This is a genomic window from Flavobacterium sp. T50_26, from assembly GCF_057652995.1.
In genome coordinates this window covers 172,283-229,953 of record NZ_JBYFCC010000002.1, presented here as the reverse complement: position 1 = coordinate 229,953, position 57,671 = coordinate 172,283, and the positions used below count along the sequence as shown (strand labels likewise).

At 33.0% G+C, this 57,671-nt stretch carries 44 protein-coding genes (2 of these 44 running past the window's edge); 13 read left to right on the top strand and 31 right to left on the bottom strand.

Translation table 11 applies throughout. From position 1 onward, the window contains the following. The 5 genes from AC23MC_RS02195 to AC23MC_RS02175 form a co-directional block, all read left to right on the top strand. Positions 1 to 727, top strand: the 3' portion of a protein-coding gene (locus tag AC23MC_RS02195) for a tetratricopeptide repeat protein (protein WP_487566793.1). 314 nt of this gene lie to the left of the window's left edge; 727 of the gene's 1,041 nt are visible here — the last part of the coding sequence; its start codon lies off the left edge, out of view; the stop codon is at positions 725 to 727. Positions 728 to 895: 168 nt separating this feature from the next. After that, a complete protein-coding gene (locus AC23MC_RS02190) occupies positions 896 to 8,005 on the top strand; it encodes a choice-of-anchor J domain-containing protein (RefSeq protein WP_487566792.1) in 7,110 nt (2,369 codons plus the stop codon). A 68-nt stretch (positions 8,006 to 8,073) separates the two neighbouring features. Further along, positions 8,074 to 9,009, top strand: coding sequence for a PorP/SprF family type IX secretion system membrane protein (locus tag AC23MC_RS02185; protein WP_487566791.1), 936 nt, complete (start codon positions 8,074 to 8,076; stop codon positions 9,007 to 9,009). Positions 9,010 to 9,027: 18 nt separating this feature from the next. Next, positions 9,028 to 10,899, top strand: a complete 1,872-nt coding sequence (locus tag AC23MC_RS02180; RefSeq protein WP_487566790.1) for an OmpA family protein — start codon at positions 9,028 to 9,030, stop codon at positions 10,897 to 10,899. 137 nt (positions 10,900 to 11,036) lie between these two features. Next, positions 11,037 to 15,242 (top strand): T9SS type B sorting domain-containing protein, encoded by a 4,206-nt coding sequence (locus tag AC23MC_RS02175; RefSeq protein ID WP_487566789.1) that lies wholly within the window; start codon positions 11,037 to 11,039, stop codon positions 15,240 to 15,242. A gap of 247 nt (positions 15,243 to 15,489) precedes the next feature. Here the strand turns inward: AC23MC_RS02175 and AC23MC_RS02170 are convergent, their stop codons facing one another. The 7 genes from AC23MC_RS02170 to AC23MC_RS02140 form a co-directional block, all read right to left on the bottom strand. Beyond that, entirely contained in the window at positions 15,490 to 16,455 is a 966-nt protein-coding gene (locus AC23MC_RS02170; protein ID WP_487566788.1) for a transporter, read from the bottom strand. Positions 16,456 to 16,476: 21 nt separating this feature from the next. Then, on the bottom strand, positions 16,477 to 17,535 hold the full coding sequence (locus AC23MC_RS02165) for a cytochrome-c peroxidase (RefSeq protein ID WP_487566787.1): 1,059 nt from the start codon (positions 17,533 to 17,535) through the stop codon (positions 16,477 to 16,479). Positions 17,536 to 17,538: 3 nt separating this feature from the next. Next, positions 17,539 to 18,324: an MbnP family protein gene (locus tag AC23MC_RS02160; protein WP_487566786.1), complete on the bottom strand. Its 786-nt coding sequence runs from the start codon at positions 18,322 to 18,324 to the stop codon at positions 17,539 to 17,541. A gap of 30 nt (positions 18,325 to 18,354) precedes the next feature. Further along, the gene (locus tag AC23MC_RS02155) at positions 18,355 to 19,395 is read right to left on the bottom strand and encodes a cytochrome-c peroxidase (RefSeq protein ID WP_487566785.1); all 1,041 of its coding nucleotides are present in this window, start codon (positions 19,393 to 19,395) and stop codon (positions 18,355 to 18,357) included. 26 nt (positions 19,396 to 19,421) lie between these two features. Further along, positions 19,422 to 20,210 (bottom strand): MbnP family protein, encoded by a 789-nt coding sequence (locus AC23MC_RS02150; RefSeq protein ID WP_487566784.1) that lies wholly within the window; start codon positions 20,208 to 20,210, stop codon positions 19,422 to 19,424. Positions 20,211 to 20,305: 95 nt separating this feature from the next. Then, positions 20,306 to 20,671: a hypothetical protein gene (locus AC23MC_RS02145; RefSeq protein ID WP_487566783.1), complete on the bottom strand. Its 366-nt coding sequence runs from the start codon at positions 20,669 to 20,671 to the stop codon at positions 20,306 to 20,308. Between the two features lie 326 nt (positions 20,672 to 20,997). Further along, positions 20,998 to 21,579 (bottom strand): MiaE family protein, encoded by a 582-nt coding sequence (locus AC23MC_RS02140; protein ID WP_487566798.1) that lies wholly within the window; start codon positions 21,577 to 21,579, stop codon positions 20,998 to 21,000. A 75-nt stretch (positions 21,580 to 21,654) separates the two neighbouring features. On the opposite strand from AC23MC_RS02140, the gene AC23MC_RS02135 reads away from it, so the two are divergent. After that, positions 21,655 to 22,875, top strand: coding sequence for a glycosyltransferase family 4 protein (locus tag AC23MC_RS02135; RefSeq protein WP_487566782.1), 1,221 nt, complete (start codon positions 21,655 to 21,657; stop codon positions 22,873 to 22,875). 52 nt (positions 22,876 to 22,927) lie between these two features. Here AC23MC_RS02135 and AC23MC_RS02130 read toward each other — a convergent pair whose 3' ends face one another. From AC23MC_RS02130 to porU, 7 genes are all read right to left on the bottom strand, one after another. After that, on the bottom strand, positions 22,928 to 23,851 hold the full coding sequence (locus AC23MC_RS02130; RefSeq protein ID WP_487566781.1) for a fibronectin type III domain-containing protein: 924 nt from the start codon (positions 23,849 to 23,851) through the stop codon (positions 22,928 to 22,930). 189 nt (positions 23,852 to 24,040) lie between these two features. Beyond that, entirely contained in the window at positions 24,041 to 25,558 is a 1,518-nt protein-coding gene (locus AC23MC_RS02125) for a glycosyltransferase family 2 protein (RefSeq protein WP_487566780.1), read from the bottom strand. 277 nt (positions 25,559 to 25,835) lie between these two features. Then, positions 25,836 to 27,494: a pyruvate dehydrogenase complex dihydrolipoamide acetyltransferase gene (locus AC23MC_RS02120; RefSeq protein ID WP_487566779.1), complete on the bottom strand. Its 1,659-nt coding sequence runs from the start codon at positions 27,492 to 27,494 to the stop codon at positions 25,836 to 25,838. A 5-nt stretch (positions 27,495 to 27,499) separates the two neighbouring features. Beyond that, on the bottom strand, positions 27,500 to 28,498 hold the full coding sequence (gene pdhA / locus AC23MC_RS02115) for a pyruvate dehydrogenase (acetyl-transferring) E1 component subunit alpha (RefSeq protein WP_487566778.1): 999 nt from the start codon (positions 28,496 to 28,498) through the stop codon (positions 27,500 to 27,502). 175 nt (positions 28,499 to 28,673) lie between these two features. Further along, a complete protein-coding gene (gene cdd, locus AC23MC_RS02110; protein WP_487566777.1) occupies positions 28,674 to 29,156 on the bottom strand; it encodes a cytidine deaminase in 483 nt (160 codons plus the stop codon). Positions 29,157 to 29,224: 68 nt separating this feature from the next. Next, on the bottom strand, positions 29,225 to 30,400 hold the full coding sequence (gene porV, locus AC23MC_RS02105; protein WP_487566776.1) for a type IX secretion system outer membrane channel protein PorV: 1,176 nt from the start codon (positions 30,398 to 30,400) through the stop codon (positions 29,225 to 29,227). A 39-nt stretch (positions 30,401 to 30,439) separates the two neighbouring features. Then, on the bottom strand, positions 30,440 to 34,303 hold the full coding sequence (gene porU / locus AC23MC_RS02100) for a type IX secretion system sortase PorU (RefSeq protein ID WP_487566775.1): 3,864 nt from the start codon (positions 34,301 to 34,303) through the stop codon (positions 30,440 to 30,442). 207 nt (positions 34,304 to 34,510) lie between these two features. On the opposite strand from porU, the gene gldJ reads away from it, so the two are divergent. Continuing rightward, positions 34,511 to 36,226: a gliding motility lipoprotein GldJ gene (gene gldJ / locus AC23MC_RS02095; protein WP_487566774.1), complete on the top strand. Its 1,716-nt coding sequence runs from the start codon at positions 34,511 to 34,513 to the stop codon at positions 36,224 to 36,226. A gap of 68 nt (positions 36,227 to 36,294) precedes the next feature. Next, entirely contained in the window at positions 36,295 to 37,578 is a 1,284-nt protein-coding gene (locus tag AC23MC_RS02090; RefSeq protein WP_487566773.1) for a UDP-N-acetylmuramoyl-tripeptide--D-alanyl-D-alanine ligase, read from the top strand. Between the two features lie 246 nt (positions 37,579 to 37,824). Here the strand turns inward: AC23MC_RS02090 and AC23MC_RS02085 are convergent, their stop codons facing one another. Together AC23MC_RS02085 and AC23MC_RS02080 are read right to left on the bottom strand one after the other, a co-directional pair. Continuing rightward, the gene (locus AC23MC_RS02085; RefSeq protein WP_487566772.1) at positions 37,825 to 38,412 is read right to left on the bottom strand and encodes an LURP-one-related family protein; all 588 of its coding nucleotides are present in this window, start codon (positions 38,410 to 38,412) and stop codon (positions 37,825 to 37,827) included. Between the two features lie 363 nt (positions 38,413 to 38,775). Further along, positions 38,776 to 38,979: a hypothetical protein gene (locus AC23MC_RS02080; RefSeq protein WP_288112393.1), complete on the bottom strand. Its 204-nt coding sequence runs from the start codon at positions 38,977 to 38,979 to the stop codon at positions 38,776 to 38,778. 280 nt (positions 38,980 to 39,259) lie between these two features. Between AC23MC_RS02080 and AC23MC_RS02075 the strand changes: the two genes are divergently transcribed. From AC23MC_RS02075 to AC23MC_RS02060, 4 genes are all read left to right on the top strand, one after another. Next, entirely contained in the window at positions 39,260 to 40,015 is a 756-nt protein-coding gene (locus AC23MC_RS02075) for a hypothetical protein (protein WP_487566771.1), read from the top strand. A gap of 3 nt (positions 40,016 to 40,018) precedes the next feature. Continuing rightward, the gene (locus AC23MC_RS02070) at positions 40,019 to 40,414 is read left to right on the top strand and encodes a DUF5675 family protein (RefSeq protein WP_487566770.1); all 396 of its coding nucleotides are present in this window, start codon (positions 40,019 to 40,021) and stop codon (positions 40,412 to 40,414) included. 62 nt (positions 40,415 to 40,476) lie between these two features. Next, a complete protein-coding gene (locus AC23MC_RS02065; protein WP_487570622.1) occupies positions 40,477 to 40,647 on the top strand; it encodes a hypothetical protein in 171 nt (56 codons plus the stop codon). Next, positions 40,631 to 40,810, top strand: a complete 180-nt coding sequence (locus tag AC23MC_RS02060; RefSeq protein ID WP_487566768.1) for a hypothetical protein — start codon at positions 40,631 to 40,633, stop codon at positions 40,808 to 40,810. Before AC23MC_RS02065 ends, AC23MC_RS02060 begins: the two co-directional genes overlap by 17 nt. A gap of 69 nt (positions 40,811 to 40,879) precedes the next feature. Here AC23MC_RS02060 and AC23MC_RS02055 read toward each other — a convergent pair whose 3' ends face one another. From AC23MC_RS02055 to AC23MC_RS01995, 13 genes are all read right to left on the bottom strand, one after another. Beyond that, positions 40,880 to 42,013: a hypothetical protein gene (locus tag AC23MC_RS02055; RefSeq protein WP_487566767.1), complete on the bottom strand. Its 1,134-nt coding sequence runs from the start codon at positions 42,011 to 42,013 to the stop codon at positions 40,880 to 40,882. Between the two features lie 111 nt (positions 42,014 to 42,124). Further along, the gene (locus AC23MC_RS02050; RefSeq protein ID WP_333695996.1) at positions 42,125 to 42,304 is read right to left on the bottom strand and encodes a hypothetical protein; all 180 of its coding nucleotides are present in this window, start codon (positions 42,302 to 42,304) and stop codon (positions 42,125 to 42,127) included. 27 nt (positions 42,305 to 42,331) lie between these two features. Then, on the bottom strand, positions 42,332 to 42,754 hold the full coding sequence (locus AC23MC_RS02045; protein WP_487566766.1) for a DUF6943 family protein: 423 nt from the start codon (positions 42,752 to 42,754) through the stop codon (positions 42,332 to 42,334). A 1,411-nt stretch (positions 42,755 to 44,165) separates the two neighbouring features. After that, positions 44,166 to 45,959 carry a UvrD-helicase domain-containing protein gene (locus AC23MC_RS02040; RefSeq protein ID WP_487566765.1) on the bottom strand — a complete coding sequence of 598 codons (1,794 nt, stop codon included), beginning with the start codon at positions 45,957 to 45,959 and terminating at the stop codon, positions 44,166 to 44,168. Between the two features lie 2 nt (positions 45,960 to 45,961). Next, positions 45,962 to 48,106 (bottom strand): ATP-dependent nuclease, encoded by a 2,145-nt coding sequence (locus AC23MC_RS02035; protein WP_487566764.1) that lies wholly within the window; start codon positions 48,104 to 48,106, stop codon positions 45,962 to 45,964. After that, entirely contained in the window at positions 48,106 to 48,882 is a 777-nt protein-coding gene (locus AC23MC_RS02030; RefSeq protein ID WP_487566763.1) for a nucleotidyl transferase AbiEii/AbiGii toxin family protein, read from the bottom strand. The genes AC23MC_RS02035 and AC23MC_RS02030 overlap by 1 nt, the downstream gene beginning before the upstream one ends. Further along, entirely contained in the window at positions 48,876 to 49,868 is a 993-nt protein-coding gene (locus AC23MC_RS02025) for a MarR family transcriptional regulator (RefSeq protein ID WP_487566762.1), read from the bottom strand. Before AC23MC_RS02025 ends, AC23MC_RS02030 begins: the two co-directional genes overlap by 7 nt. A gap of 122 nt (positions 49,869 to 49,990) precedes the next feature. Further along, on the bottom strand, positions 49,991 to 50,746 hold the full coding sequence (locus tag AC23MC_RS02020; RefSeq protein WP_487566761.1) for a metallophosphoesterase: 756 nt from the start codon (positions 50,744 to 50,746) through the stop codon (positions 49,991 to 49,993). 39 nt (positions 50,747 to 50,785) lie between these two features. Beyond that, the gene (locus AC23MC_RS02015; protein ID WP_487566760.1) at positions 50,786 to 51,745 is read right to left on the bottom strand and encodes a hypothetical protein; all 960 of its coding nucleotides are present in this window, start codon (positions 51,743 to 51,745) and stop codon (positions 50,786 to 50,788) included. A 1-nt stretch (position 51,746) separates the two neighbouring features. After that, positions 51,747 to 52,937 carry a toll/interleukin-1 receptor domain-containing protein gene (locus tag AC23MC_RS02010; RefSeq protein WP_487566759.1) on the bottom strand — a complete coding sequence of 397 codons (1,191 nt, stop codon included), beginning with the start codon at positions 52,935 to 52,937 and terminating at the stop codon, positions 51,747 to 51,749. Then, entirely contained in the window at positions 52,928 to 53,704 is a 777-nt protein-coding gene (locus tag AC23MC_RS02005) for a TIR domain-containing protein (protein WP_487566758.1), read from the bottom strand. Before AC23MC_RS02005 ends, AC23MC_RS02010 begins: the two co-directional genes overlap by 10 nt. Before the next feature lie 2 nt (positions 53,705 to 53,706). Beyond that, positions 53,707 to 54,255: a toll/interleukin-1 receptor domain-containing protein gene (locus tag AC23MC_RS02000; protein WP_487566757.1), complete on the bottom strand. Its 549-nt coding sequence runs from the start codon at positions 54,253 to 54,255 to the stop codon at positions 53,707 to 53,709. Between the two features lie 3 nt (positions 54,256 to 54,258). Beyond that, entirely contained in the window at positions 54,259 to 54,780 is a 522-nt protein-coding gene (locus AC23MC_RS01995) for a TIR domain-containing protein (RefSeq protein ID WP_487566756.1), read from the bottom strand. A 157-nt stretch (positions 54,781 to 54,937) separates the two neighbouring features. On the opposite strand from AC23MC_RS01995, the gene AC23MC_RS01990 reads away from it, so the two are divergent. Beyond that, entirely contained in the window at positions 54,938 to 56,632 is a 1,695-nt protein-coding gene (locus AC23MC_RS01990) for an NERD domain-containing protein (RefSeq protein WP_487566755.1), read from the top strand. Positions 56,633 to 56,855: 223 nt separating this feature from the next. Here the strand turns inward: AC23MC_RS01990 and AC23MC_RS01985 are convergent, their stop codons facing one another. Beyond that, entirely contained in the window at positions 56,856 to 57,485 is a 630-nt protein-coding gene (locus AC23MC_RS01985; RefSeq protein WP_487566754.1) for a hypothetical protein, read from the bottom strand. Between the two features lie 59 nt (positions 57,486 to 57,544). Continuing rightward, positions 57,545 to 57,671, bottom strand: partial view of a P-loop NTPase family protein gene (locus AC23MC_RS01980; protein ID WP_487566753.1) — the final stretch only. It continues 497 nt past the right edge of the window; 127 of the gene's 624 nt are visible here — the last part of the coding sequence; its start codon lies off the right edge, out of view — the gene reads right to left on this strand; its stop codon occupies positions 57,545 to 57,547.

Sequence of the window (57,671 nt, the reverse complement as noted above, 5' to 3'; positions counted from 1 at the left end):
GGTTAGAGATTCTGTTACTTTTTATTTGGCAAACAATTATATAGTTCGCGGTTTGGTTTATAAAGAACGATTAAACTGCGAAATCGGAATTACTTTTTTGGATAAAGGAATTAAAGAATATGCGAAAGTGAATAATTCCAATAGTATTGCCAACTCAAGTATTGCTTACTATAATAAAGGAAATTGTTATGTTTTATTAAAAAACAATGAAGCAGCTAAATTGAGTTTTGAGGAATCAATTAGTTTAGCAAAAAAAATAAGTGCCAATAGTTTGCTAGCATTTGCTCAAAAAGGCTTGGCAGAAGTTTATACTATTGAAGGACGATATCAAGATGCCATTGCTATATTGAATGAAGCTTTTGTAACTTCTAAAAGTGTGGGTGATTTAATTTTAAATCAAGGAATTTATAAAGGTTTATCCGAAAATTATCTTGCTCTCAATAACTGGGAAAATTATCAAAATTACAATCTTTTATATCTTCAGAATAGAATTAAGATTAAAGAATCTGAACGAAAATCTATTAGTAATTCTTTAGAAGAAATTAAAAAAGAACAAAAAAGTAAATTAGACCAACTACTTCCTTCGTATCAATACGGAATTTATATTCTCATATTTTTAAGTTTATTGATTATTATTTTATCAATTTTAAGTAACTTAAAAATTAAGAATGAGAACCTACAACTTCAAAATGTAATAGATAGATTACAAAAAACTAAAAGCGAATAAATCAATTCGATTCAATCAAAATTTTAGATTAAAATAATGTAAATCAGATATTTACATATTTATTTTGTCTTTCAAATTTCGGTAATTTACAAAGTAATGATATAATAATGTATAGTATTAATATATATTTTTATCCAAACACTAACTAAACCGTTAAATGTAATGAGAATGCGAAAAAAATTACACCTATTCAGCTCAGTAAAAAAGTTTTTACTGTTATTAAATTTCAGAGAGTACGAAAATGATGCTCAATTTTTGTTGATACGAAAAAGTATCCAAAAGAAAATAATTTTACCTTTTCTGTTATTGTTTTTTTCAATAGCAAGTTACGGACAACTTGCAACCGAATCTTTTGAAAGTGGAATTCCTGCAACATGGACACTTTTTGGAAATGGAGTTGGCTCTTCAACTTGGGGGATTTCTCCGGATGGATATTTAGGAAGCGATGCTGCTTTTGTAAATCCTAGTTCTGAAAACATCGGACAAGGAAACACGGCTCAATATTTTTTGGTAACACCAACAGTTTCGGTTCCTGCTAATGGAGAAATTCGGTTTTATACAAAAAGAGCAACAGCAAATACAAACGATAATATTAGTTATCAAATCAGACTTTCTAGTGCCAGTCAACCAGACATCAACGGTTTTACGGTTGTTTTGCAATCTTGGGATGGAAATGATTTGAATGTTGGTTCGGAAACAGAATATGAAGAAAAAATTATTGCAATTCCTTCGTCTATACCAGCAGGTTTAGATATTTACATTGCTTTTGTGGCAGTGAATACTCAAACAGGTGCCGTTGTGTCCGGTGATGCTTGGTATGTAGATAATATTCGTGTTATCGAAGGTTGTTTGCAAGTTGTTGCAGAAGATATCACTTTTTCTCAAATAAGTCCGGTTTCGGCTACAGTAACTTGGACACATCCAAACGAAACAAATTTTGAAATTCAATATGTTGAAGAAGGTGAAAGTCCCTCAACTACTTGGAATACAATCAATGGAAACACTTTTACATTTGATGATTTAACCGGAGAAACAACTTATGATATCTATATCAGAACAATTTGTGATTCGGAAACTTCAAGTGAATGGGCTGGCCCTTTTAGCGTTACTACTGCAGTTTACGGATTGTCGTGTGAACATCCGATCATAGTAAATGCTTCAGCAGGTAATCCTTATTCGTTTGATAGCAATTTAATGTATTTTCCAAATGCAGATACAATTACTTACACAAATCACGGAAGTAACTGTTTACCAGCTGCCATTACTGAAAACTATTTAGAAGGAAATAAAATTTTCCTTTCCTATACTGCAGATCAAGACGGATTGATAAACATTAGTCAAATGACACTTCCATGGGCATCCGGAACAGAATGTTGGGGAAATGCAATTACAGGTGTTTTTATTTATGAAAATTGCGGAACTATTGGTGTAGAATGTTTAGCTGGATTAAATACTTCAAATACAAGTCAGCCCGAAAATATAGCCAATTTTCCGGTGACAGCCGGAACGGAATACGTTATTGTTATTTCAACTTCTTTTGCGGGAACAACAACAAGTGTTTGTTTTGAGTTTGATTTATCATTTACAACTTGTCCTTCTCCTTCTACTTATACGTATGAAAATTTATTACAAGAAAGTGTTTCATTTTCTTGGGATGATCCTGTAAGTATTGCGGACTCTTGGGAATATGATGTTTTACCAGTTGCCGACCCTGCCCCAACAGGTTCAGGAACTCCAACAGCAACTAATCAAAATATTTTAATGAATGGTCTAACGGCTAACACATCTTATAACTTGTATGTAAGACCAGTTTGTGATGGAACTCCTGGAGAATGGGGAGCACCGATTACATTTACAACACAATGTAGTGTTTTTGATACACCTTATACTACAGGTTTTATTGGTGCTTCGGCCTCAAATCCTGAGCCGTGTTGGACATCTTTAGATGTAAATAATGATGGCGTAAAATGGTCATATCAAGGAGGTTGGGAAGAAGGTTATTTAGGTTATGCTACTTTGCAGACAAGTACAAACCAAAATTTCAATCATGATTATCTTGTTTCTCCGCAAATCAATTTTGATGGAGTTCAAAAACGTTTACGATTTTCTCATCAATTAGGTTGGGGCGGAAGTTCAAGTTATAGCATAAGAATATCTACTTCAGGTATAGGTGTAGATAACTTTACGTATGTATTATTACCTGAAACAGTAATTTCTAACGAATCTTGGCAGGAAGTAATTTACAATATTCCGGTTGAAGTTACGGGATTAGTCAATATTGCTTGGGTTGTTTCTCCAGTTGGTTCTGGTCAAGAAGCAAGTAGAATTTCTATTACAAATGTATTTATTGAAGATAAACCAATTTGTCCTGATCCAATTGCTCCAATGTTGGTTGAAGGTAGCGAAACTACCGAATCAGCCCAATTTTCTTGGACTGTTGGCGATTTAGAAGATCAATGGGAAGTTTTGGTTTTACCATTAAATGATCCTGAACCTACAAGTGATTCATCAGGAATTATTGTTTCTGATAACCCTTATACTTACGGTGGTTTACTTCCTGCAAAAAGATATAAATTTTATGTTCGAGCCTATTGTAGTGATGAACATCAAAGTACCTGGGTTGGTCCGGTTAATTTTATAACCGATTGTATTTCTTTTGATACACCTTTCTACGAGAGTTTCAATGATGAAGATGATAATACTCAGAAATTCTGTTGGTCAATTAATAATGCTAACGTAGATGCTTCAGAATGGGCAATGGAAGCTACAAATCCTGAAATTCGTGCAGGTGGTGGTTGGTTTAACCCTACAACAAGTTTTGATGATTGGTTAATTTCTCCTGCCATTAATGTGGAAGGCGTTAAAGAATTAAAATTTAAATACAGAGCAAGATTTTCAATTTTCCATCCGGTATCTAGATTTGGAATTCAGGTTTTGATTTCTACTACAGACACAAATCCTGAAAGTTTTACAGAATTAGCACCTTTAGAAATATTTAATAATACCGATTTTATCGAAAGATCGATTTTCTTTGAAGCAACAGGAACAGTTTACATTGCATTTAGAGTTCCGCCTGCTTTTGATTTAACTCAAGGAACTTCTATTTTAGATATTGATGATGTTTATATTATCGATGCTCCATTATGTCCAACACCAAGTGCTTTAGCAACTACTTCAGTGTTATCTGATAATGCCAACTTAACTTGGATGCCCGGATTTGGAGAAGATGCTTGGCAAGTAGTTGTGCAAGAAGCCGGTTTAGGAACTCCAACTGTAGATGGTGAAACGGTTTCAACTACAACTTATAACGCAGACCAACTTTTACCTGGAACTCAATACGAGTTTTATGTTCGTGCAGTTTGTACAGATACAGATAGTAGCGAATGGGCAGGACCATTTGTGTTCACCACACTTTGTGCACCATTCAATACACCTTTTATTGAAACATTTAATTTTGATTCTACCAGCGAAAGTTGTTGGAGAATCTTAAACACGAATGAAGATGGTTTTGATTTTGCAATGAATGTTACCTCCAATACGTATGAAGGTGATCAAGCAGCCGGAATGTTCACCGGATCAAATGGTGCAAATGATGATTGGTTGATTACGCCAACAATAAACGTAACAGCAAATCAACGTTTACGATTCTTTTACAGAGTGTATAGCTCATTTTTTACAGAAGATTTAGAAATAAAATTATCTACTACAGGAATAAATCCGGAAAGTTTTACAACGGTTTTATACGATACCGAAGAAGATCCAAATCCATTAAACAATGAAGAATGGAAGGAAATGATCATTAATCTTCCTGATGGCGTTACCGGAAACATTAACATAGGATGGCATATTCCAACAAAACCTGCAAGTCCAGCCGGTTATAGAGGTCAACTTTTATTTATTGATAAAGTAATTATCGAAACTATTCCTGCTTGTCCTGCACCTTATAATATGACGATTTCTAACATCAACGACACAACGATTGATGTAAATTGGGAAACAGCCGGAACAGAAACACAATGGGAAGTTGTTGTTCAACCTTTTGGAACACCAGCTCCCGGAGCAACTTCTTTACCGGAATATACTCATTTGGCAGATGCTCACCCGTTTACAGTAGAAGGTTTACTTCCTGCTCAAAAATATGAAGTATATGTTAGAGCAATTTGCGGATCAGAACCTGAATGGGTTGGTCCAATAGAAGTTACTACAAAATGTAGCTTTGAAGATTTATGTGAATACACCGTTACTTTAAGCGGAGGTCCATCATCAGGAATTGGTGGCGGAATTGACGTCATTCAAAACGGTGTAGTTGTTCAAACATTAGATTTCCCAACCGGAGCATGGAATGAAGAAATGCAACCGGTATATTTTATCTTATTTTTATGTCGTGGTGTAGAATTCTCTTTATTCTGGGATTCTATCGGAACAGCTCCAGGTCAATTTCCTGGTGCAACCGTAGAAGTTAAAAATTCGTTAGGCGAAATAATTTCTACTACCGATTTAGGATTACTTCCTGCTCCAAGAAGAACTTTCTTTACAGGCATTGCTACATGTGGCGAAATCACTTGTCCACAACCAACCGATTTAACAATCAGCGAAGCAGGTGAATTATCTTGGACAGCCGGTGGTTCTGAAACTTCATGGGAAGTGTTTATTCAACCTTTCTCAAACGGAACACTGCCACTATCTGGAACAATTGTAACAACAAATTCATACATGCCGCAACCCTCAGATTTTACAGCAGGAAATAACACTTCGTATGAATATTTTGTAAGAGCAATTTGTTCTGATGATGATACAAGTTACTGGTCTGGACCAAATGCATTTGTTAGAAATGATGCTCAATCAACAGCAGTTACTTTAACTGTTAATGATTCTGAAATTTGTACAACAGCCACTCAAGCTTCTTTTAATGGAGCAACTCCTTCTGCTGATACTATGTCATGTGAAGGCATCAATGGAGGAGATTTATGGTATGAATTCCAAGCAACTTCAACAACTCATTTGATTGATTTAGATAATTTCTCCGGAAATCATTATGACAGTTCAGGTGATCTTCCTTACGGGAAAATAACATTAACATTATATCGAGTTAATGGTGGAAATTTAGAAGAAATAGTTTGCACATACAACAATGCAATTGCAACGATGTACTCAACAGAATTAGTAATTGGTGAAACCTATAAATTGAGAGTGACTCAAAATGAAACAGAACTTTCGCCATATACTTTCGATATTTGTGTAAAAACAATTGTTGACCCGTGCACATTCAATGTGATAAACGGTGGATTTGAACAACCGATTGCATCGGTTGGATTAATGAGTAATATGATTTCTCAAAATATTGTTCCGGGCTGGAGAAATGATGTAATTGGCTATTGGTCACCAGGTGTTTTCTTCTATTTTGATGCTTTGAATACAGTTGGAACTGCACCGCAAGAAGGAGCTCAATTTATACAAATGCTTGCATCTGATGCTGGATTAGAACCGGATTTAAACAATATTGACGGTATGTTCCAAGACTTCGATAGTTCTGAAGTAACACAATATGAATACAGTTTTGCTCATGCAACGCGTGGTGGAGAAAATTCAGTTGATTTATTTGTTGGTCCGCCACAAGGTCCTTTTGAATTAATTCACGAATCTACAACCACAAGTTTAGGATTCAATGTGTTGGAAGGAATTTACAATGTTCCAGCCGGACAAGATGTAACACGATTTGTATTCCGTGCCAGAAATGACGGTATCGGAAATCTTTTAGATGATATAAAAGTTACCCCAAACAACAGAATTATTTCTGAAAGTCAAACGTTAGAATGTGGTGCAGGTCCTGTAACAGTTCAAGCGAATGGAGTTGGAAACTGGGAAGCAGATGAAAATAATCCAGGTCTAACAACCTTTGCAGATGTGAATGGTGGAAATGCTACTATTTCTGGTTTTGGTGCTCCGGGAGAATATGTTTTCTATTGGAGAACACGCTATTGCGAAAATTCAATCACAATAACATATTTAGGTTTTGATGATGTTCCAACAGTAACTACTCCGATAGAATATTGTTTGAATGCAACGGCTCAACCATTAACTGCAACGGCAACAACTGGTTATACTTTAAAATGGTACACTGAAGCAAATGGAGGAACAGGCACAACAACTGCTCCAACACCAAGCACAGCTGCTCTCGGTTCAACATCGTATTATGTAGTAAACGTTGATACAAACGGTTGTGAAGGACCACGAGTTGAAATCGTTGTAACTATTGTAGATTTAACTGTTCCGGAAGTTGGATTTTATTATGATGCAACTACCTATTGTGTAATTGGAACTAATCCAATATTATCAACCAATCCAGGTTTTGTATCCGGTGGAACTTACATTGTGAACCCATCTACCGGATTAAGTATCAATTCTCAAGGAGCAATTGACTTATCAAACAGTGATGCCGGAACCTATGAAATTACTTATTCTGTTCTTCAAAATGGATGTATTGCTGCTAACCAAAGTTCGTTTACAATTACTATAACAGACTCAACTTTAGCAGTTGTTAGTCTTGAGTATGAAACGCCAATCTGTCTTTCTGGAGAAAATCCAACACCAATAGATCATTCAGAAAATGGAGCGTTTTCATCTGAAACATTAACTGTTAATTCTGAAACAGGAGAGATAGATTTATCTTCGGCAACAGCAGGAACACACATAATTACTTATACCGCTTTAACCGATGCTTCATTGTGTTTAGAAGGAAATTCAACTTCATTTACTATCGAAATTACTGAAGGTGAAGAAGTGGTTATATCTCAAGAATGCGAAGGAAATGCATTAGTACTTTCTGTAAATGAAAATACTTCAGCCGATTATATCTGGATGGATCAAAACAACAATGTAGTAGGTTCAAACGAAGCAGTATTTAATGTAAGTGACTATTTATCCGATAATCCAACGGCTACTTTCCCACAAACATTTACACTAACAGTTGTTACAGGTGAATGTTCTAATGAGGGTCAATATATCGTTACTTCTATGCCTTGTGTGATGATTCCAAAAGGAATTTCTCCAAACGGTGATGGACTTAATGATTCATTAAATTTAACAGGAATGGGAGTTCAGCAAATAACCATCTTTAACCGTTACGGTAGAGAAGTGTATAATTTCAGCGGAAACTATTCTAACCAATGGAACGGTCAATCGAATGATGGAAAAGAACTTCCTTCGGCAACTTACTTCTACAGCGTTGCTAAACAAGATGGAAGCACAGCAACAGGATGGATTTACATTAACCGATAATAATCATATAATTCAAAGGCAGTTTGCTTGATTTAATCAGGCAAACTGTTTTAAAAAATACTAAACAAATGAAAAAAATATATTTGACATTAGCCTTTGCATTGATGATTGTTCTAGATGGTCAGGCACAACAAGATCCACATTATACACAATATATGTATAATATGAATATTATGAATCCGGCTTATGCTGGTTCAAAAGAAAGTTTATCTGTTGGTTTATTATACCGAGCTCAATGGGTAGAAATCGAAGGAGCACCAAAAACAGGAACATTATCTATCCACAGTCCGGTTGGAAAAAATGTTGGTTTAGGATTGTCTGCAATCACAGATAAAATCGGTCCGGTGGAAGAAAACAATGTGTATGCCGATTTCTCTTATACTTTAAATTTAGGTGGAGAACATCGTTTGGCTTTTGGTATTAAAGGTGGAGCAACTTTTCATAAAGTTGGTTTGTTTAGTGATATCGGAAATGGTTTTGTTCCAGATCCTGATGATCCTGCTTTCAGCGAAAATTCAAGCAACACCTATTTAAACCTTGGTTCCGGACTTTTTTATTATAACCAAAAGTTTTATGCGGCTTTTTCTGTGCCAAACATGTTAAAATCAAAGCATTTGGATGTAACTCAAAATGGTCAGGAATATGAATTTGGTTCAGAAACACAACATTATTTCTTAACAGCAGGATACGTTTTTGATTTGTCAGAAAATACAAAATTCAAGCCTTCTTTTATGATGAAATCAGCATTTAATGCACCAACTTCGTTAGATGTTTCGGCAAATGTGTTATTTTTTAATAAATTTGAGTTAGGAGCAACATATCGACTTGAGGATTCTTTCGGAGGAATGATTAACTTTGCAATAACACCATCAATTAGAGTTGGGTATGCGTATGATCATATTGTTTCAGATTTAAATGTAACAACACCGGCTTCACACGAATTTATGTTGTTGTTTGATTTGAATTTTTCGAAGAAAATATCCATTTCGCCACGATTTTTCTAACCAATAAAGAAACTTAAAATGAAAAAATTATATATCACAGCAGGATTGTTTTTAACGCTTATGTCCGGATTTGCTCAAAATAAGCAAACTGAAAAAGCCGATAAGTTGTTTGAAACCTATCAATATGTTGCTGCCATTGACGAATATTTAAAATTAGCCGAATCAAAAAAAGCAGATAGTTATGTTTACAGACAATTAGCAGACAGCTATTATAATGTATATAACACACAAGAGGCAGCAAAATGGTATGCCAAAGCAGTTGAAAAAAGTCAAGATGCAGAAACGTATTACCGTTATGCTCAAACATTAAAATCTGTTGGAAAATACCAAGAGGCAAACAAACAAATGGATAAATTTGCTTCACTTTTACCAACTGATCAGCGTGCAAAAGACCACAAAGCAAACCCAAATTATATTCCAGCTTTAGCAGATAAAACGAAGTTGTTTGATATTAAAGAAACTAAAATTAACAGCAAAGATCAGAGTGATTTTGGAGCTGTTTTAGCGAATGATAACACATTGTATTTTGCTAGTACAAGAAACACATCAAACAAAACGGATAAGTGGATTAACCAACCTTATTTGGATATTTTTTCATCAACTTTAAATGCAGACGGAACGTTGTCTGAACCTCAAAAAGTAAATGAATTAAATACTGCTTTTCATGATGGTCCGGTTACAATTTCTGCAGACGGAAATACGATGTTTTTTGCAAGAGACGGTCACAGTGAAGGTGTTTTCGAAAAAGACAAAAAGAACAACATCAAAGTAGGTCAACAAGGTCTATACAAAGCTACAAAAGTAAACGGAAAATGGTCAGATGTGCAAGCTTTGCCTTTCAACAATACAAATTATTCTGTAAGTCATCCGAGTTTAAGTAAAGATGGAAAAACTCTTTATTTTGCTTCGAATATGCCGGGTGGTTTAGGTGATACTGATATTTGGAAAGTTTCTGTTGATGGAAAAAATTACGGCAAACCTGAAAATTTAGGAGCAACTGTAAATACTGCCGGAAAAGAAGGTTTTCCATTCATCACAGATGATAATGTTTTGTATTTCGCTTCTAGTGGAAGACAAGGTTTTGGAGGATTAGATGTTTTTAAAGTTGATTTAAATAATCCATCAGAAACAATTAACATCGGAAAACCGGTTAATACTGAAAAAGACGACTTTTCATTTAGTTTCAATACAACCAAAAACATCGGATTCTTTTCTTCAAACAGAAGCGGAATCGATAATATTTTTGAAGCAAATCCAGTTTGTGCAGCCGAAGCAATTGCAATCGTAAAAGACAAAAAATCTGGAAAAGTTTTAGCTGATGCGGCCGTTTCTATTTTAGATGAAAAAAGAAATGTCATCGCAACAAAACAAACTAATGCTAAAGGAGAAGTTTCGTATGATATAAATTGTGATACAGCTTATCTTTTTCAAGTAACGAAACAAGATTTCGACCCTGCTTCAGCTCCGGTTGAAAAAGTGAAATCCGGAAAAGCTTCAGTTACAGTAGAATTAGAACCAATTGAAGTGATCGTAACTGATACAGAAGTTATCCTGAAAAGCATCTTTTTCGAGTTTAATAAAAGCAACATCACTGAGCAAGGTGCAACCGAATTGGATAAGTTAGTAAAAGTAATGAAAGATAATCCAACCATGGAAATCTTAGTAAAATCACATACCGATTCAAAAGGAACTGCTGCTTATAACTTGAATTTATCAAATCAAAGAGCTCAATCAACCGTTCAGTATTTAATTTCTAAAGGAATTTCTAAAAATAGACTTTCCGCAAAAGGACTAGGGTTATCTGAACCAAAAATTGATTGCAAAGAAAATTGTACTGAAGAGCAAGATGCTCAAAACAGACGATCAGAATTTCTTATAGTTAAAAAATAAAAATTTTATTACTTGTTGTTAATTAAGCTAAAGCGTATGTAATGTACGCTTTGGCTTTACACTTTTTAATTTTATTCCACAAAATAAATAGGATTTCCATTAATAATTGTTTTATACGATTATCAATATTTGATTAAATGAAAAAGATAGTTGCCTTAATAATATTACTCTTTTTAAACACACTTTTTGCACAAGAACCAAATGATTGTGTCAATGCAATTACAGTTTGCGGAAACGGTGTTTTTTCTTCAAACGCAGATGGAATTGGTAATTTTCAAGAAGTTTCAGGTTGTTCAAGTTTTGAACATAATACCATTTGGTTAAAAATAAACATTGTTCAAGCAGGAACACTAGGATTTCATATTAGACCTAATGACCCAGATATTTTAGTAGATTATGACTTTTGGGTTTTTGGACCAAATGCAAACTGTAGTAGTTTAGGAAACCCAATACGTTGTTCAACTACAAACCCACAATTGGCGGGACTTCCAAATAATCACACAGGAATGTATGGAAGTACGACTTCTACTCAAAATGGTCCTGGTGCAGATGGTAATAGCTATGTACGATGGCTAAATGTATTGGTTGGTCAAACCTATTATATTGTTGTGGATAGACCAATTGGCGATGGAGGATTTGAATTAGAATGGATTGGTACAGCCACACAAGGAAACGGAGCTTTTGCACCACCACCAACCGCCAATGCCATCGAAGATTATGTAGCTTGTAGCACAAATGCCAACACTGGTATTTTTGATTTAAATACAGTCAGAAGTTCAATAAATAACGATTTAACTGGAAATACAATTACATTTCATAACACAATAGAAGATGCCATTGACGGAGTTGGAAATTTGCCTAATATTTTAGCCAATGCAACCAATCCACAACAAATTTTTGCTCGTGTAGAAAATAATATAACAGGTTGTTTTTCTGTAACCGATTTTAATTTAGTTGTTTATCCGGTTCCCAATGCAAATGTTGCTGTTTCTTCAAATGAAATTTGTCAAGGTGAACAAGTAACCGTAACTATTACAGGAACACCAAATGCAACAATCACCTATCAAATTAATGGTGGAACAAACCAAACCGCTTTGTTAGATGCTTCGGGCAGTTTTAGTTTTGATGAAGTATTAAATGTTGATACAACTTACACTCTAAGTCTCGCACAAATTATCGATACAGATGGCTCAGTTATTTGCTCTCGAAATTTATCCCAAAGTATATCGGTAACGGTTAATGAAATTCAAGCTCCCACTTTTCTCACCAATTCCCCAATATGTAGTGGCGAATCGGCAATCATAACTTTTACAGGAAAACCAAATACTGTTTTGAATTTTACAGTAAATGGTAATCCGGAGACTATAAATATTGATGGAACGGGTTCTTATACACATACCATCAACAATGTAACAACTAATCTCAATATAATTTTAGTTGACATAACCGATGTTGCTGCTCCGTTTTGTTCATTAACTGTTAATGAGCCAATAACTATTTTGGTGGAAAATGCACCAACAATTGTAAATCCAACACCATATTTAATTTGCGACACAACCGGAAGTCCAACCACGGCTTTGTTTCAATTGGATAGCAAAAATGACGAAATTACCAATAATAATGCAGCTTTAACGGTAACTTATTTCTTGACTCAGGCTTTGGCGAATACCGGAAATCCGGCAGATGCATTGCCTAATTCATACCAAAGTATTTCTGCTAATCAAACGGTTTATGTAAGGGTAGAATCAGCAGCAGGTTGTGTTTCTTTCACCGAATTAATACTTCAAATTGTGGAAGCTCCAACTGCAAATGTTCCGACTCCAATGAATAATTGCGAAAACGGAACTACCGGAATAGCAACATTTGACTTGGATCAGGCTGTAGCCGAAATTATTCTGGGAAATACTTTTCCTGTTATTGTCACTTTTTATGAAACATTCGCTCAGGCTCAATTGGATGATGATGAAATTACAGCGACCAATGCTCACAACAGTGCATCAGGTTCAGTTTTTGCCCGAGTGCAAAGCGGTTCTTGTTTTGAAATTGTAGAATTAGTTTTGAATGTTCTTCCCAATCCAATTATAACTTCTCCTGGAATAATTTCTGAATGTGATGATGATTTTGATGGGATAACTTCATTCAATTTAGCTAATTTAGTGAATACTATTTTAAACGGATTATCTTCAACCGATTATTCCGTACGATTTTATTCAGATCAAAACGATGCGATTAATCAACCGCTGAATTTTATTTCACCAACTAATAATTACGAAAATATAACGCCATTTAACGAAACAATTTGGATTCGTTTACAAAATAACACAACCAATTGTTTTTCGGTTCAGCCACTTTCGTTAGTTGTAAATCTACCTTTGCAATTGCCTTCAAATGCATCGCTAACGGTTTGCGATGTTGATAATGATGGTTTTGCCGTTTTTAATTTAACGGGTTCTCAAAATGCAATTTTGGTGAATGCAGTAAATCCGTCAAATTATCAAGTTCATTTTTATCATACTGAGTTCGGAGCAATAAATGAAACAGCAACTGAACTGATCAATTCTTCCGGAAGTTTTACTAATTTAATTTCAGGAAATTCAACAATTGGCGTGAGAGTTGAACATATTTCAACAGGATGTTTCAGCACAACTACGCTGAATTTGAACCTGATTCCGTTACCGGATGTCAGTGCAATTACACTTCCGAATTTGGTTTTATGTGATGAAGTTACGCCGTATGATTTATCTGAAGAGTTTGATTTGACAGTTTATGAAAGTCTTATTAGAAACGGAATTCCTAATTTGAATATCACCTATCACAACTCAATCGGAAATGCAAATAATGGAACAAACCCAATTGGAACGGCGACAAATTACAATTCTCCAACCACTACAATTTTCATTCGAGTTGTAAATACATTGAGTGCAAATCCGCTTTGTTCAGTAGTTCTTCAGTTGAATTTGGTTGTGAATCCGTTGCCAAGTTTGCAAGTAAATGAAATCGTTATTTGTGATGCCAATCTTTCCGGTTTTGCCGACTTTGATTTACAAGAAAAAATTCCTGAAATTTTAGGATCATCGCAACCAAGTAGCAATTTTAGTGTTGAATTTTTTGAAGATAGTTTAGAAAATTCCCCAATTACATCTAATCCATACACCAATTCAACAATTGATTTACAAGTAATTTATATAAAAACCACAAATCTCACTACGTTATGTTCAGTGATTTTACCATTTGAATTGAAAGTAGAAGCCGGTGCTCAAGCTACACAACCAAATGCTTGGGAAGTTTGTGATAATGATGGAACAAATGACGGAATCACCACTTTTGATTTAACTACGTTAGATTCAGTTGTGTTGAACGGACAAAATCCAGCAGATTTTTTAGTGACATATCATCTAACAGCAGGCGGAGCATTGAACGGAACTAATTCAATAGCAAATCCGGAAAGTCATCAAAATACGCTTTCTCCAAATCAGCAAACGTTACATATTCGGGTGAAAAACATCAACTTTGTAACATCTTGTGTGGCAACTACAACAGTACTTTTACGAGTTGAAAAATTATTGGAACCGGTTGTAACTTCGATTGATGGAAGCAACACGATATGTGTGAATTATGAAACCGGTGATGTTGAACGAACATTGAGTTTACGCAGCAGCATTCAAGGAAGTAATTATACATACACTTGGTTTTTAAACGGTAGTATAATTCCAAATGCAACGGCAAGTACGTATGTTGTAAACACTGCTTCGCCGGGAATGTATTCCGTTTTGGTTGAAAATTCGGTTTCTACTTTAGGTTGTATTTCTGACCGAAGTGATGATTTTGAAGTAATTCAGTCTGGACCAGCAGTGGTCATTGATTATCAGGCTTCGGGAGCTTTTTCTGAAAATGCAACGATTACCGTGCAAGTGGAAGGTTATGGCGACTATTGGTTTCAGTTGAATGACGGACCAATTTTGAATAATGGAGGATTTTTTACGAATGTTCCACATGGAATTCATTCGGTTACTGTTCACGATCAAAAAACCGGAAATCCTTCTTGTGACAGCGTGATTATTGAAAATATTCAGATTATTGATTACCCAAAATTCTTTACGCCAAATGGCGATGGCTATAATGACGAATGGAATATTAAGGCTTTGCGAAATCAACCGAGTGCTTCCATTGTAATTTTTGATCGTTACGGAAAATTGATAAAATCAATTAGTCCAAATGGAGCAGGATGGGATGGAACTTTTAATGGAAATGCATTGTTTTCAACGGATTATTGGTTTATTGTTTACTATGAAGAAAATGGTGTTTCAAAGGAATTTAAAGCTCATTTTGCTTTAAAAAGATAAAATTACAAGATTGTTTTTGATTAATTTGAATTGGTTTAGAATTACATAAGCAATGCAACTGGAGCCGTCTTGAAAGCAATTTTAAGACGGTTTTTCTTTGGAGCAGGATTGCGTGAAGGATTGAGCAATTGTTTGAGCTCTTTTTTGATTGTGTAACGCAGTGGAACAATCAAAAAAAGCGAGTGCGAAAGCCTGACCCGTAGTTTACGGAGGGGCACGCCCAAATTAACAATTTAAGTCTATTTTTTTAAAGCGTATAATTCAAATTTAAACTCCATCTATAATTGGCCTCTACTTTTCCTCCGGTTAGGTTTTGTTGAATAGGAATCATATAATTGGCTCCAAATGAAAAGTTGTTTTTTCCGAGTTCAATACCAATTTTCGCCATGAAAATATCTCCGGCTGTATCTCTTACTTTTTGACCTCGTTGAAAGTTGTTTTCATAAATTTCTGCGGCAATTCCAAGTTGTGGAACATAGGAAAAATTATGTTTTTCTACTAAATAAAAAAGGGTAGAGGCATAGTTAAATTGGTTGCCGAAACGGTAGGATTTATCGTTTTCGGTTTTGATAACATAGTTCACCATGTTGTTTAATCCCCAGTTTTTTCTTTTGATGATATATTCGGTTGCCAAAAGATAATCCCAACTGCCTGTTCCAACTTGATAACTTGGATTGACGCTTCCATTGTTGGTTTCGTCAAATTTTCCGGTTGGCATTTTCACTCCGCCACCGAGTTGTAACGTATGTTTGAAATGCAAACTGTCTGTTTTGGTTTGAACAATTTGATACATTCCTAAAATCGTAATGTCGCCAATTCCACTAATGTTTTGTTTACCGTTGTTGCTTTCTCTGTTGTGAAAGTGATAAGGTAGTAAAACAGTGGCTTGCATATTTTTGAAAACCGGAATTCTACCCCAAATTTGTATCGTGTTGAAATTTTCATCGTTCCATGGCGAATTGCTATATAAACCATCTGTGCTTTTATAGGATTGATTAAAATAGCGAATTCCGATAAAATTAGTGTTTAGCATGGAAGCAAACCCCATACTTCCGCCACTGGCAGAACATCCACAGGCATCGCAATCTTCGAGTAAAAAACTATTTAATGTAATTAATTTTTGTTGGAAAGGATTACTATGAGACAGCGAATCGCTTTCAGTTGCATTCGACATTTGAAAGAAAAGTATAATAAAAAAGAAGTTGAGTTTCATTATGGAATAGATTAAGTCTGTTTATTCTGAGAATTTAGGATTGTTTAAAAATTCGTAATCTGTTAATGTTTTTAAAAAAGCAATGAGTTGAAGTTTTTCTTCCTCTGTAAATGAAAAACCTATTGCACCATTTTGTTGAAAAGTAGGATGTAATGTTGTAGAATATTGAACTCCGGAACTATAATGGTTAACAACTTGTTCTAAGGTTGAAAATCTACCATCATGCATATAAGGTCCTGTTTTTTCAATGTTTCTTAGTGTTGGTGTTCTGAATTTTCCTAAATCTGCTAGATTATTTGTTACACGGAACCGGCCTTGAAACATACCTTCATGCGATGTGTCCGAAAAATCATTGTCTAATCCATTGTTGTGATATAAATTATCTGTTAGTAATGGTGTTGTATGACACGTAAAACAAAATTGTTCTACCAATGCCAAACCTTGTAATTCGGTTGTTGATAATGTTCCATTGGGTTCATTTCGGATATATTTATCATATTTTGAATTGCCCGAAACCAATGTTCGTTGAAATTGAGCCAATGCTTTCACGATTCCTGATTGAGTAATTTCCTGTTGAAAAGCTTTGTCAAATAGAATTGGATAAATTGCATCAGCATTTAATTCATCGATTAATTGATTCAAGTTTTGAAATAGTTCATCAGGATGAGCAAGCGGTGCAAAAGCTTGCGATTCTAAATTGGTAGAACCTCCATCCCAAAATAAGCCATTGGTTGACCAAGCTAAATTGACCAGAGTTGGAGAGTTTCGATGTAAAAAGTTGCCGGAAACGCCAATGTTGCTTAAAGCTACACCATCTGTAAAAGCCAAATTTGGATGATGGCAACTGGCACAAGAAACAGTATTGTTGCTTGATAATCTTTTGTCAAAGAAAAGTTTTTTACCTAATTCAATTCCATCTTTGGTGAGCGGATTGGTTTGTGAATCTATAAATGAAGGAAAATTATCAGGAACGTTAACCAACGGTTCTATTTCCTGATAATTATTTCCATCATCAGAAGAGCAGCCATAGTTCACAACTATCACTAAAATAAAAGCGGCTATTTTACTCTTTTTAAACATCTATTATTGCACTGAAATAACAGTAAACACATTGTCTTTAAAATTGTTTGCCACTGTTGTCATTGCAGCAGGAGTTGATGCAGAAACAGTTGGAGTTGCAGTTAAATCAATATTTTGAAGAATTTTCGCTACATCTACGTTAATGTTTAATGTTCCTGTTGTAGATGAACTTATAACCAAAGCTGTTGGCAATGTAATTTCAATAGTTCTGTAGTTTGCATTTAAACCTGTTTCTACTAAAATGTTACCGTTTGTAGCTACATTTTTACCTTTTAATGAAGAGAAAATATAACTTGTGTGCCACATCCAAGAAATGTTGGTCATTCCGTTTAGTTGTGATAATTCGCCTGCTTGTAAGCTTAAATTATTGTTGAACGTTTCATCAACACCTACTGAAAAACGAATTTTTGTATAGGATCCAGAAGGCAAAGCAGTTAGCTCTATTGTTTCTCTTTTGTTAGCCGGATATGTAAAATCTCCTTCTTGAACTGCTATAGCCTTCGTTTCTTCTAATAAAAAGTAGGAATCTTCAATTGTATGCGTTTCATTGTCACTATTCACTAAAGAAATGTTAGAGACCCAATAACGCAAATGATCAAATTGATAAGAATTTCCATCGATTGAAAAAGGAGTATCTAAAGCAAAATCAGTTGAACCAACTTTTGCATCAAAGGTAATTTTTGCATTTCCGGTTAAATCTTCTTGTAAAATAACTGCATCATCAGATGAACAAGCAGTAAAAAAAGCGATAGTTAAAATTGAAAAGGCGAATTGTTTTAAATTTTTCATTGAAATAAATTTTTAAATTTTTGTTTTGTTTTAAAATTCTGAAAAACGAGAATCGGTTAAAAATTCGTTATCAGTTAGTGTTTTTAGGAAAGCAATGATTTTTGTTTTTTCGTCGTTGCTTAACGGAATTCCTACTGTTCCGTTGTTATTTAAACTAGCATCGAGCGTTGCAGAATTTACCACTCCAGAAGAATAATGATTTAATACGGCTTCCAACGTAAACAACCTACCATCATGCATATAAGGAGCTGTTTTTTCTATGTTTCTTAAACTTGGCACTTTGAATTTGTATTTATCAGCGTCGTTTTGCGTAACATTAAAACGTCCTAAATCATTGATTTGCGGATTAACAGCTAAACCATTATTTCGAAATGAATTGTCTGTAAATAAATCAGTTGAGTGACAAGAAGCACATTTTTGAGTGAACAAATTATAGCCTTCTAGTTCTGTTGAAGTTAAGTTGCCACCTGGTTCATTTCTGCGGTATTTGTCAAATCTTGAATTGCTGGAGGTTACCATGACCATAAATTGACCTAAAGCTTTTAATAAGTGCTCAGTATCAATTGGTTTTTCCGGAAATGCCTGAGCAAATAACCTTCTGTAATTAGCATCTGCGTTTAGCATGGCAACAATATCATTAAAATTACCATTCATTTCAATTTCACTTGAAATCGGAATTATTGATAATAAGTTCAAATCGTTTGTAGCTCCATCCCACATGAATGAAGTTTGAAAAGCCATGTTTTGAATAGGAGGAGCGTTTCTTGTTCCTATATTTTCTCCAATTCCATGACTAAACGAATGACCATGATGGGTAAACGCATCTTGTTGGATATGACAAAAACTGCAAGAAATTATGCCGTCTGAAGATAATCTTCCGTCATAAAACAGTTTTTTTCCGAGTTCAAATCCTTTTTGGGTTAAAGGATTGGTTTCAAAATTATGTGCTGTTGGTGGAAAATTTGACGGTACTTGAAATGCAATTGGAATGTTTTGATACTCTTCGGAACTATCATCGGAACAACTCCAAAACACAAAAACAAGTAGCATAGTAAGGATTTTACAACGCATCTTTTTTTAATTTAAATAACTATTATTTAATCGTTGTGCACGTGATGAACACTAAACATACTTGATACATTTTGAGTAATTAGTGTCATTTTATTTCCTCCATGAATACCAGGGCCGTCAACTAAGTTGATTTTGTTTTGACCGTCTAAAATATGAGACAAATCGGCCATGATGTGCACTTGTGGTGTAACTGTTTTTCTCACCTGTGCTTTGTCATCGTGAGGAAAAGTTAACGTTACTTCTGTGTAGTTGTAGTTTTCGGCCGATCTTCCGGTATGTGCCTGAAAGTTAATTGGGTCAACATTTGAAGACGATGTAAACGAACCTTCAAAAACAACATGACGATAACCGGCTGTCCAACCCCATTCCATTCCTGCAGCTTGAGCTTGTGCCCAAAAGTTACCCTGACCTTCAATGCCTAATTCCCATTGAGCTTGATCTACTCCAATGCCAAATTTTACTTTTGTGTAATCTCCGGCAGGAATATTTGGCAGGTTTAAAAATGTACTGGAAGTGATACCTTCATCAACAATAAAGTAACTTTCATTTTTTGGAAGTGTGTATGAAGTGCCGTCAACACGAGTTAAAACAATGTTGCTCACAATATATTTGGCATGCGTAGCCTTAATTTTTTCGCCGTTTGAATGCGTGTATTCTGTTTGAAAAGCAAAATCGGCTTCTTGATAAATGTTATCAAATTTTAGAATAATATTTCCTTCGTCATTTGGTGCAATGGTGTCGTCATCTGATGAACATGCACTAAATGTTATGACCATAACCATAACGGCTACAATGTGTTTGAATTGTAATTTCATTTTTTTTAATTTAAAGTGTAATACTGATTGAACGGATTTTTTCCGTTACAAGTGATGTCAAATTGAGTTTTTGTTTGACAGCTAAAAACTTTAAATTAAGAAATGGGAGGATGAAAAATAACGCATGACTCTAAATGAGCATACAAAGCAGTGTAATTAAAATTATTTTTTTGAATCAATTCATTATTTGAAGTTAATTGAAATGATTCAATTGATTCTAAAAATAAAATTTCTATTGTGTTGTTTTGTTTTTTTTCTGATGGAAGTGTAGAGTTTTCTGACTCAGAGGCATCTGCTAATTCTTTCTTTAAATGACATTTTCCGTTACATTCCATTTCAGGTTTTTCTTTGTTTTCACAAAGTTCTTTGGTAATGTAATCATAATTAATCACATAATTCAAAACCGGAATAACAGGTTTTGAAAGCATGAGAACAACTACTATTAAGAAAAAATTTTTCAAAAGAATTATTTTTGCAAAAGTACGACTGATTTATGAATTTACAAGTTTAAATTAATTTTTTTTGGTGAATATTCATTTGAACTATTAGTTTTAGAATGTTTTCTTGGCAGATTGATGCACGGTTTGCGTGAGGGATAGCAGCGGAAAGCCCGCAGGACAAAGGTTTAGGTTTTTGCGGGTTGTGCCGGCGACCATAGAAGCCGAGCACAACCCGACAAAAACCAACCTGTGGACAAGGACTTGGAACGGAAAGCCCGACCCGGAGCTTGCGGAGGGGCACGCCCAAATTGTTGTTAAATTAGAATTTAGAAATTGAAATAATGAGTTTATCCGTGAACGGTTTCTTTTTTGCCGTAGTTGGTGATGAGTTCGCCTTCGAATTCGAGCCATTCTTGCCAGCGTTTGTCAACATCTACTTTTTCGGAATATTTGCGGGCAAAGCCTAAAAATGTGGTGTAATGGTTGGCCTCGCTAATCATGAGTTCGCGATAGAATTTGGCTAATTCTTGGTCTTTTATGTTTTCTGAAAGCACTTTAAAACGTTCGCAACTGCGGGCTTCGATCATTGCGGCAAAGAGCAATCGCTCGATTAAAGCATCGTTTCTGGAGCCTCCTTTTTTGGTGAATTTCACGAGTTGGTTCACGTAATCGTCTTTTACTTCGCGACCAAATTCGAAACCACGTTCTTGAATGATGTTGTGTACCATTTGAAAATGTTCCATTTCTTCGATGGCGATTTTGGCCATTTCGGTAACTAATTCAACGTTTTCAGAATTGTTGGTGATGATGTAAAGTGCGTTGGAGGCGGCTTTTTGTTCGCACCAGCAATGATCGGATAAAATTTCTTCGAGGTTTGATTCGGCGATATTTGCCCAACGAGGGTCGGTTTTAAGTTTTAATCCTAACATAATTCTCGTGATTTGATACAAAAATAATGCTTTTTATTTGAATAGAATTGGCTCATTAATTACTATTTTAGTGCGATGAATGCATTAGAAAATAAACGAGTTTTAATTATTGGCTTTGTTTGGCCGGAACCGAAATCGTCTGCTGCCGGAAGTAGGATGATGCAATTGATTGCTTTTTTTAAGGAAAATGGTGGTATAATTACGTTTGCCAGTACAGCTTCGGAAAGTGAATTTTCGGAGGAGTTGTTTGATGTTGACAAAAAGCAAATTGCGTTGAATTGTGCTTCGTTTGATGAATTTGTGTTGGATTTGCAACCGGATTTGGTTTTGTTTGACCGGTTTATGACGGAAGAGCAATTTGGGTGGCGAGTGGCGGAAAATTGTCCGGATGCATTGCGAATGCTGGATTCGGAAGATTTGCATTGCTTGCGAGAAGCCCGACGAATGACAGTTTTGAAGAACAAACCCTTTGATTTAAACAATGATTTAGCCAAGCGTGAAATTGCGAGTATGTATCGTTGTGATGTGACGTTGATGGTTTCGGAATTTGAAATGGAATTGTTGCAGTCGCATTTTAAAGTGCCATCGTTTTTATTGTTTTATTTGCCGATTTGGGTCGAAAACGAAACGTTTAATTTACCGAGTTTTGAAGAACGAAGCGATTTTATGTTTATAGGAAATTTTTTGCACGCTCCTAATCACGATGCGGTTGTGTATTTGAAAGAAGCGATTTGGCCGTTGTTATTTGAAAAATTTCCGAAAGCGAAGATGAGTATTTTCGGAGCTTATCCAACACAAAAAATAAATTCGTTGCATCAACCGAAGATGAATTTTTTTGTTCACGGCAGAGCGGAAAGTTCTTTTGAAGTAATTTCGAAAGCAAGAGTTCTTTTGGCTCCAATTCGTTTTGGTGCCGGAATTAAAGGGAAATTGCTAGAAGCAATGCAGTTTGGAACTCCGAGTGTAACTACAGAAATTGGTGCAGAAGCAATGAACTGTGATTTTTTGTGGAATGGATTTGTTGCCGATTCACCGGAAGATTTTGCTAATAAGGCAATTGAATTATACCAAAATAAAACCACTTGGCTAAATGCTCAGCAAAATGGTTTTGAAATTTTATTAAATCGATTTTCGAAACAATTGTTTAAAGATAATTTTAAAGAATTTTTATCGGATAAATTTAAAAACTTGGAAAAGTATCGAAATGAGAATTTTACAGGTTTATTATTGATGCATCATTTTGTGCAAAGCACGAAGTATATGGCAAAGTGGATTGAGGAGAAGAATAAAAAATAAAAAAAAAGCCTTTCCAAATAAGGGAAAGGCTTTGAAAATTTTTATTATTCAATTAAAAGTTAATTGGACCAGCCCATTCACTGGTACTGCCGTCTGAACAATTTGCTCTTACATAAAATTGATTCCAAGAGCAATACATATTAGAAAATGCAATGGATTCATTACTAGTTATAAATTGATTTCCATTTTGTGGCAATCCACCTTGGCTTACTAAGGAAATAGTAAAACTTTGGGCATTACTGTAATCGTAATGCCAGCTAAAATTTCTGTAAGCAGTTCCTTGATTACAACTTCCTGAAATTAAAGTAGTACTTAAAAATATTGGTTTAGGACATGAACCAATGGTGGTATAAGTGTATTTTTCTGCTTCCGATTTATCATTTTGATAACAAATAGCTCTCACATAAATGTCATAAGTAGTATTTGTTTGAATTCCTTGAATAATTCCATTAGTGGAATTAAAAGTTAGTTTAGTACCACTTCCAACAGTAAAACCAAGTGGTCCGTATTCTACTTCATAATTTGAAGCATTTCCTCCAGAATATTCAAAATTGAGTTCGATGTTTTGGGTGCTATACCATTGGTGAAGGGTTGCACTTACTTGGCCAGTACATTGACTTTGTTCTGTAGCTATGTTAGAGATTTTGTAAAAGTTAGTTTCTCCTTGTTCACATAAACTAGTAATGTAAATATCGTACAAAGTACTAGGATTCAAATTTTCAATAGTTACGCCAGATTGTGAAGTAGGAAATGAAGTTCCAGTGCCTTTAGTGAATCCAGCTACACCATATTCTATCATGTAGGAATTAACATTGCTTACAGTTTCAAAATTGAAGCTTAAATATGATGGTCCGGTACTATAAACCGTTACATTAGATACTTTTCCACAACCTTCTTCACCATCACTAGATGAGCAAGAATTAAAGGTTGTTAATAAAATTGCAGATAAGAACAAGCTAAGCCAAAGTGTTTTCATTTTAAGTAAATATTTCTTTTTGTGGTTAATAAGATATTTTTTAGCAAAACTTAATCGATTTAATTTAAACCACTTCAATTAAAGCATTGATAAAATTTTTGCGAAAGATATAAATTACATTGTTAATTGCAAAAAAAATATTTCTTATTATTTCCAAAAAAAAAGCGAGTCTTAAAACTCGCTTTTCATTTATTTTGTTGTTGGTAATTCCCTGGTCAACCAACCGCTTTTTCCGGCGGTGGCAATAGCGTAAGGTGCTATCCAGAATAGACCAAAAGTGTATAAAATACTATAAGTGTAAGCCCAAATTGATTCTGAAAAATTATATCGTTTGGCATAAAACAATACCGGAAATGTTGATATGATTAAGATGCTGGCAAGTGTTGAGCTTAAAAATAACAATGGATGCGTTGCAATAAAAAAGAACATAAAAAGCAAAAACGGATAGGTCATTAACATCGTTAAACTTTGATCTAAAAATAAAAGTCTTGTTCCGGCTTTTGATTCTTTTCTAAAATCAGTAAACACATATTTTGCCATCATTATGTTTTCACGCACGTTGCTTCTTCCCCAACGAATAAACATTTTGTATAAACCTTTGTATCGTTCCGGAACATTTGTCAAAACGTGTGCATTTCGTTGAAACAAAACTTCTTTTCCTTGTTTTAAAATCATATTGGTCATCGCTCTGTCTTCGCCTATATCGGATGGTTTTCCCATAAAAGTTTGATCAATCCATTCTTCCAAACAATTAAACACAGCATCTCTTTTGTAGGCTGCCAAAGCTCCGGGTGTACACAAAACAGAACCTAACATACTTTCTGCAGAACGAACGAACTCGAAACTCATTACAAAACTTACGTTAAGCATTTTTGGCAACATCGCTTTTTCATTATTCAAAACTCGCACGTTTCCGGCAACAGCTCCACAATTTTCATTGGTTACAAACGGACTAACTAAATTACGTAATGTATCTTTCTTTATGATTGAATCGCTATCGATAGTTACAAATACATCACCGGTTCCTAAGTTAAATCCACGGTAAAGCGCGTGTCTTTTTCCTTTGTTTTCAGGCTGTTGAAAGATTGTTAGACGATCGCCTAATTCCAATTTCGCTTGTTGCATCCAATGCCACGTATCATCTTTACTGCCATCATCAATGGCTAATAGTTGTAATTTTTGTTCCGGATAATCACTACTTGCAATACTTTTAAGCGTATCCCAAACTAATTTTCCTTCGTTGTAAGCCGGAACTATAATTGTACAAGTTGGCAATTCTTCATCTGAAACAGATTCAATTGCTTTATAACGGAAATACAAATAAATTTTAAACAGAAAAAAGCACGCTTTGTAGGCCAATAAGGTTATTGATAAAATTAAAAATGCCATTCCCCAAGTAGAATTCATTCTTTCTAAATTGAATTGCTCAAAACTCGGTTGTAATTGATACACCAAAAATGCCGCACCAATCATCATTAAAAATGTACCAAGTAAGACAATTGAATTTATTGGATTGATTTTAGTTTCATTCTCATTAGAAAAAAGTGATTTAAAATAATCTTGCACTTTCCAATATCCAATTGAAATTAATCTGTGTAAAGAATCGCTGTAAACAGGCAAAATAAAACTATACAGAGTTTGTTCTCTGTTTCTTTTCTCTTTTAACGAAGAGTTAGTTTGGTTTGATTGTGATTTTTGGCTTTCCATCTTTTAACTGAATTTGGTATTTTACTTATTTTCTTAATTTGGGTTCTTATGTTTTGTAAAAGTTCCTTACTAATTTCAAGAAGTTTACACAAGCATAGATAGCAAGCCGCATGCCTGTTTTGTATATGTCTGAAAACAAGTGTTTTATGGAAATTTGTTATTTTGAAAGTTGTATAATTTTTACCCAAATTGAGAGGAATTACACAGTTGGTGTATGTGTAAAAAAAAAGCGAGCTCAAATTGAACTCGCTTTTAAAATTATATGTTTCGGATAAAACTATGCCAGCATAGTCACCGGATTTTCTAAATACGTTCGCAACGTTTGAAGGAATTGAGCTCCCGTTGCACCATCCACTGTTCTGTGATCGCAAGCTAAAGTAACTTTCATTGTGTTGCCTACAACGATTTGCCCGTTTCTAACAACCGGTTTTTCGATGATAGCTCCAACTGAAAGAATAGCTGAGTTTGGTTGGTTAATGATTGAAGTAAATTCAGTAATTCCAAACATACCTAAATTTGAAACAGTAAACGTACTTCCTTCCATTTCGGCAGGTTGCAGTTTTTTGTTTTTAGCTCTTCCGGCCAAATCTTTCACTGCAGAACCAATTTGAGTTAAACTCATTTGGTCTGTAAATTTCAATACAGGAACTACTAGACCATCTTCCACAGCCACAGCAACACCAATATTTACGTGGTGATTGATAACGGTTACTTCATCTTTCCATTGTGTGTTAACACGTGGATGTTTTTTCAATGCCATTGCACACGCTTTCACAACCATATCGTTAAACGAAACTTTTGTATCAGGAACGGTATTGATAATTGCTCTGGATTTCATTGCTTCATCCATTGCAACTTCGATAGTTAAGTAATAATGTGGAGCTGTAAATTTAGATTCAGAAAGACGACGAGCTATCGTTTTACGCATTTGCGAATTTTTCACTTCTTCTGAATATGTTTCTCCAGCCGGAACAAATGGTTGAACCGCTGCACTTGGTTGAGAAGCATTTTCCGATTGTGTAGCCTTTTGAGGAGCGGCAGACGGCGTAAAGTTTTCAACATCACTTTTTACAATTCTTCCATTTTCGCCTGAACCTTTTACTTGAGAAAGGTTTATTCCTTTGTCTTTTGCAATTTGTCGGGCTAATGGAGAAGCAAAAATTCTTCCTGTTGATTCGCTTGAAGTAGTTGTTTCTTCTTTATTTTCTGATGATGGTTTTGCTTCTTCTGATTTCGTTTCGGTTTTTTCAGTTTTTGGAGCTTCGCCACCTTTGGAATAATTTTCAGCAATTCCTGAAATATCTGTTCCTTCTGGTCCGATGATTGCTAAAACACTATCAACCGGAGCAGACTGACCTTCTTGAACGCCAATATATAACAACGTGCCGGAATTGAAAGATTCAAATTCCATTGTTGCTTTATCTGTTTCAATTTCGGCTAAAATATCACCTTCTTTTACAGTATCGCCAATTTTTTTCAACCAAGTCGCTACTGTACCATCAGTCATCGTATCACTTAAACGAGGCATGGTTACTACTTTTACACCAGCAGGAATTGCTAATGAAGCTTTTGGTTTTGATTCTTCTTTTGGAGCTTCCTCTTTTGAAGTTTCTTCTTTTTTTGGAGCTTCCGTTTCGGCTGATTTTTCTTCCGTTTTAGCAGTACTTCCTCCGCTTAACAAACCGGAAATATCTTCACCTTCTTTTCCAATAATCGCTAAAAGAGAATCAACCGGTGCAGATTCGCCTTCTTGAATTCCAATGTGCAACAAAGTACCTGCATCAAACGATTCAAATTCCATTGTTGCTTTATCAGTTTCAATTTCGGCTAAAATGTCGCCTTCTTTTACTGTATCGCCAACTTTCTTAAGCCATGTTGCTACAACACCTTCTGTCATTGTATCACTCAAACGTGGCATGTTAATAATTTTTGCCATATTGCTTATAGTTTATGGGGAATAAAAGGATAGTTTTCTTGTTCGTACACCACGTCATACAATTGTTGTACTTCCGGGAACGGCGATTCGTCTGCAAATTTTTCACATTCATCCACTAAGTTTTTCACTCTTTCGTCGATGGCTTCAATTTCTGCATCAGTTGCATAATTATTTTCTTTGATGATGTCTAAAACTTGTGTGATTGGGTCGATTTTTTTGTATTCTTCTACTTCATCTTTGCTTCTGTATAATTGGGCATCAGACATAGAATGACCTCTATAGCGGTATGTTTTCATTTCTAAGAAAGTTGGTCCGTCTCCACGACGAGCTCTTTCAATCGCTTCGTGCATTGCTTCAGCAACTTTCACTGGATTCATTCCGTCAACCGGTCCACAAGGCATTTCATAGCCTAAACCAAGTTTCCAAACATCAGTATGATTCGCAGTTCTTTCTACAGAAGTTCCCATTGCATAACCATTGTTTTCACAAATAAAAACAACAGGAAGTTTCCACAACATAGCCATGTTGAAAGCTTCGTGAAGAGAACCTTGACGAGCAGCACCATCTCCAAAATAGGTCAATGTTACACCTCCGGTATTAAAATATTTATCGGCAAATGCCATTCCGGCTCCAACAGGAATTTGAGCTCCTACGATTCCGTGACCGCCATAAAAACCGTGTTCTTTAGAAAAAATGTGCATTGAACCACCCATACCTTTAGATGTTCCGGTTGCTTTTCCGTACAATTCAGCCATTACTTTTCGTGGATCAACACCCATTCCAATTGGTTGAACGTGGTTGCGATAGGCTGTAATCATTTTGTCTTTTGACAAATCCATTGCATGTAATGCTCCGGCTAACACAGCTTCCTGACCATTATATAAATGTAAAAACCCTCTCACTTTTTGTTGAATGTAAACGGCAGCTAATTTGTCTTCAAATTTTCTCCAAAACTGCATGTCTTCATACCATTGCAGATAAACTTCTTTGGTGATTTTTTTCATTTGTTCTATTTTGAATCTTTTATGTTTGTTTTTGTCTGTTTCACAAATAGGTTAAGCACAAATTTGCGAGTAGCAAAAATAAGACATAGTAAGTAGATGTGAAAATTTAATCGACTTAAAATGACAAACTTTGTGAAAAGTTATTTACGATAACGTTTTAGTAAACCAATAAAATTTACAAGTAATTTTTATCAAAAACTAAAGGGAGTAAATTGGTTAGCGAATCCGATTTATAAATTTCACCTGATTCTCCCATAAAAAATATTTCGATAGGTGTATTTTGTTTAAATTCGTATTCTGCAATCGACTGACGGCAAGCTCCACAAGGTGGAATAGGTGAGGTGACTGGTTTTTCATCCGCTGTTGCGGAAATGGCTAATTTTAAAATTTTTGCATCAGGATAAATAGCTCCTGCTTGAAATATGGCCACCCTTTCGGCACAAAGTCCGGAAGGATAAGCAGCATTTTCTTGATTTGAACCCAAGACTATTTTTCCATTATCTAACAAAATAGCAGCACCAACTCTAAATTTTGAATAAGGAGCATACGCTTTTTTTCTAATTTCAATAGCCATATCCATCAAATCTTTTATTTCTGATGGTAGTTGTTCTTTACTTTCGTAAACTGAGAATTCGGTTGTAATAGTAACTTTTTTCATAGTTATAGTGGAAAAAAAATCCAAACTTCGTTGTAGAAATTTGGATTTTTTTTAATTAGTGTGATTGATTAATATTCGTCATATTTATCTCCAAAATTTAATGTTAAGGAGAATCGCAATGTGTTCTCAAGTGGATTTTTTACTTTAGAAGCAGAGAATAGATACGATACATCTAGTTTAATTACGGTGTATTTGAATCCGGCTCCAAAGGAAAAATATTTTCTAGCTCCTTTTGTTTCATGTTCGTTAAAATAACCTAAACGTAAAGCAAAAGAATCCTGATAATTATATTCTGCACCCAACGCCCAAGTAAACTCTCTTAATTCTTCACCAAAACCATCGGGTGCATCACCAAATGATTGAAAGATTCCTGAAACCCAACCAATTCGTTGGTATTCATCTCTAGCTTGAGTTCTTTCTTCACTAGTAATTTCTCCATCACCATTTAAATCTGGATTTTGAGGGGTTGGCACTAGTAATTTTGTCACTTCTGCATTCAATCCAATTTTGTTATATTCATCAAAAATAAAATCGAAACCGGCACCTAAACGCATATTAGACGGAAGAAAGTTCGAATTAAGTTCGGTTAAATCTTCATCATAACTAATTTTTGGACCTAAATTTTGAAAATTGAATCCAGCTCTCCATCTTCCATTAAAGCTGTCATAGGCTTCTTCTTCAGATTGATAATAACCGGAAATGTCAAAAGCAAATGAACTTGCTGGTTTTGCATCGGTTGTACCTTCCGGGATTCTTAGCTGAGATCGAATGTAACGAAATGCAACAGATGTTGAAAAACGTTCGCTTAATTTCAAGGCATACGAAACATCGACAGCCAATTCATTTGGACTCACTACTCTTGCTTCGTCATCAAAATTATCACGCAACTCAATATCACCTAAGCTGAAGTAGCGTAAACTTGCACCAAAAGCACTTTTTTCGCTAATGCGGTTATAAAAATTTAACTGTCCTAATGAAATATCATTAACTAAGTCAGTTAAATAAGGAGTGTAGTTAAAACCAATACCAATTTTTTCGGTTGCAAATGCATATTTGGATGGATTCCATTGTTGCGAATAAGCATCTGGTGAAGTAGCTACACCGATGTCTGCCATACCGGCTGCACGAGCATCGGCTGCAATCAATAAAAACGGTACTCCGGTGGTGATTACTCTATCTTGGTCCTGGGCGAAATTGTTTTGAAATGCAAAAAGGCAAATTAAAAATACGGTTATTTTTTTCATTATAAATTCTGGATAATATTTAACAAATATAGTGTTTTCTTAAAGTATAACAAGTTTTTCTATTTTTTCAACTTTTTTATTGGTGAGGTTTGACTTCACAGTTAGTTTATACACATAAACTCCTTTCCCTATTTTATCACCAAAATCGTCTCTTCCGTCCCACGTGATTTCTCGAGATAAAAATCCTTCGGTATTAATGACTTGATTGATGGTTTTAACTATTTTTCCGGTGATAGTAAAAACTTGTACTTGAACATCTAACGGTTCAAATGGCCGATTATGTGAAAACCAAAATTGTGTATAACTCACAAAAGGATTTGGATAATTCAACACATTGGTCAAACTAATTGTTTCATCACCAACAACAATAAACTGAATTTCAGCAGTAACAGGATTATTGTAAACATCCCATGCTCTAAAGGTTATCGTGTGTAAACCTGGAGCTAAATCTCTAAATGGGAAACGAACTTTACCTTTAGTATAATTATTTAACTCTGTTTCGTAATAATCATTTAAAAGGTAAGGATTGTTTTCATCACCATCTAAAATGGCAACAATGTCATGACCAATTCCGCTAGCGGTGTTGATTCCATTTTCATCTTCTAGAAAAGCTAAGAAAATTGGGCTAGCATTTGTAATTCCTCCTGAAATAAACGATTCGTCATTCATATAAAGTCGAACACGAGGGCCAATGTTGTCTTCCGGGGCATTCTCATTAATTCCGCCTATTAAAATGGAAGTGTCATAACCGGTTTGATCTTGCAAAACCGGACTTGCACTTTTGGCATAAAAACTAATTCTTCCGTTTCCAACAGGAATTGAAATATCTTTTGGAACAATAAATTCTATTTCAAACAAACCATTTGTAACAGTCGCATTTCCTCTAAATATTGTTTCTCCAAGGGTTTGAAAATTCATAATGATTAAATTGTTTGAACCATCACGTGTATTATCATTTGCTAATGTGTTTCTGTTGATTGATTTGTCAAATATTTGCACTGCGATGTCACCGTTGTAATTAGACAATAGTGCATCTCCGTTAATATCTCTTACTTCTCCGGATAATTTAACTTTGCTCAATGCGTTAAAAACTAAGGTAGACGATTCTGTGGGAACATCATTTACTTTGGTAAGTATAATTTTTGGTTTTGGAATTGCCAATTTTAAAGCAGGATCACCAATATAAAAAACCATTAAAGTTTGACTATTATAAGCATTTTTAGCTCTTCGCAAGGCTTCTGCTATTGTTGTTTCTTCATTAGAATTTGGTCCGTAACCGTATAGAAAGCTAGAAAATCCTTCGTTGATGCTTTGGCCGGTTGTAACTCCAATTTGGCGGGTTGTTGTAATTAATGAAATGGCACCTCCGGATGGATTCCAATAAGTAAATTCTCCGGCTGTTTGACGATAGGGGTTGTCAAATCTGGTGAATTCGCAAGTTACTGTTACAATTAGTGGGTAACGGTATTGGTTATTTAAGTTTTGTGCTTCTGTTTTCCCAAAAATACGTTCAGATGCCAATTGATCTTCACCACCATGACCAAAATAGTTAAAAACTAATGAGCCATTTTGAATCGCATTAAGCAATTCTTGTTTTAATTTAGGATAACGTTGTCCGCCAGCAGAAGCCTCTTGAATATAAGAATCAGAATGGAATTTTAGAACATTAACAAATGGTTTTTCGGTATTAATGGTGTTTCCTAAATTATCAATTCCAGACTGAATTTGTGCTTCCCAACTTTCATCAACATCATCAGAAACTAAGGTGAAATTATTTCGCCATCTTCCGTATGAATTAATATCGTGGTATTGAATTACTTTATCTACCATTTCTCTGGCTTGTTGCGTGGAAGAAACCAACATTCTACCCACTGCAATATCCAAAGCTTCAAAACCAGGAAGATTACTTTGATTAATCATTCTGCCTTCATGAGGATCCATCATACCATAAAAATCATCGGTCATGGTTGAACTAAGAAGTGATTCGCTGTTTAAACTGTGAAAAACAGGCACAATATTGGTGTTGTTTGGAATTCTATTTTTATAATCAAAAGAAGCATCGCCAAATAAATTGAGGTATTTTACTCTTTTCGAATCATTGGAAGCGTTGAAATATACATATTTCATTAAATTTCGTATTGCACCTACATCTTGTTTGCCAGAAGAGAATTCCTGGTAAATTTTATCCAACGTAACAACTTTTACATTCAAGTTAGAATAATTTCGGTGAAAATTCGCCAATCTCTCAGCTTCAGAAAGCAAATTAGTAGGCGTAACTATGACGTAGTCAATATCTTGAAACTGTCCTTGAGCATTATTAAAAATAGTTCCTTTAATGTCTTGATTAACTACTTTTGACTGCGATTCTCTTAATGGATTGTAATAATCGGATGGATCAACAGCAATATATTTTCTAATTTCACCTAAATTTACCTTAAATGAAAATGTTGAATTGCCTTCATTTTCATATTTTGTTGTATTGTAGATGTCTGTAATGTCCCAAACTTGAGGAATTGTAGAAGCATTTGTTAATTGAAATTCTCCTACACCAATTAAATTAGCTGCTGATTCATTTTGAAAACGAAATTGTTTACCATAACCTTGAAGATTTCTTTTGGATTTTGCAATAATATAATTTAAAAAACCTCTTGCACTGGGTACACCGTTGTTGTTATAGGTAAGCTCTACAGACAATTCTTGCGTTGATGGAATAGTTAACGTGGTTGATCCTGAAGAAAACAATGTTGAACTATAGGTTGGAATTGCAGAGAAATTAATGTTTTGTTGTTGTCCACCGGCATTAATTGCCAAGCTAGAAGATGATAATGAAACTGCCCCACTGGTAACGGTTAGTTGAATACTAGTATTACTCGCTATATTTGGAAAGCTAAAATCAATTGAAAGTGGTGTTTGTGAACTAAATTGTTCTCCATACCATGTTCTTCCGATTCTACCTATATTAGTAAGGTCCTTTTCGTAAAATTGATAATCGTCAAAAGTAGTAAAAATGGTAGTCGCCGGATCTGAAGGTTGAGAAGTAGTGGTTATTCTTTTTCCACTTCCACCTTGAACTGTTATGTAATAAAAGGATTTATCTTCAAATAAATTTAGATTTGTAGCACTTTCAGTATTCCAATTATCTGTTCCTTCTGCATAGAACAAAATATAGTCTTCCGGGTTGAAAATACCGTCATCTTCACCAACAAACAGAATAGCATTTTCGGCCAAATCTGATGGATATTCAATACTGTTAAGCAAAGGAATCATTCTTCCTCCATTACCATAAATTTTTATATTTCTAGGGTCAACATTAGTATTCATGCCTAGTTGACTGAGGAAATTTCTTGGGATTTTATAAACCCCAGATTTTTCAACATAAAAACGGTACCAGTCTCCTGTAGCTAAAGCTGAGTTTTGAATAGTACTAAAATCAAAACTTGTTTCGTTTCTTTGTTGGTAAGCTGTTGAATTGCTGTAAGTAAGTGTGAACGATTTTACTCGTTTGAAACCTTCATTTGTTTTAATTATGGGAGAAAACGTTAATAAAGCCTGTAGTAAATCCCTTGCTTTTCCATTTTTTAAAGTAACATTTAACTGGTTTGGAATGTTCTTTATGGATAAATCACCAAGCTGGTTTTGACTAATGTTTTCATATACTAAAGAAGCTATTTTAAACGAGTTTTCATCTATGGGCGAAGTTATACTAAACTTGTGATTGTAATATATAGATTGTTTTACATCATCAAAAAAGAAGTTTTTTTGTTGAAAATGAGGAATATTTAATTGGTGAGAGCCTAAGTCCAGTAGTTTGCCCTCTTGCCAAGTAACATCTACACTTACAGCATTTTGAGCAGTACTAAACACACAGTTTAATATAATATATAGGAGTAAAAACTTTTTCATATCAAGAAATAAACGTAACGGATGCAAATTTATTACAAGATATAAATATTTTGCAATGAAATAATTTATACTAAATAAATTTTTTTTGCGTTATAGGTTTGTTAAAAAGACAATTATTTTGTTCTTTTGACAAAAATTTTAAAAAACTGTTGTAATATAAAGGTTAATTACTATATTGCGGCTCTAAATTTATTACCTACTTGACGTATGAAAGTAAACAAAATTATGACATTAAGATTGCTATTCGGATTGATAGTGATGTTTGGTTTTACTAGTTGTAGTAAAAATTCAAGCTCAAAAAATTCGTCAACAGCAACCGGTTGGAAAATCAACGATAAAAAAGGTGGTTTTCAGTACGCATCAAACTTCAAAAAGCAAGAAGCTGCCCCTGGTTTAATTGCAATTGAAGGTGGAACTTTTACTATGGGAAAAGTTCAGGACGATGTAATGCATGATTGGAACAACACCCCAAATCAGCAACACGTTCAATCTTTTTTCATGGATGAAAGTGAAGTAACCAACCTTATGTATATGGAATACTTAGATTGGTTAAAAAGAATCTTTGATCCAAATGATGAAAATTACACTAATATTTACAATGGTGCTTTGCCAGATACGTTAGTGTGGAGAAATCGTTTAGGATATAATGAAACAATGACAAATAATTACTTGAGACATCCTGCTTATAAGGATTATCCGGTAGTTGGTGTTAATTGGATTCAAGCGGTTGAATTCTGTAAATGGAGAACAGACCGTGTTAATGAGGATATTTTAGAAAAAAATAAATACCTTAAAAAAGACGCTAAATTGGCTGATGCTACTGCAGAAAAATCATTTAGTACAGAAACTTACATTAATACTCCATCACAAGCTTTTGGTGGCGATGAAGAAATTGTATTAAAAGGTAAAGGCGGTCGTGCAAAAGCAACTACAGGAAAAGACGGTGAAAGTTCTGAAGCTAAAAATGTTTATGCTACTCGTTCTTCCGGACTTATTCAACCAGAATATAGACTACCAACCGAAGCTGAGTGGGAATATGCTGCTGTAGCTAATGTTGGAAACAGAGAATACAATTTATACCAAGGTAAAAAGAAATATCCTTGGAATGGAAGTTATACTCGAACAGGAAAAAGAGAAGTTAAAGGTGATCAATTAGCCAACTTTAAACAAGGAAAAGGTGACTACGGCGGAATTGCAGGATGGTCAGACGATGGTGCAGATATTACGCAAGTAGTTAAATCATATCCTCCAAATGATTTTGGTTTATATGACATGGCAGGTAATGTTAATGAATGGGTTGCCGACGTTTACAGACCAAGAGTAGATGATGAAGCAAATGATTTCAACTACTACAGAGGTAACGTTTACATGAAAAATAAAATTGGTGAAGACGGTAAAGTTGAATTAATTACGTCAGAAAACATCGTTTATGACACATTAGCAAACGGAAAAATTATTGCCAGAAATCTTCCTGGTCAAATTGCACAAGTTCCTGTTGACGAAAAAGAAACCTATTTAAGACAAAATTTCGACAAAAGTGACAATAGAAACTACCGTGATGGTGACAAACAATCAATCCGTTTCTATAAGTTTGGATCTGAAGAAGAAGGTGATAATACAGTAAGTGAGAAAAATAAAATGTATGATTCTCCAAAGCACGAAGTTTCTGTTGATAGTGCTTCTTCTGAAATGGTTAGAAAATATGACAAATCTTCAAAAAGAACTACACTTATTGATGATAACGTGAGAGTTTATAAAGGAGGTTCTTGGAGAGATAGAGCATATTGGTTAGATCCAGCTCAAAGAAGATTCTTCCCACAAGACATTTCAACAGATGATATCGGATTCCGTTGTGCAATGTCTAAAGTTGGACCAAAATCAAACAAGAAAACGGCTAAAGGAAAACCAAAATCAACACGATAATTTTCCTTTGTCAAACCATACAAAAAGCCCTTTTTAGGGCTTTTTATTTTTAAAATACTTTTTGTTTTATGGAAATTGCTCAAATTCATGCTCGTTTTTTAAACTGTTCTTCCGTTTCAATTGATACCAGAAAAATTGAAAAAAATTCTTTTTTCATAGCTCTTAAAGGAGCAAGTTTCGATGCAAATACGTTTGCCAAAGAGGCTTTGGAAAAAGGAGCTTCATATGTATTGATTGATAATGAACAATATTATTTGAATGAAAAAACCATTCTCGTTTCAGATTGTTTAGAAACTTTACAAGAACTTGCGAAATATCACAGAAAGCAATTAAATTTACCAATCATCGCCTTAACGGGAAGTAATGGTAAAACAACTACCAAGGAACTTTTTCAAGTTGTTCTATCCAAAAAATACAATACCAAAGCCACGCTAGGAAACTTAAATAATCATATAGGCGTTCCGCTGACTTTACTTTCTTTTACAAAAGAAACCGAAATCGGAATTGTAGAAATGGGAGCCAATCACCAAAAAGAAATTGCTTTTTTGTGTGAAATCGCTCAACCCGATTATGGTTACATCACCAACTTTGGCAAAGCACATTTAGAAGGTTTCGGTGGAGTAGAAGGTGTCATCAAAGGAAAATCAGAGATGTATGATTACTTGTCTGAACACAACAAAAAAGTATTTGTAAACCTTGATGATTCAATTCAATTATCAAAAACATCTAAAATTGAAAAAATTACTTTCAGCACTTCAAAACCGGAAAGTTTTGTTTTTATTGATAAAGTTGAATCAAATCCATTCGTAAAAGTTTTTTTCCAAGAAATAGAAATTCAATCCAATTTAATTGGACATTACAACGCTACCAATATCATTGCAGCCATTACAGTGGGACATTTCTTTAAAGTGGCAAATAGTGAGATAAAGCAATCGTTGGAAAGTTATCAACCAGATAACAACCGCTCGCAGATTATCATTAAAAACAGTAACGAAATCATTCTAGATGCTTACAACGCCAATCCGAGCAGTATGGAAGTTGCTTTGCAAAATTTTATTCATTTACAAAAAGATTCAAAAATTGCTATACTTGGTGATATGTTTGAACTAGGTAATGAAAGTACTAAAGAACACAAAAACATTGTTCAAAAACTCAGAACAGAGGCAAACTTCAATTGTTACCTAATCGGAAAAGAATTTTTTGCTGTTAAAGAAAATCATCAATTCTTGAATTTCTTTCCAACTTTTGATGCATTTGCAGAATATCTAAAAAGCAATCCTTTTCAAAATTCTTTCTTACTTATCAAAGGTTCCCGCGGAATGGCTTTGGAAAGAACTCTTCAATACATTTAAATTAATTTTGGGCGTGACCCTCCGACAAGCTACGGGTCGGGCTTTTCGCTGCAAGTCCTCGCCCAAAACACCATTTTCTAAGGTCTCAAAAGAGCTCCCTTTGGTCGCTTTTTGAGTCTAAGAAAATTGGTGTTTTTTGCTGCGGACTTTTCGCTTCATTCCCTCACGCGGGTATTGTGCTACTAAGAAAAAACCGTCTCAAAATTGCTTTCAAGACGGTCAGTTCATATACTATTTATAAAAAAATTATTCTTTAAAAACCATATCAATACACATTACAGATGCCACAATTAAAGACCGTATAGCATCATCTTGTGGAACATGATTGAATATTTCCAGTACATAATTATCTGCACTTGTGAAAAATTCTTTTCCTATCCCAGACCATTTTTTTGATACATGAGCTAATTCTCTGTTGTCTTTTGTGAATTTAAAATCCCATCCGGTCCATTTTCCCTGAAGAGTACATAAATGTCTATCGTTTGCATCATGAATTTCAAATTTGCCCCCAAAAGAGAAAAACTTTTGTTTAAAAACGCCAATTAATTTATCAGACTCATCGAAAATTTCAACATCTGAACGAAAAACTGTAAACCCTCGCTTTACTGAAATCATTTTTTTTCCTTGATTGTCACAAATAACCACATGGAAAGGCGTCATTCTTTTATAATCTGTAAATCGAAATAGTTTTGTAAAAAAACCCAAATTTGGTTCACGACAAGTCATAAGTTGTGAGCCATTGTCAGGATTAAAAACATCAAAGTTGTTGGATGCTTTGAACATTCCAACATGCTCTTTAATTAGGTAAATATTTCTGTTTAAAATTGAATTCATTAGGATGTATTTAATAAGTATTTTTTAACTTAAGTTTTATTCTTTTGTAAAAAGAAACGAACTGTTTACTTGTTGTTTTTAAATAAAAAAAACTCCCTAATTACTTAAGGAGTTTTTGGTGGGCGATGAGGGTTCAAAACCTTACTCCCAATCCCTTGATATATAATAAAATATAAACTTTAAAAACTGCTTGGTCTCGATAATGCTCCTTTTTTGGGATGCAATTATTCCTAAATCTTAATAGTGTAAAGTTAATAAATAATGAGGTATTTAGCAAATTAATCTAAACCAAAAAATGAACTAGTTATAATTAAATTCGAGAGTTTTTTAAGAAAAGTTATTCTAGTTTATCTTTTCAAAATACTATCCAAAAATGAGCGGTTCTACTTGTTCAATTTTCAAACCTGTGTATTGACAGAACTCTTCAATTGTTACTAATTCATTATCAAGTTTGTTGTTACTTTTCTTGATTGCTTTTAATATCCTGGTGCTTTGTCTGTAACTCTTGCCTGTGATTCGTTCAATGTCTTTTGGATAGATACATATTCTTTTCGTTATCGCTTTCATACTTTATCTATGCCTTTGATTAGGCTTTGACTACCTTCTGACTCGCAGAAAATCTTCTGCAATTTACTTATATTTTTTTAAACTGATATAGTGTGTTTTTATGCTCATTATGGACACTTGTGTCGATTTTGGACATATGGTACACTACCTATTTTTTCTTTGGTAAAATGTGATGTAATCTTTGTTATGATCATTTAAAACTGTTGCAACAAAATTTAGAATGATGGAGTCGTGAGAGGTTTGTGAAAGCAAACCAAATGTTGAATTAAATTTTGAAGTTATGGCTAGACAAAAAGGCATAATTAAATTGAAAGGTACTATCGGAGATATTACCTTTTACAAAACTCAAGATGGGCATTTAGCGAGAGAAAAAGGTGGAATTGACGCTAATAGAATCGCGAGTGACCCAGCGTTTCAGAGAACGCGTGAAAATGGTGCTGAGTTTGGACGTGCTGGAAAAGCCGGAAAGATTTTGAGAACTTCATTGAGAGCTTTGCTTTTGAATTCTGCGGATAGCAGAATGGTGAGCCGATTGACTCAACGAATGATGAAAGTTATTCAAGCTGATGCTGTGAGTGAAAGAGGTTTGAGAAATGTGATTGACGGCGAGGCAGAATTACTAACCGGTTTTGAGTTTAACATTCGTGGGAAACTTGGTACCAGTTTGTATGCTCCATTTGTTGGTGCAATTGACCGTGTGACGGGAGAAATATCTGTTACGTTGGCACCTTTTGTTCCAGCAAACATGATTGCTGCACCATCTGGAACCACACATTTTAAAGTCATTTCAGCGGGAGCGGAAGTTGATTTTGAAGCTGAAACGTTTGTGGTTGAGAACTCTGAAACTGCTATTTTACCATGGAATGCTGTTCCAACAGTAGCTATTAACCAAGTGAATACTGTTACGCCAAACAGTACTAAGCCTTTGTTTTTGGCTCTTGGTTTAGAGTTTTATCAGGAAGTGAATGGACAAATGTATCCGTTGAAAAATGGTGCGTTTAATCCGCTTTCCTTGGTGCAAGTTAGCGGCTTGTAGAAGATGGTTTTAGTACTGTCAAGAACTTATTTCCCTGAAGGAACAAATGGTAAACTCGAATGCGAAGGTAAATTGATTTGTAACACAATTGAATTACCGTGGAAGATGAACGAAACGAAGGTTTCCTGCATTCCGGAAGGGAAATATTTTATTAGAAAGCGATACAGTGCCAAATACAAATGGCATTTGGAAGTAAAGGATGTTCCAAATAGAAAATTTATTCTTTTTCATCCTGCTAACCATGCTAAAAAGGAATTGCAAGGCTGTATTGCTCCTGTTACAAAACTTTCTGGTCCTGGACTTGGTTTGATGTCTCGAATAGCTTTTGAAAAGCTTAAAAGAATTGTTTATCAAGCATTGGATAAAAATGAAAGTGTCGAATTAATTGTTCAATCCTAGAAATTACGATTATGAATAAAATTGTAGAGAGAGCGACCGCTCCCACACCAAAGTTTTTTAAAGTGCTTCGAACTATTGGATTGGTATTGGCCACTGTTAGTACTGCTGTTTTAACTGCACCAGTTTCTCTGCCAGTAATTGTGACAACCGTTGGTGGTTATGTAGCTGTTGCTGGTGGTGTTATTTCAGCAGTTAGTCAGTTGACTGTAGAGAAGAATGAACAGCCACAGTAATTCAACTTTAGTTGGAACTGCCGGAGGTACTTTTTTGAGTATGCTACCCAATTTGAACTCAGAAGATTTGATAAAAACAGTTATTTTAGCAACTGTTGGAGCTGTGGTGAGTTTTTCAATTTCGGTGTTGCTCAAATACCTCTGTAGGAAGCACAAAAAATAAGTTTAACTCTCGTTGTGGTGACCTTTGGGTTAAACAAAATGAAAGTCAGGTCGTGAGACCTGGCTTTTTTTAATTTTCGTAAATTATATGCATTGAAAGCTTTAATAAAATTAAAATCCTTGCATATATCTCATTACAACTTTCTATATATTCCGTAAAATTAACAACTGTTGTTGTTGAGCTAGATTTTCCTGTAATTAAAATAATTTTCTGATTATCTTTATCTATTTTAGAAGATCTATGATGTGTTCCGTTTCTGTAAGCTGGATAATAATAATCTCCTAAATCTTTTAGATTTGGATTATTTAAAAAATTCGTTGTTTTACCCGCTTTATCAATTGATAAGTAATTACTAAAAGTAAATCCTTGTGTATTAAATAATTTATAATCGTTTCTTTCTTTCAAATTATTTAAAGCTGTTGGTATATATAAAAGATTTCCGTAGACTTCGTAAAAGTTCCCATAAATCATTTCTATTTTCTTCCATGAAATATTTGATGATAATCCAATTGTTGACTTGTTACATTTTTGAGCTAATAATGTAATCAATAATTCCTCTCTTGCTTCAAAATAATCGAGTAAAGCATCAAAAAGCACTAAAATTATATCCTCTTCTTCATTAATTAAGAATGTTTTAAATTCATTATAATTTGGATTTGATTTTATAGCTTCATATTCAATAAAGAGATTTTCATAAATTTTTTCCCATTTCCCCACGACAAAATCATCAATACAATTAACAACATCAGATAATATTTTTCTTTTTATAATCTCGTTGTCAGTTTCATTAAATCTTCTCTGAAGTTGATTATATTTTTTATCTTTTAATAGTCTAAAATTAAGTGATAAAATTTGCCATCGTTTAAAATAATAGTCAATACTGTATTGATATTCTTTAAATAAAAATAAATCATCCTCTTTTGTCATAAATTCAATTGAAGGAAAATATTGAGGATCATTAATTCTTCCCTCTTCAATAACTATTTCTGGATGAAGATTTTTAATAATACCGTCGTGCTCTTTGTTAGTTATTACTAATCCTCCAATAATTGATTTTCTTTTCTCATCATATCCAATTTCAAGATCAGAAGAACATGTATCACAAAAAAAATTCACTCGCTGTGGAAACTGATTTCCAATATTATATCTTAAAATATATTTTTCTTCACATGTATTACATATTGCATATATTCTGTTTATCATATATTGATTTTTTACAAATATAAGATTTAATATTCTTAAGGATTTTCACAAATTTATTTCTTTATTTTAGTAAATAATTAAGCCAAGTCGGAAGACCTGGCTTTTTTAGTTTTAGACTTCACCAAATTGATTGATTACAACCTCAACAATTACTACTTCGGAATTATACCAATACAAATCGTTGTATTTTGCGTAATCTAAGGCTTTTGTTCTACTATCAAAAGCACCAAATAATACTCTTGATTCTTTTGATTTCCAACTGTCGGTTTGAAATAATAAAAAAATGCTCATAGGATTGATTTTAAAGGTTAACTAAGATTATTTTTTGCAATAGCGATATAAAATGACTCTTCTTAAATCATTGATTAAATTGATGTTTTCGTGAAATTGCTTTTCTTTTTGTTCTAACATTTTAAGAGCTGCTACATTTTTTTTGTGTTGTTCAAAATCGGTCGTCATTTCATTTGCTTTAAGGTTTAGGTTTTTAGCAAAGTCATTGATTCGGATGTATGGAATTACGGAACCGATAAGGAATTGATGCCAAAATTTTACTCTCCATAAGCTTTTGCAGATGGATTCCATGTTTTCGCAATCTTCTGAACATTGGAAAATGATAACAAAGCAATTCGGGCAGGGTTCATCTAAAGGTTTGCCTGTGTTTAACCCTTTGTTTAGGATGAAAAAATGAGGATTTGCGTATTTTACTCCGTTTTGGTGGTGCTTCATTTTAAAATTTATCATATCGTGGCTTTTAAGGATTTATCGACTGGACACACTTTTTCATTAAAATTTTTCAAAAGAAAAAAAGAAAAAAAAAGAAAGCACTCTCGTCAAGTGGAGGGTTTCAAAAAAGCAAGTTTTTTTTAAAAAATACTACTACCCCAATTCGTCCTTTGGAAGTCGGAATTTGTTACTTGTTGGATAAGTTGTTTTGAAAACGTATGGGTGGTGGAGATTTTTTAAAAAACCCGCAGGGCTTGAACTTGCTTTTTTGCAAACCCGGAACTTACCTTTGCTCTCTTTTTTTTATTTTTTTGCTTTCGGAGCAAGATTTTTCTTTGGAAGTCGGATTTTTTTGTTTCGGAGTCGGGGTCGTCTTGCAGGGGTTTCAAATTTTGGGGCTGGACAAAAAACAAAAGACAATTATAAACGCTTTTGACCGGAACCGAAATTTGAAACTCTTGCTGCACTGTTTGATTTTTTGTGGTGCTTGAACGTGAAAGTATGCAGTAGCAGTGTCCGTTAGCAGTGTTTTGCTATTGAAAATGGGAAGCACCTCAAAAAAACAATGCAAATACTACCAAGTGCGTTGGCAGTAGCGAAAGCAAGTGTGTGGTTTTTTGATTTGTTTGCACTGCCTTTCTGATTGCTTTTTTGGGTGCTGATGCTACACTTGTCTTTAAATAGAAAGGCTTGAAGTTTGAATGATTTTCTTAGAAATTCTAAAAGCATCAGCAACCGGAAAGCAATTACTATTTCATGTTCTGACAAATCAAAAAACCATACTCTTGCTGGGCAATTTTATCTTTTGAGGGTGCTTGATAGTGTTCAGTATTCAGATTATAGTGTTCAGTTGTTTCGGAGATGGGAAGCACCTTCAAAAGATAATGCAAACACTACCGCTTTAAACACACAGCTGATAAACACAATTGATGAATTTCCTGCGAAGTGATGATTTTCTTTTTAGCAGATACGTTCTTATGAAAACACGAAGTAAGACCCGCGAAGCCACGAGTTTTTGGTAGCTGGGTGATGCGAGGAAAGCTGCCAAAAATGTGTGGCTGGAGCGGGGCTTTCGAGCGGGGGGTGAGCGGCTTTTTTACATAATGTTATTATAGGGCAATGTACCATCTTGTTTTGGAGCACCATTTTCTTTATTGCCCTATAATGCCACATTATGTAACTAAGCTTTGGGAAAAGTTTTTGTTGCCTTGCACTATTTATCTATCGGAGTGATTCACTTCTGGCATACAAAAACTTTTTTGAGCGTTGGGAGGGAATGGCAGTAGGAAACTAAAACTTCTTTTTACCACTAAACGAAAAAATACTCTTGTGATTAAAAATGAAATTAGCGAAATGAAGCAAACAAAGAACCGGCTTTAGGAATACTTGGAATAAAGACGGTTTTTGTGCAGTCTGAATGAGATAATTTTTAATCGTATTTAAAAGTATATTCTAATAAATGTGATGTAGGTAATTTACCAGTTGGATTATAATAAGCATGAACATCTCTACCTCTTTCTGAAATAAGATGTAAATTCTTTCTTGCTCTTGATGCTAAAACATAAAGCATTTTTTTGGAGTTAATGATACCGTTGTTATCCGTAAAGTGAGGTACATAATCATTTAAAAGAGCGAATCCAATCATTGTATCATACTCTTCACCTTTAACTCCGTGAATTGTTGAAACAGTTATACCTTCTCTTTGTTTGAATACTTTCCTAAAGTTTTCTATACTACCAATAAACTCATTTCCCTCTTTTACTAATCTCTCTATTCGTTTTTCAGAACTATTAAAAAATGAATCATAATGTTCCTGAAGTGTTGTAAATAATTTTATTTCGATTTTTAATACACTACAAATTTTTGCAAATACTAGTTTTAAATATTCTAATCCATTTTCCTCATCAAAAGAAATAGAATTGCATAACTTTAAGAAGCTTTTATTTGAAATTGATACGTCAACTCCAGCATTGTATAAATCCTCTAATATTTCTCTACTCCATCGAAGTCTTTTAATATACAAATTAGGAGAAGGTTCTGTCAAAACAATTTTAGAAAGTTTATACCAAAAATTATCTATATCTCTTGAGAAAGGAGCCATTCCTGGTCCGTCAAAGCTGTAGTCTGGTAACTTAATCATTAGATTTCGAGTTAAACTTGCAAGATGAATCCATTGCGGTGCTGCAATGCATATTTCGTTTGGAGAAATTCCTTTTTCATTTATATTATGAAGAATAAGCCTTACTATTTCATCAACTAGGTTTTCTCGTTCAATTGTTTGATTAAATGTTATAATACTATTATATTCTTTATTTTTCCCTGATGGAATAATTGAATTATCGTAAGTTTTATAATAATCAAAATAATTTATAATTTTTGTTGATGATCTATAATTTTGAGATAAAGAATATTCTTTTAAAGGAAATTTCATTAACGCTTCTAGATCAACTTTACTCATTGGAAAACCTCCTAATGACTCGTAGATTGATTGGTTTGGGTCTCCAACAATTAAAACTTTTGAATTGCCATTATTAGCAGATAAAATTGAAGAAATAATATCATATTGAATCTCTTTTGTGTCTTGGTATTCATCAATGAGGATAAACGGAAATATTTTTGATAAAATGTTATTAATAATTTTATTCTCTTTCAACAACTTATCGGAATAAAATAAGATTTGCTCAAAATCAATTTGATTGTTATTTTTTAAGATTTCAAAATACTTTAAAAGAATTGATTCGACAATAGTCCTTTTTGCTTCGTTACTTGATGTTAGAAAGTATTGCCCTTTTTTAGCAATAAAACTACAATCATAATAAGTTACTTTTTGAGCTTTATAAGGTTCACATAAAGTTGAAATGATTTCTTCAGATTCATGAGAATTTAAAACTCGAAAACCATTTTTAAGTTCTTTTAGGTATAATGAATATGGTCTTAAAACCCATTCTAAACAGAAAGAATGAATTGTACCAATCCAAAGTTGTCTGATATCTACACCAAGTAATTCAACTCGTTCTTTTATCTCATCAGCCGCAGCGTTTGTGTAAGTGATTGCTATTATATATTCTTTTTCAGATTTTAATCTTGAAAGCTCATAAGCTATTTTATAAGTTAGCGTCCTAGTTTTTCCACTTCCGGGACAAGCTATTAGTATAATACTGTTTTCTTCATAAATAGCATCTTCTTGTTCGGTATTTAAATCTCCTTTATTCCAAATAAACATAATTATAGTAAGTAATAAAGGTTAAGAAAAGAGATTATTTGGTCATCAGGAGTTACTTTTTTTATAGCATTAATTATGTCTAAAGGTTGAACTTTACCATTACGGAATTCTTTAAGTATTTTATTTACTTCTGTATAATCAAGTTTGTCATCGTCCTTGAAATTTACATCAATTCTGTATTTGATTAAATCAGACATTAATTCTACACTAAAAGTTGATTTTGCGTAAATGATTGATTCGATTATATAGTTTGGAATAATTGTATCTTTAGTTATGTGCTTACCCAGCATTATAGCAAACCAACCTTTTCCCTCTTGTTTTGCCATAGTTAAAACACGTTTCCCATAAACAGCAACTTCATCAGAATCTAACTCTTTTTTAGCTAATTCTACAGTCGGTGGATCAATATAAATATCTTCAATAATTTGTTTTACTTCCCAAGAATTACCAGCTTTAACAAAATCTACTTCGAAAGTGTGGATAGCATAAAATACTTCTAACCAATCATTATTTAGAATAAAAGCATCTAATTTTGCTTTCCTTTCAATTCCCGATTTGCTTGAATTTTCAACCTTCTTCTTATAAGATTGTAATTTATCCGAATCACCATCAATTATAGTTGTGTCAAGTATCGCACTATCTAAATCTGTCAAAATACTACATTTTCTTTTTATTCTATCGTCATGAAATAACTGAGCTACATTCTGAAATCCTGTACTTCTAATGTTAATTAAACTTATTCCAAGTTCATCTAGACTTACACCAAAAACTTTTTTAACCATTAGCGGCAAAAGAATTTCTTCTGCATCGCCTTCAATTAAAATAACTCCTTTCGCAAAAAGTAAATTGCTTCTGACTGCGTCTAAATATCTTTGTAACTCATTAATATTTTCTGGTAAAAGTCCAGTTGATGGTTGATATACTTCTGCATAATTCTGCTTTTTCGACAAGATATTTATATTAGCAACGTTACTAACCTCAGAAATGTGTGTCGAATGCGTTGAATAAATAATCTGTGTATCACCGTAATCAAGATTTTCAAAAAGTGTTTTTTGGATATGTGTATGAATATGTGCTTCAGGTTCTTCTATGATTAGAAAATTTGCAAATGTTTCTTTTGACTTTTGATATTTGTATTCTAATAACTTTAATGTAAGGAAAATTAAATTGGCACCTCCTAGACTTAATTCATGAATGCCTCCTTCATAATCTTCACCGGGTTCACCAATAAATAATTTTAATGATTGTAAAAGTTTGTCGGCTTCGTCAGATAAGCTAGATTTTATTAATAGAGATGAAGGAGAATAAGTTTCCCCAACAGCATCCTTTATAGTCTCTTTGATATCATCCCTTATCGTTTGGACATCGGGTAACGTTTCAATACTATTATTCAATTCTTTGACTAGTTGACTTATTGGTTCAAATTCTGATTCTTTTATTTCGCCACTTTTATTTTTCAAAAGAGTCAAAAGTGGATTAGTTCTATTATTATGAAAATCAGAAACTACATCACGCAACGCTTGAATAAAAGTAAAAGAGATTTCTTTCGCAACAGATAGTTGATGTGGAATTTTTATACCAAACTTAGAATTATCAATATTGAAATTAAATTTTACATTATCAAAATCACCGACTAGTTCTTTATAAACTTCTACATCATTAAAATCAGCAGTACTCTTTCCTGTAAAAAAAGTTTCATAATGATCATTGACATTAATAGAATCAAGTAAAGTTTGAAGACCAGATTTATCTCCTTCTTTAAGCTCTGAAAGTTTTAAACGGATATCAGCTTTAGGTCTAAAGAATAAATTATATGTTGCTTTTTTTACTCTATTTTCAACATCAACAACACCTGATCCGTGAATAAATAAAGCCTGTATTGCTTCATCATCAGTAATTTCATCAAACTCCATACTAATTATAATCCAATGACCTCTCCAATCACCAATACTTCTATTGAAATCATTCTCATTTAATTTATAAGCAAATTGGTATGATGCATCTTCCAAAAGCAATCTCATTGCTCTGAATAAATTTGTTTTTCCACAACCATTTTCTCCAATGATAGTATTGATGCCTTTATTGAATTTGAAATTTGCATTTGCGAAATTTCTATAATTTACTAATGATACTTTTGATATGTACATTATATTTCTTTTGATATATTAAACGCTCCAATCATTAACCTAAACAACTCTTTTACATCTACATTTCCAGCGTTCATTTCTTTGAAAACCTGCTTGTCTGGTAAATCATTTTTTACAGCTTCAGCAAAATTGAATATGTCAGTTTTAATGCTTTGTGGAATTGTAAAGTTATCTTCTGGAGTTAGCAATAACACTAGTCTAAAAACATCTAATTTGTGTTTTCTTAATTGACGTTCGTCCACTTTTTCTCCATTTTCCTTCCGAGTTTTATAATCCAAGAATGCTTTGGCTTTTAATCCTATTAGAGCTTCTGTATTGGCTAAGTGGATTTCGTTTTCCAATTGGCTGTGCTCAATGGTAAAGTTGTAGTAATCATCATCCATTAATATGGCCGATAGACTAGAAATTTCAGTGTCAACAGGAATTGGAGTTAAGTGTGTTCCTTCCCCCAAATCTAATAAGTCCGGTACTCTTGAAAACAATTCGACTTGAAAAGGATATTCTTCTACCTGTGGTTTTTGAAAACGATAGTATTTTCGATCTTCTTCACTTTTCTCTCTTACGTCATAATTTCCCTGTTTTATGAATTCCCAAAAGTGCGTGACAAATTCAGGGCTTAATGCTTCTATTACTAAAATAATGTCAATGTCTTTTGTTGCTCTTGGTGTTAAACCAACATTATCGATAACAATGTCACATGCAGTTCCTCCGATGATTATATAATTATCTGTGAAATCTTTAAAATGTTGTCTGAAAATTTCTAAACCTCTTACCATATGTATTTTTCAATTATTTGGTCTAACGCCATATCTGTTCTTTCATCAATAAATCCTTCTTTTAAACTAATATATAAAGACAATGGATCTACATTATTTTTGCTTGTTATTCCTTTTGCGATTAGCTCCGGATTGTATTTCCAAACTTCTAAAGCATAGTTTCCACTTTCATTATTTAGATTTACTAGTTGATTTGTTTTTTCTAACTCATAGAATTTGTTTTTTTCTATGGCAAAATACTCCAATCTACTTGGGTTCATGTCGCTGTATTCCTCCAATGCCGTAGTATTAGAACAAAACATTTTTACTTTAGGTTTTTCATCTACATAGACTGTTTTAAAGACTGGATTTATAAGATGTTTTTCTATACTTTTCCAAAGTTTTTGTACATCGTTTTCAAACACAATATTTTTTTCTTTTGTTCCAACGACTTCAACAATAGCTAATCTTTTCAAATTTTCTATTGCTTTTGATATACCCATTTGTGTGTATTGGAATTTTTCTGCCAATTCTTTAAATGTGTATTGACCTAAATCGTCGTCTTTATGCAGTATTTGATATAGTAAAATTAATTGTGATGATGGAAGTAACAAGAGCTCTTTTTGAAATGCCTTATCCTTATTAAAATCTTGAATATCTATAAGTAATTCGGTTAGAAACATTTGTTTTCCCGGGACAATAAAGCTAATCTTTTGGTCAATAAGCCTTTTTCTATTTATAGCTGTAATGTCTTCGGTAACTATTATAATTCTTTTTTCTAACACCTTTTGTATTGCGATTACTTGCTGTCTCAATTGAGCTGCGTTAAAGGCATCTTCTTTATTAACCTGTACTAAAATTAATTCGTGGTTGTGTAAATGAGTTACATAAAAATTAAAATTGTTTTGGAAAATGAATGGTAATTTATTGATATAATCTTTTGATAACTCTTTTATTTCAAGGTCTTTTCCTAGAATTTGATGGATATATTCTTTTAATTTTTCCATAATAAACTAATAATTGCTATAATAAACTTAATTGGTTTATTATACAAATATAGGTTTATTATATTAAATATCAATTTATTAATGGATAAAATACATTAAACTATGTATAAATATAAATTTGTTTATATTTCAATGTAAGCTTTATAGTTAAAACCAACATTCTCATTGTACTTAATATAGCCTAATTGATTGGTGACTAATTTGGCATTATCTATCTGGAAATCATTACTATTGGAATGATGATGTCCATAAATCCAAAAATTAATACTGTTATCTTCAATCAATTCCGTTAAGTTTGATGCAAAAGCTTCGTTGATTTTACTGTTGAGATATTTTTCAGGATAATTTACAAAACTAGGTGCATGGTGAGTAACAACAACCGTTTTATTATCGGATGTTTCATTTAGAGCATTTTGTATAAATTCTAAGCTCTCTTTATGCAGTAAATTATAATCATCAACATTGAATAAGCGATCATTGTATTTAATTACTTTAAAATCAGAAAGACTTTGTTGGATGAGCCAACGCTTACTTTCTGAAATATTTGACCAAAGTGTAGAAAATATCAAATTAATACCAGGTACTTCTTTAACACAATTATTTACTAAAAAGATGTTCTCTCTAATTTTTGTATCTAAAAATCTGCTACTATCAACATTATAGTAATAATATTCGTGGTTTCCGGGAATCCAATAAGTAGTTTTAAAATTTCGTGAAATGTAATTGAAGAAATCTTGGTGATTATCTATTATTTTAAATGGTACAATATCTCCCGCCAAAATAAGAATATCAGCTATTGGTTCTATTGGATTATTAAGAATGTGTTCTTTGTTGTCAGGGAACTCAAGATGAAGGTCAGAACAATATTGGATTTTCATAGTTAATGTTAAATTTTGCTTGATAAGACATTTGCAGCCTTAACTCAAAGATTTCTTCAACCCCTTTAATACTAAATATATTATTTCATGAAGATGGATAGTTTCAAACAATCTTAGATTTTCACTTTCACTTAATCCATTATTTTTACTCAATTTTTTTAAAGAATAAGTGTTAATGAATTTTAAGTTCTCACTGTAATCAATCTTTGTAATGTCTTCTTTAGAATTATAAAAATCAATAAACTTGTCATATTCAGAATTTTGATTTCTTTGCCATTCTTCTGATAATTCCTCTGGTTGCTCATTCTTTAAAGCATCAATAATAGACTGAGTTATGCCTCCGAATGCACCAATTAAATATGTTGGTTTGTCTGATTTTAAAGATAACAATGCTTCTTCTAGTAAACCTGGATATTTTCCTTTGAAATTACTTTTTCTACCACCCATGAAAATTCTAGCATGATTATTATCAGTCATTTGATTTCTCATTTTTGTCAAACACTCTGACCAAATAAATAAGTTGTCATTTCCAATTGGTGGATAAAATTCATTTTTATTTAAGTTTAATTCATCAGGAGGTGAAACTTTATTAACTTTTACTCCATTTTTGATAAAGTCTAGATTTTGCTTTTCCTGTATATTCAAGTATATGGGGAAACTAAAATAATTTTCATAATACTTTTTATTGTCTTTGTGAGGAGTATATTGTTTTACAATTTCTGAAAACAAAAATGTATACCCTTCCGACCTTAAGTCTCCACCATACAATAATGTTGCACCATTAATAATTAAATATCTAGTTAGTTCTAAAATTGTATCTTGCTGATGGATTTTGGAAAACCCAAGCTCTTCTAAATTTTCACTTTCACTGATTGAAATTGCGATTTTTTTATTAGTGAAAAGGAATTTTTTAGATTTTATTTCATCTCTTTCTTCAATGACTTCATTTACTAGAAATTCTTCAAAATCTTCGGGTTTATTTTTATCGTTATTTATCATACTAAATGTAATTTGGTAGTTGAACCGGTGTTAAAAATTTGATTTTACTATCAACATCGTTGAGTAAATTTATTTCTTCAATTCCTAAAGGTGGCTCAGGATATAAAACAACTAAATCTTTTGTTTCTTTAATATTCTCAAATTTGTATTTTTCAATATCAATATAATTGAATAGTTCAGGTGCTTTTGGTAAAATTATACAATAGTTTTTTGTATCTATTTCATACATTTTTTTACAATATTCAAGTAATACTTTGTTATAACTAATTTGAATTACTTGGATTAATGTATCATTTATTATATCTTCAATATTATCGTCCCATATCAACGAGGGAACATTTCCTAGATATGGAAAGCTTCTAGTTTCTCCTTTTTTGATACTTTGAACACATAAAATAGGACAGCCAAACCTCTTAGAAACTATTACTTCTCTTCTGCACCATTCTCTATTTGAATATTCATCTGTATTGAAGATAATAATGGCTGAATTGTCTATGTTTTTGTTAATTTGTTCTTCAAAATCATGACCATCTGCAATATCATTAGTATCAAAAAAGGTATCTAATTTAGTATAGCTTTCTAAATAATCTCTAAATTTTTTAGCCAAATCTTCGCCATCTTTTTTTGCATGGCTTAAAAACAGTTTTACAGGAGCATCATCAGTTTTCTTGGTATTATAAACTTCTTTTTCATTCTTTAATTGTCTAGCAACGTCATGTAACAAACGTGATTTTATAAGTTTCCATTTGTTATTAAAAATGTCACTATCTGTTACTCCGTTAACTTCATTTGCTCTGATAAATTGTATTTTGCTTAAACCAGCTTGGTCAATATAATAGGAATAATCAGAAAATGCAATTGGAAATACTCTAGTATTATCAGGTAGGTTTTTAACTAATTCTTGTATATAATTTCTCCAATGATCATCATTAACCATCTTTTCATCAACTAATATAACAACTGAATTTTTATAAGACTCTTCAAAGTTAATTGCTATCGGAATAGTGTTATTAGATTTTGACTTACTTCTGAAGTAAACAGGAATATTAATTGCTCTTGCCAGAGGAGATTTTAATTCCCTACAAAAGGTTGAAAAAATATTTTCAGCATATAATTTTCCTTCAATAAATTCTGGATGCCAAATTACATAAATTGAAAATGGACTTGTGAAATTGTTTTTTTTTATTGACATAAATCTTTTGTTAACTGTAATATTCCTTTATTAACTATCTTTTCTGAATTTTCTCTATTTGAGAATGCTTGCTCAATATACTGTTGTAATAAATATCTATCCTCAGTCCAATCCTTAAGAATGGCATAACCTGATTTAAAATTTTCAATGAACCTCTCAGGATACTCATCTTCATCATAGTAATCGGAATTATAATCCGGGTGTGAAGGAAGCCTTATCCCTAATATTCCGGAATATTTATCACCAACTCTAAGATCTAAAGCTCCATAAATTTCCCAATCAATATGCTTTCTACATTTTGTTTTAGGACCAAGCAAAACTACTAGTACGGTTACATCATTCAAATATCCTTGTTGAATAAGTTGCTTTATGTATCCATCACTATTATCTGAATTTATATCACCATCATTTACAGATTTATTAATAATTAAATCAGAAAACCTATTTTCAAACTCTATTCTTTTATCTTCATCGTCATTATGATAAAAACTAACAAATGTTTTATGCTTTTGAATATTTTTTGGTATTGAAATATTCCATGTAAAAATATTCCCATTATAAAAGAACTTTTTTCCTTTACTCCATTGTCCACCACTGTTTTTATCAATGCTGTATATGTCATATCCGTTTAAAATAATTGAAACTAACCAGCTTCTATCTTTTTGACCTAAATCAGTTAAAATTCTTCCATCCCATGAATGAGCAATAACATTGTCAATTAATTGCCTAGAATTTTCAAATGAAAGTTTTGAAATTAAATACTCCATAATTATAAATTATTTTCTAAAATTGTAGCTAATGGGTGATAAAATGAAGAGTAGGTTTTTATTCTACTTTGGTTTTCTAGAGCATATTCTGATTGACCTGTTATCTGTGTTATTAAACTATTAAGTGATTTTATACCTCTTACCACATGAACTGTTTTTAAATAATCAGGTAATTCATTTGAAGCAATTCCTTTGATTGTAATTGCACCTTGAATCGTTTTTTCATTACCATAACCTATTTCCCAAGGTACCCATTTTGAGTACAATGTATTCTTTGATATTACGCATAGCATGTGTGAACTCATTTTTATTCCTTTTTTTATTAAGTCAACAACACCTGTCGGATTGTTTGTTTGTCTATGTATTTTCAAATCTCTATCATATTCATCAAAATAAACGTCAATACCGGCATTAATTAAATAGTCAGCTATTTTTTTACAATATTGGGTATCTGACTTTTGATGACTTATAAATACACATTTGACATTTAAAGCTAAATTTACAGTTGATTTAAATTCATTTGAAGGTAAAGCTCGATTAATTCCTATCATTTTTTATCTTTTTAAAATATTGCGTTTCATTCTAACTCTCGAATTGTCAATGGAGTCAAATAAATTATCTCTTTTCCAGATAGCGTAATTTACTTTGCTCTCAAAATCTCTTTCAATATTATTCCATCGCATTGATACAGCATAACCAGAATCAATATTATCTTGTAGTCGAGGTGGAATACAATGTTTTTGGCCAGGCAAGAAAATACATAATAGTCCATTAGGTTTAAAGCTTTTTAGTGATGTTATAGGATGTTTATATCCCCTTAATGATGCCCAAATTTCAGAATCTATCCATTTTCTATTTCCTGTCTCAGAACCAATAAGCACAATTGTAACTGAGCAACTTCGCATTTTATCTCGAATTTTTTTGTAAATGGTTTCATCACTAAGATAACCAATATCATCTTTCAATGAATAATCCGCTACTTTCATTCCTTCTTTTAACAGTCTTAACTCATTCAAATAATTTTGGTCATTCTTATGATGGTAACTAATAAAACAATTTCGAATTACCTTTGCCATAAATAGAAATTAATAGTTTTTTTATTGAAAAATTTTGCATTAACTAGGAATTTATGTTAATATTAACAATAATTATACCCAGTTCTAAAAATATATATTTTGGCATTAAATATTTGATAATGTGACAAATTGGCATTTTAATTTTTAATTTCGTGTTATGAATAAAATTGATTTAGAAAGAAAAGCTTCTGAAATTAAAGAAATTATTTCAGTTTACACTAAAGAAAGTTTTATAGGTTTTTTTGCTGATTTTATTAGAAATAATACCATCAGAGGATTTGAAGAGTTCTCTGAAAAAATAAAGTCAAAATTAAAGGATTCACAATATCTAATCGCATTAAGATTATCAGCAGACGAAGGAGCCATCGACTTTAAGTTTAATGAAGAAACAAAAAAGGACTTAATTAAAGTTGCTGATTTAATTAATGAAATTGTTAGTTCTTTTTTGGCCGCTAATTATACTGAAAAATATTTGCAGAAAGACTCCCAAAGCAAGTATGACCTTTTTGTTCACGAAACTACTTTTAAAAATTATTTCCAAAATGGAGTATTAAATTTCGTTCAACAAGAACTTAATCATGTAATAAATATGTTTAGTCCTTATGATGAAAAGATTAAGGAAAAGACTGGACTAGACTTGTATACATTTATCGATTTTTACTACTTAACTGAAAAAGTTTACAAAGAAAAAGTAATTGATACACATTCTTTCTTAACTGATAAGTCTTTTTATGAGGCGGTTAGAGATGATAATGGGTTGGATTTGAATAAATTATCTAAAGAAACAAAGACAAAGTTTCTTGCTTTTTATGAGAAGCCACATTTGCCATTAATTTTTTCAAAATCCGATTTTATTGAATTTATATCTATTGATAAGTTAGATTACTTGCTGAATATATTTTCAATAGACATGCAAAATAAAATCGATTTTACATTTTATACACAAAAGAACCCACTTGATTTAAAGCCTATAATTAAGCTGAATGATAACGAATATTTAAATATTTTTCAAAAGCAAATACCTACTTCAATTTATTATCACCTTTTTACTATTCTCGGAGATAATCAAAAATCACTAACACAACTTTATCAACGAAGAGGTAAAATAGTTTTTGAACAGGAAACTCTAGAAATTTTCAAGAATTTTTTTAAAGACAAAAACACTAAATTTTTTCACAATTATCACATAAATGGTTGTGAGCAAGATATATTAATTATCCACAATAAAATCGCCTACATCATAGAGTGTAAAACATCAAAATTTAGAGAGCCTTTAAGAAATACTGAAAATGCATATGCAAGAATTAAAGAAGATTTTAAAAATTCAATTCAAGAAGGGTATAATCAGTGTTTACGAGTTGAAAATGAAATATTCAATAATGACAAAATAATTATTGATACTAAAAATGAAAAAGTTGAGATTGACACAAATAATATTTTAAATGTATTTTCAATTGTTGTTACATTAGAACGATATGGTGCAATTCAAACAGATTTAAGTCTTCTTTTAGAAAAAGAAAATGAAGAAGATTATTACCCTTTATCAATTTTTATAGATGATTTAGAAATATTCCTTTTAAGTTTATACAAAAAGTTCAATAATCCTTATAGAAAATTTGAGGAATATTTAGAAATTAGACAATCACTAAATGGGAAAATTATGTCTGCTGATGAATTAGATATTTGTGCAATGTTTTTAAAGAATTCAATCGAATTAAAGAAGTTAATAAATAATCATACATTTATAATTCCTGATCCATTATTACAAAATATTTTTGATAAGATGTATTTTGATAAAGAGATAAAAGTTAAGTTGAAATATGATTCGAAATTTATAAATAGTTCCGTTTAATTTTACTAGTAAGTAATTTAAGTAATATGTTATAATTATTTGACAACAAAATAACCATACATTTTGTCCCAAATGTTGTCAATAATTGGGACAAATATCGAACATTGGGATATTTAATGTTATCATTTATAGTTGTTTTGTCAAGCTAAACCTGATTATTTTACTACAAAACATCTTTTTTATCAGTTAAGCTTTGGCAGTAAACAGCATTTATTGCCGAAACTTAATCATATTCAAAAGAGTCAATGAAAAACTTTAAATTGTATAATTCAAGTCCACAATCATCTTCTAAGTCATGTTTTTCTAGTTGATCTATTTCGATAAACGATATATCATTAGCAAAAGCCTTTTCTCCGATTAAATGCTCAATATGAACATAAACTGCTTCGCGAAGTCTTGGGTTGTCTTTGTGGACGATGTAGTTTTTGAGTAACACTTTTATTCCTAAATCGGTTGGTTTGTTTGGGTTTTCTAATGGTATGAAATACATTTCGCTTATTCGTAAAGAGATGCCGTAATATTCTAGTGGTTTATCTGTGCCATTTTCGTATTTGGTTAGGTTGGTTTCTGGCTGGAGGAATGCGGTTATTTTCCAACGTTCTACAACTGGTGCATGATGGACTAGTAATTCTACTTCTTTGAAAAGGTATGGATTTCCGTTTGCAGTAATTATTATCTCTGCACCGTTTGTTTTGTTTTTGATTATTATATCAAGGTCTTTGTTGTATTGATGTAGTATCTCGATTAGTTTGTCGAAATGGATTTTTAGTTCTTCTTTTGGGATTTCGTTTAGGAGTAGGAAAACGAAGTTGTTTTGTTGGAAGTAGTTCCAGAAGTTGGTTATTGTTTTCATGTTGTTCTTTTTTTAACCGCAAAGGACACAAAGGTTTACGCAATGTTCGCAAAGCTTTATTATCTCTTGTCTGGTGTTGATTTGTCATAAGCTATTAAGTTTACCATCTCTCTCAATCTGGAGCGAACTCGATTGCCGTAATGGATTTCTATTTCTGTGGCTGATAGGTTTGTGGTGATGTGGGTT

What these genes read in the sequence shown, in the direction of transcription:
- pdhA (WP_487566778.1), bottom strand. Translation starts at nt 28,498, where the DNA reads ATGAAAAAAATCACCAAAGAAGTTTATCTGCAATGGTATGAAGACATG.
- gldJ (WP_487566774.1), top strand. Translation starts at nt 34,511, where the DNA reads ATGAAAGTAAACAAAATTATGACATTAAGATTGCTATTCGGATTGATA.
- AC23MC_RS01995 (WP_487566756.1), bottom strand. Translation starts at nt 54,780, where the DNA reads ATGGCAAAGGTAATTCGAAATTGTTTTATTAGTTACCATCATAAGAAT.
- AC23MC_RS02075 (WP_487566771.1), top strand. Translation starts at nt 39,260, where the DNA reads ATGGCTAGACAAAAAGGCATAATTAAATTGAAAGGTACTATCGGAGAT.
- AC23MC_RS01990 (WP_487566755.1), top strand. Translation starts at nt 54,938, where the DNA reads ATGAATAAAATTGATTTAGAAAGAAAAGCTTCTGAAATTAAAGAAATT.
- AC23MC_RS02040 (WP_487566765.1), bottom strand. Translation starts at nt 45,959, where the DNA reads ATGTTTATTTGGAATAAAGGAGATTTAAATACCGAACAAGAAGATGCT.
- AC23MC_RS02150 (WP_487566784.1), bottom strand. Translation starts at nt 20,210, where the DNA reads ATGAAATTACAATTCAAACACATTGTAGCCGTTATGGTTATGGTCATA.
- AC23MC_RS02005 (WP_487566758.1), bottom strand. Translation starts at nt 53,704, where the DNA reads ATGGAGTATTTAATTTCAAAACTTTCATTTGAAAATTCTAGGCAATTA.
- AC23MC_RS02120 (WP_487566779.1), bottom strand. Translation starts at nt 27,494, where the DNA reads ATGGCAAAAATTATTAACATGCCACGTTTGAGTGATACAATGACAGAA.
- AC23MC_RS02185 (WP_487566791.1), top strand. Translation starts at nt 8,074, where the DNA reads ATGAAAAAAATATATTTGACATTAGCCTTTGCATTGATGATTGTTCTA.
- AC23MC_RS02000 (WP_487566757.1), bottom strand. Translation starts at nt 54,255, where the DNA reads ATGATAGGAATTAATCGAGCTTTACCTTCAAATGAATTTAAATCAACT.
- AC23MC_RS02190 (WP_487566792.1), top strand. Translation starts at nt 896, where the DNA reads ATGCGAAAAAAATTACACCTATTCAGCTCAGTAAAAAAGTTTTTACTG.
- AC23MC_RS02160 (WP_487566786.1), bottom strand. Translation starts at nt 18,324, where the DNA reads ATGAAAAATTTAAAACAATTCGCCTTTTCAATTTTAACTATCGCTTTT.
- porU (WP_487566775.1), bottom strand. Translation starts at nt 34,303, where the DNA reads ATGAAAAAGTTTTTACTCCTATATATTATATTAAACTGTGTGTTTAGT.
- AC23MC_RS02180 (WP_487566790.1), top strand. Translation starts at nt 9,028, where the DNA reads ATGAAAAAATTATATATCACAGCAGGATTGTTTTTAACGCTTATGTCC.
- AC23MC_RS02015 (WP_487566760.1), bottom strand. Translation starts at nt 51,745, where the DNA reads ATGATAAATAACGATAAAAATAAACCCGAAGATTTTGAAGAATTTCTA.
- AC23MC_RS02050 (WP_333695996.1), bottom strand. Translation starts at nt 42,304, where the DNA reads ATGAGCATTTTTTTATTATTTCAAACCGACAGTTGGAAATCAAAAGAA.
- AC23MC_RS02125 (WP_487566780.1), bottom strand. Translation starts at nt 25,558, where the DNA reads ATGGAAAGCCAAAAATCACAATCAAACCAAACTAACTCTTCGTTAAAA.
- AC23MC_RS02060 (WP_487566768.1), top strand. Translation starts at nt 40,631, where the DNA reads ATGAACAGCCACAGTAATTCAACTTTAGTTGGAACTGCCGGAGGTACT.
- AC23MC_RS02030 (WP_487566763.1), bottom strand. Translation starts at nt 48,882, where the DNA reads ATGGTAAGAGGTTTAGAAATTTTCAGACAACATTTTAAAGATTTCACA.
- AC23MC_RS01985 (WP_487566754.1), bottom strand. Translation starts at nt 57,485, where the DNA reads ATGAAAACAATAACCAACTTCTGGAACTACTTCCAACAAAACAACTTC.
- AC23MC_RS02025 (WP_487566762.1), bottom strand. Translation starts at nt 49,868, where the DNA reads ATGGAAAAATTAAAAGAATATATCCATCAAATTCTAGGAAAAGACCTT.
- AC23MC_RS02020 (WP_487566761.1), bottom strand. Translation starts at nt 50,746, where the DNA reads ATGAAAATCCAATATTGTTCTGACCTTCATCTTGAGTTCCCTGACAAC.
- AC23MC_RS02070 (WP_487566770.1), top strand. Translation starts at nt 40,019, where the DNA reads ATGGTTTTAGTACTGTCAAGAACTTATTTCCCTGAAGGAACAAATGGT.
- cdd (WP_487566777.1), bottom strand. Translation starts at nt 29,156, where the DNA reads ATGAAAAAAGTTACTATTACAACCGAATTCTCAGTTTACGAAAGTAAA.
- AC23MC_RS02080 (WP_288112393.1), bottom strand. Translation starts at nt 38,979, where the DNA reads ATGAAAGCGATAACGAAAAGAATATGTATCTATCCAAAAGACATTGAA.
- AC23MC_RS02090 (WP_487566773.1), top strand. Translation starts at nt 36,295, where the DNA reads ATGGAAATTGCTCAAATTCATGCTCGTTTTTTAAACTGTTCTTCCGTT.
- AC23MC_RS02155 (WP_487566785.1), bottom strand. Translation starts at nt 19,395, where the DNA reads ATGCGTTGTAAAATCCTTACTATGCTACTTGTTTTTGTGTTTTGGAGT.
- AC23MC_RS02175 (WP_487566789.1), top strand. Translation starts at nt 11,037, where the DNA reads ATGAAAAAGATAGTTGCCTTAATAATATTACTCTTTTTAAACACACTT.
- AC23MC_RS02170 (WP_487566788.1), bottom strand. Translation starts at nt 16,455, where the DNA reads ATGAAACTCAACTTCTTTTTTATTATACTTTTCTTTCAAATGTCGAAT.
- AC23MC_RS02045 (WP_487566766.1), bottom strand. Translation starts at nt 42,754, where the DNA reads ATGATAAATTTTAAAATGAAGCACCACCAAAACGGAGTAAAATACGCA.
- AC23MC_RS02165 (WP_487566787.1), bottom strand. Translation starts at nt 17,535, where the DNA reads ATGTTTAAAAAGAGTAAAATAGCCGCTTTTATTTTAGTGATAGTTGTG.
- AC23MC_RS02085 (WP_487566772.1), bottom strand. Translation starts at nt 38,412, where the DNA reads ATGAATTCAATTTTAAACAGAAATATTTACCTAATTAAAGAGCATGTT.
- AC23MC_RS02130 (WP_487566781.1), bottom strand. Translation starts at nt 23,851, where the DNA reads ATGAAAACACTTTGGCTTAGCTTGTTCTTATCTGCAATTTTATTAACA.
- AC23MC_RS02135 (WP_487566782.1), top strand. Translation starts at nt 21,655, where the DNA reads ATGAATGCATTAGAAAATAAACGAGTTTTAATTATTGGCTTTGTTTGG.
- AC23MC_RS02010 (WP_487566759.1), bottom strand. Translation starts at nt 52,937, where the DNA reads ATGTCAATAAAAAAAAACAATTTCACAAGTCCATTTTCAATTTATGTA.
- AC23MC_RS02055 (WP_487566767.1), bottom strand. Translation starts at nt 42,013, where the DNA reads ATGATAAACAGAATATATGCAATATGTAATACATGTGAAGAAAAATAT.
- AC23MC_RS02035 (WP_487566764.1), bottom strand. Translation starts at nt 48,106, where the DNA reads ATGTACATATCAAAAGTATCATTAGTAAATTATAGAAATTTCGCAAAT.
- AC23MC_RS02140 (WP_487566798.1), bottom strand. Translation starts at nt 21,579, where the DNA reads ATGTTAGGATTAAAACTTAAAACCGACCCTCGTTGGGCAAATATCGCC.
- porV (WP_487566776.1), bottom strand. Translation starts at nt 30,400, where the DNA reads ATGAAAAAAATAACCGTATTTTTAATTTGCCTTTTTGCATTTCAAAAC.